Genomic DNA, 57,671 nt, shown 5'->3' with positions numbered 1-57,671 from the left:
AATGCAACGTTTAAGAAGAATACTTCAATTAGGTGGAGCTCAATTTGCTTATGCAGGGGCTTCACATACAAGATTTACACATTGTATTGGAGTTTATCATATTATTTCTCAGTTCCTTAAAGCACCAGACTTCGCTAAAATATCTGCAAAAGATAAGAAAATAGTTTTATTAGCTGGATTAATGCATGATATTGGGCATGGCCCATTCTCTCATACATTTGAAAAAATAAGCAAAAGAAGTCATGAGGAATATAGTGCTGATATAATTAGAAATCCTAAAGGAAATATTGCGAAAATTTTGAAAAAACACAAAGTTGATCCTGAAGACATAATTGCTATATTAGAAGGTAAGTATCCAAACAAAATATTAAATTCTTTAGTAAGTAGCCAATTAGATGCTGATAGAATTGATTATTTAATGAGGGATTCTTATTATTGTGGTGTTAATTATTCTTCGTTGGATACAGAGTTTTTAATTAGAAACGTTAGAATTATCGACGATAAAATTGTTTTCCCTAAAAAAACAATTCACGCAATTGAATCATACTTGCTTGGTAGATATCATATGTACAAACAAGTATATGAACATAAATTGTCGACAGGCTTTGATGTAACACTTATAAGTTGATTTGAAAGAATTGTTGATTTAAACGAAAAAGGATATCAATTTGCGGATCAAAGAATAAATAATTATTTTAGTTATATTTTTAATGGACAAAATATTCCAATAGATTTATACTTAATTTTAGATGATTTTACAATGTTTGATATTATGAAAAATTGTCAAAAAGAAAATGACCACATTCTAAGTGATTTATCAGACCGATTAGTTAATAGAAATTTCTTGAAACTAAAAGAGGCTGATGAATTTAAAATAAGGGAAATTAAAAACTTATTAAAAGAAGAAGGCAAAGATCCTAAATATTATTTTATTGAACCAAAATTCAAGAAACCAAGTATTTATAAAGATGGTTTAACTGATGGTAAAGATCAAACTATTTATATAGTTGATAAAAATAATGTTGTTAAATCATTAACCAAATTTAGTTTATTAGCTAACACGGTTAAATATATTGAAGATGAAAAAACAATTAAAAAATACTTTTTCCCAAAAGAAGTAATGTAAAAATAGAAAGTAAGGGTGAATAGAATGGAAAGTTTATCAAATATTGATTTAGCTTACGAGCTTTTAAAAAAGCGTAAAAATCCAATGAAATTAATGGCTATCTGAGAAGCAATTAAAAATAAAGCAATCAATCACAAAAATGATGAAAATGAAGCTATCGCTGATTTATACAGTGATTTAGTTCTTGATGTTAGATTTGCTCTTTCTACTAAAGGCGAATGAGCTTTAAGTGATGATTCAAAAATTGATGACATTAAGAAAAAGTTTGATTCAAAGACAGTTAAAAAGAAAAAAACTGAATCAGATGATGAAATCGAAGAAACAGTATCTCATGATGAGGACGATGAAAATCCTGAAGTTTATGATGATCTGTTTGTTGAAGAGGAAGAAGACGATTCAACATCAATTTATTATGATGATGAAGATTAAAAAACGAAATAATTAAAGAAAAGTTGCGACTTTTATGTTTTAGCAACTTTTTTTATTTTTTAAAAGAAAAGGAGATAAAATTATGCCAAAATTTGTATTTGTAACAGGTGGAGTAGTTTCAGGATTAGGAAAAGGAATTACTGCAAGCTCATTAGGTAATTTATTAAAAGCAAGTGGATTAAAAGTGTTTATGCAGAAATTTGATCCATATTTAAATGTAGACCCAGGAACAATGAGTCCTTATCAACATGGGGAAGTTTTTGTTACTGATGATGGTGGAGAAACTGATTTAGACTTAGGTCACTATGAAAGGTTTATTGATGAAAAATTAACTAAGATGTCTTCAACGTCTGCAGGAAAAATTTATCTAGAAACTATTAATGCTGAAAGACGTGGTGATTGAGGGGGGCAGACTATTCAAGTTGTACCTCATATTACTGATTCAATTAAAAACAAAGTTTATCAAGCAGCTAAAACATCTCAAGCGGATGTTATTATTTCAGAAATTGGTGGTACTGTTGGAGATATTGAATCTCAACCATTTATTGAAGCAATTAGGCAAATAAGAATGGAACAGGGAAAAGAAAATGTTGTTTTTATTCATGTTGCATTACTTTTATATTTAAATGCATCAAAAGAATATAAAACAAAACCTATTCAAATGTCAGTTAAAGAATTATTAAGCTTAGGAATTCAACCAGATATTATTGTTCAAAGAACTGATAAACATTCGTCTAAAGAAATAAAGGAAAAAATATCATTATTTTGTAATATTCCCACATCTAATGTTATTGATGCTGTTGATAAAGAGTCAATATATGAAGTTCCATTAGAAATGTATGAACAAAACTTACATGGATTAGTTTTAGATCAATTGCAAATTAAAACTAAGAAAACAAATATGGATTCTTGAATCAAATTTTGTCAAAAGATTAATGATTCTAGAGAAGAATTTGAGGTTACTTTTGTTGGTAAATATATTGAATTACAAGATGCTTATTTATCAGTAATTGAATCTTTAAAAATTGCTGGATATGAATTTAAAAGAAAATTAAAAATAAATTGAGTTCAGGCAGACAAATTAAATGAATCAAACTATAAAGAAGTTTTACAAAATGCAAATGGAATTTTAGTACCTGGTGGTTTTGGTGATAGGGGAATAGAGGGAATGATTTTAGCCTCTAAATTTGCTAGAGAAAATAATGTCCCATATTTAGGAATATGTTTAGGGATGCAAATTGCAACAATTTCAATGGCAAGGGACTGATTAAACTTACCAGAAGCAAACTCAACTGAATTTGATCATTCAGGAGCAGTACCTATTTTTGATTTTATTAGAGGAATTGATGTTCAAAATCTTGGTGGTACTTTAAGATTAGGGGCTTTCTATAAAACAACAATTAAAGAAGGCACAAAAGCTGAAAAACTTTATGGAAGTAGAGAAGTTTTTGAAAGACATAGACATAGATATGAATTTAATAATGAATATAAAAAACCATTAGAAGAAAAGGGTTTAGTATTTTCAGGGATTTATGAAGAAAAAAAATTAGTAGAAATGATTGAACTACCAAATCACCCATTTTTTGTAGGAAGTCAGTACCATCCAGAATTCACTTCAAGACCTAATAAACCTAATCCATTGTTCAAAGGATTTGTTGAAGCTATAATTAAAAAGCACAAATAAAAAACACTTAAATTTGATATATTATTATGTATATAGGAGGTTAACTATGATTATTGAAAAAGTTTATAAAGCAAGCATTGAAGATCAGAAATCACAAAAAAGAATTGCAGAAACAATAATTAAAGAAATAACAGAAAATAATAAATTTGAACTAAGTGTAACTGAACTAGCTGAAGTTAGTAAAGCTTCTCAACCAACAACAACAAGATTTATAAATGAAATTTATCCTCAAGGAAACTACAAAACATTTAAAGAAAAACTTAACAATGAAATTAAAATTTATTTTAAAAGTAATTATGAAAAAAATAATTTAGAAGACAATAAGGAAAGAATTTTATTGGATATTACAAATACATTACAGCGAATAGATGAGAAGGAAATAATAAGCGCATCTAATCTTTTAGTAAAAGCGGATAAAATTAATATTGCTTCTTTAGGGGGTAATTATTCAATAAAATATCTTTTTGAACATAAGTTAACAAAAATTGGCAAAAACGTTATGCTAAGTCTAGATTGGCATCAACAGCTTATAAATTTAAATTTTATGAGTAAAAATGATGTTTTAGTTGTAATTTCTTATTCGTTAGATAAAAATGAAATATCAAAGATTATTGAAAAAGCAATGCAGAAAAAAATAAAAATTATTTTACTAACTGGAGAATTTGAAAATAAATGAGATGAAAAAGTTAATGTTGTATTAAAAGTATCATCCTCTGATGCAAAATTTAGATCATTTTCTTTTACTTCAAAAACTTGTATGAATTTAATTATTGAAATGATTTTTAGGGAAATGCTTAAAAATATATTGCCTAAGAACGATGTTATTGAAGAGTGAAAATGGCAAAATAAATAATGGAGTCAGTCCATTTTTTTTGTAAAATTAAAAAATATTCATTTTTTGAATAAAATAGAATATAATAATCTCGAAAGGAATATTCAAAAAATGAATGGAAAAGTATTAAATAAAAATCACGTATTTATTAACCTTGATTTAAAAACACAAGATGAAGTTTTTAAATATATAAGTAAAAAAGCTTTTGAATTAGGATATATCTCTAATGAAAAAACTTTGCTTAAAGGTTTTAAAAAAAGAGAAGCTGAATCTACAACAGGTTTTGAAGATGGATTTGCAATTCCACATGCTAGAATCAAAGAGATTATAAAACCTGCTGTTTTTTATATTAAGTTAAAAAATGAAATTAATTGAAATTCACTTGATGGCAAAGGCACTGATGTTATTTTGGCATTACTTATACCAGATACTCCAACAGGCCAAGTTCACTTAGAATTATTAAGTTCTTTAGCTGTAAAAATAATGAATGAAAATGTTAAAAAGGAATTAAAGAACCCTAAAAATGTTTCCACTATTTTAAATACACTATCAGAAAAAGAAAGAAATAAATCAGATACTGTAACAAAAAGTAAAGTAAAAGTAGTGGGTATTACCGCTTGTGTCACTGGCATAGCGCATACTTATATGGCTGAAGAAAAGATGTTAAAGGCAGGACAAAAAATTGGTGTATCAGTTAGAATTGAAACACAAGGTTCTAAAGGAGTTGGAAATAAACTTTCAAATAGAGAGATCGAAGAAGCTGACGTTGTTATTTTAGCAACTGATACTTCAGTTGAAATGGAAAGATTTGTAGGAAAAAAAGTTTATGCTGTAAAAGTGTCTGAAGCAATCAAAGATCCTGTTAGATTAATAAACAGAAGTCTAGAAGAAGGAAAAATTTTTGAAGCTGGAAAAAATGAAGGTTTTAATAATGAAAAAGGTAAAAAAACTGCAGTAAATGATAGGGCATTAAATCATATTCTCGCCGGAATATCATATATGATTCCAATGATTGTGCTTGGTGGAATTTGTTTAGCATTTTCATTAGGTCTTGCAAAAGCTATTTGAGGACCAGAGTCTGGAACATCAGGTCCAAATGGTGAATATAAGTGAGGAATATTAGCAATTCTTGACAGTATTGGTGGAGCTGCTTTTGCATTAATGATTCCTGTCTTAGCAGGTTTTATTGCTAATTCAATTGCTGGTAGGGCCGCTATAGCTCCAGCTATGCTAGGAGCATTCATAGGTAATGACAATACAAAATTAGCCTCTTGAATTCCTGGAATGGATATTATTTCAACACCTATGGGTTTTATAGGAGCTATTATTTCAGGTTTAGCAGTCGGTTATTACGTACGATGAGTTAATACTTGAAAAGTTCCAAAATCTCTTGCTCCAGCAATGCCAATATTTTTTATTCCCTTAACAGCAGGTATTGCAATATCAATTATTTTTATTTATGTATTAGGAGCACCAATTGGATATCTTATGGATCAAATTCAAACTGGTATCGAAAAAGCTTATAATTCAGGAAATATAGGTATTTTGGTAGGATTAGGATTAGGGCTTATTTTAGGTGCAATGGCTGGTTTTGACATGGGTGGACCTATTAATAAAATTGCTTTTATTACTTGTTCTGCATTAATAACAGCTGGAGTTCAGCAACCAATGGGGGCTATGTCAGCAGCTATTCCTGTCGCACCACTGGGTATGGGATTATCAACAATTCTATTTAAAAGATTTTATTCTGAAGAAGAAAAAGGTATGGGTATAGCAGCCATGATAATGGGAACTATTGGAATTTCTGAAGGTGCAATCCCATTTGCTATTAGAGACCCAAAAAGAGCTATCGTTTGTAATGTACTAGGAAGTGCAGTTGCTGGTGGAATTGCTGGAGCATTCATGATTACTGACGCTGCTGCTCATGGTGGACCAATAGTTGCAATATTAGGAGCAGTGCCTTATGGACCAATGACAGTTTACTACTTTATTGCTGTAGCAGCAGGAGTTGCAGTGACAACTTCAACATATGGTATTTGACAATTAAAAGATGCAGGTGCATTTGGATCAGTAAAAGAAGCACATATTTTGCATTTAGAAGAATTAAAATCTAAAAAGTTTGAAAATATAAAACAATTAAAACTTGAAATTAAAACTTTAAAAGAACAAAATTATAGTGAAGAAAAAATTAACTTTGTAAAAGAAAAAATAGCAAAAATAAATGAACAATATAAGTTAAAAGTTCAAATTGCAAAAGAAAACTTTAAACCATTAAATATAAAAGAAAAAGAATTTATCAAACAGTCAACATTAAAAAAAGATATAAAATTAATTTCACAAAAATATAATGAACAAATTAATCAATTAAAAGTAAAAAAAGCTGCAAGTATAAAAAATTTATCTAAAAATGAAGCTAAAAGTAATAATGAAATAATATTTAAAGAAATTAAAGAAATTAAAGAAATTAAAGAAAAAGAAATTAAAAATTATAATATAAACTTAAGAAAAAAATACAAAGAAGAATACTTAAATAGATTTTAGTAGAGTACAAAATGAAAATAATAAAAATTAAACCTTACTTTTCAAAAAAAATATGGGGCACAAAAAAATGAAAAGATTTAGGGTATATAAATACAAAGAATGAAACTATAGGTGAAGCATGAATTATTTCTGCTCATGAAAATGGTTTAAGTTATTTAGAAGAAGAAAATGTTGCTTTAAAAGATTTTTTTGAAAAAAATAATGAATATTTTGGAAATGGTATATACGACAAATTCCCCTTATTATCAAAAATAATAAATCCTTCTAAAGATTTATCTGTTCAGGTGCATCCCAATGATGAGTATGCAATTAAATATGAAAACGATTTTGGAAAGCCTGAATCATGAATAATACTTGATTGTCCTCAAAATAGTAAAATAATTTATGGTCATAACGCAAAGTCAGAAGAAGAATTTAATAATTTAATAAACAAAAAAGATTGAAAGAATTTATTTAAAGTTCAAAAAATTGATAAAGGTGATTTTATATATGTTCCACCTGGAAAAGTGCATGCAATAACATCTAATGTGAAAGTTTTTGAATTGCAAAGATCTAGTGACGTTACTTATAGACTTTATGATTACGATAGATTAGAAAATGGTAAAAAAAGAAAACTAGAAATAGAAAAATCAAAAGAAAATATTTTTTTTCCAGATAATTATTCGTACATAGTTAAAAATGCTAAAGGAAAAACTTTTTCATCAAATTTCTTTTCAGTTTTTATATTTAAATCTTCTGAACATAAATATTTTAAAAAATATGAAGATTCTTTTTGAATAGAGTTAACAGTAATAAAAGGAAAAGGAACTATTGAAGGAGTAAAATTTAATAAAGGCGATTCAGCAATTTTGTTGGGTGATTTTAAAAAAATTAGTATCATAGGTGAAATTGAAATTATTTTTTATTGAATTAAAAAATAGAAAACAAAATAAATATAAAAAATAAACTTTACACGCTTAAAAAAGAGTATAAAGTTTATTTTGTTTCATTTCATTCAGAAATTAAATCGTTTGTTTTCTTTATTAACTCTTTTTTATTTTTAACAAAATCATTTGTTACGCTGTTAAAAATAACGTCCGCAATAAAAAGTTGAGCTGTTTTTGATGAAATAGATGAGTACCTTTCTTTTTGATCAATTGTTTTGAAAGTTATTTTATAAGAAGGTTCATACTCCAAGATAGTTGTATCTTTAGTTATCAATAAATTTTTAATTTTATTTTTGTAGCAATAATCATAAATGAATTTGATTTCATGACTTTTTAACGAAGATGAAATTAAAATAACTAAACTATCATCGCTAAGAGTTGATAAAATTGCTAAAATACTGTGAAAATCGGAAAAGTAAGCACAATTTATACCTGTTTTTTTTAAATTAGTGTTTAGTTCTTGAGCAGCAAGTGCGCTGCTACCAACACCATATATTAAAACAACTTTTGAACTAATAATTTCATTAGTTACTTTATTTATTTCTTCATTATTTAAAATGTCTGATGTTTCTTTTATTGTGTAAGAATTATATGTAGTAATATTTTTTACTATTTCTTCAATTGTTGTTCCGTCATTTATTGTATAACTTTGATTTTTTTTAATATTTTCTTCATTAACATATAATTGTAAATCTTTAAAACTGCTGAATCCCATTTTTTGTGAAAATCTCGAAACAGAAGAAACAGAAATGCCAACTTTTCTTGCAATAGAATCAATACTTATTGATAAAAAGTCACCAGTATTTTCATTTATATATCTAATCATATTATTCTTTGTAGAATCAGCATTTTCTTTAGTGTCTATTTTAAAGATTTCCTTGTTCATTTTAAGTAATACTCCATTTATTCTTTTTTAATTATACATCTATAAAAATTATTTCCAATTGTGTAAAGTTAAAATAGTAGTTTTTTAGAATAAAATAATAAAAGAATAAAAAGGAGTAATATGAAAATAATTAGACTTAAAAATGAAGAACAAGTTGGACTTGAAGCTTCAAAAATCGTAATAAATGAAATAAACAAAAAAAATAATATAGTACTTGGTTTAGCAACAGGCTCAACCCCAATACCTTTGTATAATAATTTAATAAAATTTTATAATGAAGGAAAAGTTAATTTTGCTTCAGTCAAGACTTTTAATTTAGATGAATATAAAGGGCTAAAGCCAACTCATATTCAATCTTACAGATATTTTATGAACGAAAAATTATTTAAACATATAAATATTGATTTAAATAATACTCATGTTCCAAATGGTATAGACGTCGAAAATCCATCAAAGTATGATCTTTTAATAAATGAAAACGGTGGAATTGATTTACAAATTTTAGGTTTGGGAGTAAACGGACATATCGGATTTAATGAACCAAATACAGATTTTAATTCTTTAACATCAGAAGTGAATTTAACAGAATCAACTATAAAAGCAAATTCAAGATTATTTGCAAGCATCGATGAAGTGCCAAAAAAAGCTATTTCAATGGGTTTAAAATCAATTATGAATGCAAAAAAAATAGTTTTACTAGCAACTGGCAAAAATAAAGCTAAAGCAATTCAACAATTAATTGAAGGCAAATTATCTGTTGATTGGCCTTGCACAATACTGCAAGAACATTCAAATGTAATCGTCATTATTGATGAACAAGCAGCGTCAGAGTTAGGGAACAAATAAGATATGAAATTAGAAATCATTGCAAAAAACTTGGAAGACATTTTACTAATTAATAAATCAAACGCTGATCGTATTGAATTTTGTACAAATCTAGAAGTAGGGGGATTAACCCCAACTCATAAAGAAATTAAAGAAGCTGGGGAAATTTCAAAGTTGCCAGTAAATGTAATTGTGAGACCAACAGCAAGAGATTTTTATTACACTGAAACTGAATTTCAAAAAATATTGGAAGATTTACAATTTATTAAAGGCACTAAAGTATCAGGTATAGTAATCGGCATAATTACTCCTGAGGGTGAAATAAATGTTGATAGGATGAAAAAAATAATGGAACTAAAAGGAAACAAAAATGTAACGTTTCATAAAGCATTTGATCAACTTAATGACTTTGAAAAAGGAATTGATGTGCTTTATTCTTTAGGAATAAATACTGTTCTAACTTCATGTGGAGAAATAATCGAACTTAATACAGAAAAATTAAAAAAAATCAAAGATCTAAAAAAAGTGAAAATTTTAGCAGGCGGTGGGGTAAATGAAAATAACATTTTAAAAATAGCACCTGCTTCAGATGAAATTCATATAGGAACTGCTGTTAGAGTTGACGGAACATGAAACTCAGAAATAGATATTCAAAAAATAAATCAATTTAAAAAAATAGTAAAAAAATAGTAAATGCATTACTATTTTTTTACTTTTTATAAATGATCTGCCCTTCTCCAATTGTTAATAAAACTTTTAATTCATTATCAAGAACAACTATATCTGCTAATTTATTTACTTCAATTGATCCGGTGTCTTTTAATTTCATTTGCTTAGCTATATTACTTGAAGTCATTTTTGCCAAGTCAATCATTTCAATATTGCAAGTTTTTTTATAGTATCTAACATTATGATCAAAAGTAGCAGCAGCACCAGCAAGTACACCGTTAGAAGTTAATTTAACTGTCATGCCTTTTTTAATTACTTCTAAATTTCCTATTTTATATTTGCCATCATCCAATCCTTTTGCGTTCATTGAATCTGTTATTATACATATTTGTTCAGGCCCTTTAATTTTATAAATTAATTTTAAAATTTCATTGTTTATGTGAATTCCATCAGAAATAACTTCAACTAAAACGTCTGAGTAATTTAATGCCGCTGTTGCTAATCCAGGTTTTCTTTGATCAACACCACTCATTCCATTAAAAATATGACAAACATGCTTAATGCCTAATAAGTAATCTTTTTCAAATTCTTTTGCTTCCATATTTGAATGACCAACACTAGGTAAAATATCATTATTAATGCAGTATTTTGTAAAAGAACCATCTTGTAAGTCAGAAGCAAATGTTATTATCTTTATATTGTTTCCTGAAATATAATTTCATTTTTTAGCTAACTCAATATTTGGTGCAATCAGCAATTTTTGATCATGTGCACCTTTTTTTTCTTTTGAAATGAAAGGGCCTTCCATGTGAATTCCTAAGCACTTAGCTCCTTTATTTTTAGTTTTCATAAATTCATTAAATTCTGTTAAATATTTGTTATTATCTTTTTCAGAATTTGTTACTGTGGCTTGATAGTATTTTGTTACACCTTCTTTTGCAACATTTTTGGAAAATACATTAAATCTTTCTTTGTTACCTGTTTCAAAATCAACTCCATATCCTCCATGAACATGTGCGTCAATAAATCCAGGCATTATTCATGCACCATTAACATCAATTCCTTCTAAATTAGTAGAACCTTCGTTTATTGAGAATATTTTACTATCTATTATCTCAATATAACCATTTTCAATTACTTTCTTTGGAGTTACAATTTTCCCATTTTTAATTATCACAAATAATACACTCCTTTTTATATAATGATTATACATATGGTATGTAAGCAATATATAAAATATATTATGAAAATAATTCTCATGTTTTTAAATTATATTTTAAAAACATTGTTAGTATTTAAAAGAAGCGCTGTAAGCGCTTTCTTAAAGTTATCTTTTAATTGAACAAGCCATTCTAAAATAAGTATGACGAATTCCTTTTATGGCAATACTGTATGATGTAATATTTTCTGGAACTGCTATACCAGGATATCCTGTGTCACCTATGTGATGAATATCTGTACCACACATTTTAGCATTTAATGCGATTGTTTTTATTGTTTGCAAATCTGCTCCTTCTTGTGAAGTACCGATTGAAGTCATAGATAATAAACCAAGATCATGAATAAGATTAATTTTTTTCGATATTAAATCGACTGTTGTTCCAGGAATGGTCCCTGGTGCAGGAATTAGTATAACATCAGCTCCAGCATGCTTTAATTCTTTAATTTCTTCGTCCTTAAGTATTGCATCCCCCATGCCTGCCCCATGCATTTTACCTGCAAAAATTACTATTTCATTTTTAAAAATATTTTTTATTTGTCTTGTACATTTAACAACTTCCTTATTTGTTATTCCGTTTCCTGGATTGCCTGTCAAAACAATAAAGTCAACACCAAAATCTTTTAATTTCTTAACATTTTCAACAGATGCAAGTCTACCCTTAGTCATTTTTCAAAAATCATTATTATTTTCACAAAATTCTGGATCAACAGGTTCTAAATTTACACCAACCGATCTACCTGTAAATTCTTTTATTTTTTTAATTAATTCATAGGGCTTAACATTTTTTGGCATCCCCTTTATTTCAGGATTTTGAACATCAAATAGATTAAGCAATAAAATGTCCGCGCCCATTGCAGCAGCTAATTCCGAATTAGTTATACTTTTTAATAAAGGATCAAGTATAACTATATTTTCGCTTACTAAAAGTCTTCCTTCAGAATTTTTAATAGACTCGATAAATTCTTTTGAATTAAGTTTTTTAATTTCTGAAGCAGTTAAAGATAAATATCTCATTATTTTGTTCTCCTTTTACACTTTAATTATACCTATATAGAGTAAAAAAATATTTAACGAAAAATAATTGGAATTTTTTTCTATTTACACTTTTTTAAAACAAATTAATTAATTAATATTAAAATTAAAATAGATCTATTTTAAAATTATTTTATTTAAATACTAGAATAAAATACAAGATTGGTAAAGGAGATAAAATGACAAAATATGATATAAAAAATTTTGTTGCGTTAGCAGAAGCAGAAGAAGCAAATAAAATTTCAGAGAAAGCAGGATGATTATTTCTTGGAGGGTCTTTACTTTTGGTCATTTTAGCAGTTTTATTAATTTTAATAACCATTTCATTTTTACGTAAAAAGAAATATAAAAAAGAGCAGACTTTTAAAATTGTCTCAGGTAAATATAAGTATATGGATGCATGGTCTAGTTATGCTTTTTATTTTATGATTATTGCAACAATAGTAGCAGCCATTGTTATGTTCGCAATTGGTATATCTGGTGTAGTTTAATTTGCTATTTCTATTTAAAGTAGTGTAGAATGGAAAAAATTTCCTTGCCGTTTTTTTAACATCATTTCATTTTTAAGTAAAATTAACATGAAAGGAGATTTTCATGTTAACACAAATAAAACAAAAGCATTCTCAATCTAAAAACAGAAAAAAGAGTGCTTTAAATACAAATGGTAGCAGTAAGTGAAACAAAATTTTAACAAAATTACAAGAACTTGGAAAAGCTTTAGCGTTTCCAATTGCAGTTTTACCATTTGCCGCTATTTTAAACAGATTTGGAGCTCTTGGAGTGACATATACAACTGATTCAACAGGTGCCATTTTAAGTGGGGTTGGAAGTCAAATTGGATATTGAATTTCATTTATAATTCAACAACCGGGTCAAATTGTTTTTGATAATTTAGCCTTGCTTTTTGCAATTGGTATAGCATTTGGTCTTTCAAAAGATCATAGAGGAGAAGTGGCATTAGTTAGTGCAGTCTTTTATATTGCATTAATTGCTCTAACAAGTGTGGAAAGAAGTTTACCATCTATGATATATGGTAAAACTTTAGGTTTTGATATATATAAACCTATTCTTGATGATGCCGGAAAAGTAATCGGTGTTGAAATATCAGGAAAATTATCGGGTCTATTTTATGTTCCAATTAATTCAACTTATGAAGGAGCAAATGGTGAACTTATTAAATATGTTTCAGATGGTACATATGTTTTAAATATTGGGGTTTTAGGTGGAATCACAGCAGGTTGCTTATCTGCATTTTTCTATAATAAATATAAAGATATTCAATTACCTCAAGCTCTTTCATTTTTCAGTGGAAGAAGATTTGTTCCAATGGTAGCTTTAATTGCTGTCATACCAACAGCATTACTTTTTTCATTAGTTTGACCTTGAATCCAGTATGTATTAATGTTATTTGGAAAAGCTGTAGCAGATCCAACTAATCCCGCTGTAGCAGTTCCTGGAACAGCTATGTATGCTATTTTAAATAGATTCTTGTTGCCTTTTGGATTACATAATATATTGAATACTTTCTTCTGATTCCAGTTGCCTATTCAAGGACATATAATTGATCCAATAACAGGTAATGTAGGAGCTGAAACTATTGTTAATGGAGATATAAATGCGTTTGCTGCAGGAGTTGAAGGATCAGGGCTATTTCAAGGAGGTTTTTTCCCTGTTATGATGGGGGGGGTACCTGCCATTGCAATAGCGATGGTATGCACTGCTAAACCCGAAAATAGAAAAGAAATTGCTGGATTTTTAGGAGGAGTTGCATTAGTTTCTCTTGTTTCAGGAATAACTGAACCAATCGAGTTCTCATTTGTATTTATTTCTCCTATATTATTAGTAATTCATGCACTATTGGCAGGTATGTTTGTAGCTATTTCTACAGGTATGCAAATTCAATTAGGATTTGGATTTAGTGCAGGATTAATTGACTATATTGCATCATTTGCACAATCTTGAGGATTTGCAGCTTCAAAAGAAGGGGTGTTTAGAATAACATCTAACCCATTATGAGTTCTACTATTAACACCAATAGCTTTTGGAACATATTTTGGAATATTTTATGTAGCAATTAAAAAATTAAATCTTCCAACACCTGGAAGAGAAGAAAGCGAAGTAACTGTTGCAACAAAAAATAAAAAACAAAATAGTGAAAAAATAGAAGATAAATATACAATGATGGCAGAAAAAATATTTGATGCTTTAGGTGAAGATAATATTGTGTCTATTGATAATTGCATGACTCGATTAAGATTAATTTTAAAAGATAATTCTAAAATTGATGAAGCCAAAATTAAGGAAGCCGGTTCTTATGGGATAAAAAGAATGGGTACTGAGGCAATGCAAATAGTAATAGGTTTAGACGTTGTCCACGTAGCTGAAAAAATGCAAAAAATGCATAAAAAATCTCGTTAGAGATTTTTTTATTTTATCCAGAATCTTTTTATATTTTCTCCATCTTTTATTCTAGCATCTTCAAAAATTCCGCAGTTATTTAGAATAACTTTTTCAGAAGCGATATTTGTTTCTAAACAGGTTATTAATATTTCTGTGATTCCTTCTTTTTTAGCAATTTTTATAATTTGCCTTAACATTTCTGTTGCAAATCCTTTTTTTCTTTGAGAAGGGCAAACACCATAACCTATGTGACCTCCAAAATTTAATAAGTAATCATTAAGCTGCAATCTTAAATTTATAAATCCGACTATTTCATTTTCTTCATTAATAGCTAGAAATTGTCTGAAAGGCATTCAACCTTCTTTACCAGTTCCTTCCTGAGCAAACTTTATTCATTCATCAATATTTTCAAAAGTATGTATATCTGATGCTCCTTGTATACCACTGATCATTTCATTTGAATTTTTTAAAAAGTCATTTAAAACATTAGATATTTGAGTTACATGCTTCAACTCAGGTTTAACTAAATCTATTTTCATAATACCTCCTAAAATTATAATTAATTGTACATGAATATTTTTTATAGTATATAACAATTTTAATTATTAGTGCTATTATTAAATTTATATGAAAAGGAGATAATATGACAAATATAATTGAAATAAAAAATTTGAAAAAAGCATTTAAAAATAAAGTTGTATTGGATAATTTGAACCTTGCTATTAAAGAAGGAGAAAGGGTTGCAATTATGGGGGCTAATGGTTGTGGTAAAACAACATTAGTTGAAATGATTGCTCAGTTTAATAAACCTGATAAAGGCTCAATAAAAATTAATTTAGAAGGTAATATAAAAAATGAAATTGGAATTCAATTACAAACAGGTGATTGACCAGCAGGTATTACTCCAACTGATATGTTAGCTTTTTATAGAAGCATCTATCCTAAATTTACAAAAGAATGAGAAAATGTTATAGCTGAAGTTTTTGATATTAAAGAATTTATTAAAACTCCTCTTAAAAAACTTTCTGGTGGACAGAAGCAAAGATTCAACGCTATGATTTCTGTTATGAATAATCCAAAAATTGTGATACTTGACGAATTAACAACAGGATTGGATATGGAACTTCAATATAAAATAACAGATTTTTTTAGAGATAATGTTAAAAAATTTAAACAAACATTATTACTTGTTTCTCACCATCCAAAAGAAGTTGAAATTTTGTGTGACAGAATAATAATAATTAAAGATGGTGGAATTTTCTTTGATAAAAAAATAACTGAAGTAATTAAAAAATATGGATCAGTTAGAGACTTGATGAATTTATTTTTTAAAGGAGAGTTGAAATAATGTTTAAAAAAATAGACACATTTAATTTTAAGAAACAAACTAGTATTTTTAAAAACTTAACTTTACTAGTTTATAAATCATTTATTAAAGAACCAAGAAGTATTATTTTTATGCTTGTTGTTCCAATATTTTTTTCTGTTATGTTTTTCTTTATATTTAAAGGAAACGACAAAACACTTGTCAAAGGAGCATTGCTTTTTAATTATGCTTTATTACCATGTTTAACGGTTTTAACATCATTAACCCCAGCAATAGTTGAGTGAAAAAACTCAGTATTCTTAAAAAGAATAGATATAACAGGAGTTAAAAAGAGCATGTTTATTGCTTCAATTTGATTAGTTTACTTACTAGCTGGGTTATTCTTTTATATTATTGTTTTATGTTTTAATATGATATTTAGTATAGCTGTGTTGGGTACAGGGGCTAACAATGATTTTTTATCAGCATTTAAAACAATAAACTTTGGATATTTATTATTATCAATAATACTAATTTGCGCAACTTCTATTGCTCTTGCAACACTATTTGGTGGAATTGCAAATTCTTCTGGATCAATTCAAGGTGTAGTTATGATGGTTTACTTCTTTAGTATTTTCTTGTCTGGAGTTATGTTGCCTGCACAAGCTTTATTCACAAGTAAAGGAATAGTTATATTTACATACTTTATTCCACATAAATATCCAGTGTTCTTATATATGTATGCTTTCAACTCAGAAACTTGATTAACAAGTTCACAAGGAACAATGAATAGCTTTACTGCAGTTTGACAACCAATAGTTGGTTCATTAGCAATTCTTGCAGGATTATTTACATTAACAACATTTACATTTAAATGAACAGCAAAAAGATAATTTAAAATTATTTTTTTAAAACTTATAAAGTTGTATAATTTTAAAGAAGTAAAAGAAAGAGGAAGAATAAATGACAAGACTATATCATGAAAAATTAGTTAACTCTACAGCTATGGTTAAAGCAGCACACGAAAACAAATATGCAATCGGTCACTTTAACATTAATAACTTAGAATGAACTAAAGCAATTTTAGAAGCAGCTCAAGCTTCAAATACACCTGTTATCTTAGGAACAAGTGAAGGTGCAATTAAATATATGGGTGGACCAATCACTGTTGTAGGAATGGTTAATGGATTATTAGAAGAATTAAACATTACTGTTCCAGTAGCGTTACACTTAGACCATGGACAATCAATTGAAATGGCTAAAAAATGTATTTTAGCTGGTTATTCATCAGTTATGTTTGATGGATCACATTTACCATACGAAGAAAACTTGGCAAAAACTAAAGAATTATTAATTTTTGCTAATGAACATGAAATTTCAGTTGAAGCTGAAATTGGTTCAATTGGTGGAGAAGAAGATGGAGTTGTTGGAAACGGTGAATTAGGTGACCCAACTCAAGCAGCTGAAATTTCAAAAACAGGAATTTCAATGTTAGCAGCAGGAATTGGAAATATTCATGGGAAATACCCAGAATGATGAACTTCTTTATCATTTGATACTTTAGAAGAATTACAATCAGCATGTAAAATGCCAATGGTATTACATGGTGGAAGTGGAATTCCTCAAGATCAAGTTGAAAAAGCAATTTCAATGGGAATCTCAAAAATTAATGTTAATACAGAATTGCAATTAGCATTTAGAGACGCTACAAGAAAATACATTGAAGCTGGAAAAGACTTAGATGATAAAACTAAAGGATTTGATCCAAGAAAATTATTAAACCCAGGTTACCAAGCATTAAAAGAAACATTTAATGAATTAACTGAATGATTTGGATGTAAAGGTAAAGCTTAATATATTTTTAAACTTTTAATTAAAAATCGCGAAAGCGGTTTTTTATTTGTGCTTTTAAATAAAAATGTTATATAATTTTTAAGTACTGAAAAAGTATCTATATGAAAACATAGTGTGAAAGGAGATACATCTATGCCAAAAAAAGATATTCAACCAAAATACTTCGAGGAAGCAAAATTTATTTGTACAACTTGTGCTAATGAATTTGTTTGTGGAACTACAAAAAGAGAAGAAATGAGAATTGATGTTTGTTCAAACTGTCACCCATTCTTTTCAGGAGCACAAAACTTTGCAAACACTACAGGTCGTGTTGAACAATTTAAATCAAAATTTGCAAGAAAAGAAGCTATTAATGCAACTGCTCAAAAAAATTCTGAAGAACAAAAATCAAAAAACAAAGAAAATAAATAATTTAGACCACAATAGTGGTCTTTTATTTGCCTAATTGGTTTAATTAAAAGCTTAAATGATTTAAAATATAATAAATGTATTGTCTTTAGTAAGGAAGGTAAAAAATGTCATATAAAATTAAAAATTTTACGCCTTCTAGTGTTAAAGAGGGGCTTAAAAAAGTTGATTTTGAATCTAAATCAGGACAAATAACAAATGTTTATTTAGAAGATGAAAAACAAAAATCATTTAAAAAAATAATTCTGGGGCGACAAAAAAATAAGACTGGTAGATATCAAGTAGATAATGAAGATGTAATTAATAGAAGTTTTGTTAAATTAAGAACTGAGTATATTAAAACAGATACCTGATTTGAGCGTTTAATTCCGACAAAATGAATTTTGGCACTTTCACTTCTTTCTGATTTGCAATTCTTAAGAAATGCTAGAATAAAATATGCTGAAAAAAAATATGATTACTTATCATTAGTAGACTCAAAAAATGATCTTTCTGATTTAAAGCTTAGAAGAGATATTGATGAAGCTATTAATAAATTTATTAAATTCTCAAACGAATCTCATGAAAAAATTATTAATAACCTAGATGATGTTTTATCAAAACTAAATGAAAGTATGTCTCAAAAAATGTTTGTCGAATTTTCACCTCAAGTTAAAGTTTTATCAAAAGCATTATATGATATTGAAAAAGACGCTTTGCTTAAAAAAAGAGAATTTAAATTTGTACAAGTACTATACGATCGAATCGAAGCATTAAATGGATTGCGTGATTCATGTACATGTGAATTCAATACAAAAAAATCAAATAATAAATTACTAAGAAAAAGAAAAGCATTATTTGAGTACAAACAGACAAAATTTATTGTAGAAAAACAATTAAAATTTTTAAATATTAGATTGAACAAATTGCGATTAGAAAGTATTATTTTAATTTTTAGAAAAAAAACAATAAATTCACAATTTAAATTTGAATTAGACAAATTTTACAAGACATATTCAGTAGCTAAAGAAGTTCAGCAAGAAGTTTCAGCTGAATTAAACACTTGAAAAAAAATAATTAAAGATAGAATTAATGATCAAAATCACACAGAAAAAAAATTCTTGTTTAACTTTATTAAAGCTGAAGCGTCTTTACTAACAAAATTCATAATTTCTAATATTCACAATTATCACAAATTAATTTTGACTGGTGAAGTTAAATATGGAAACAAAAATGAATTCATTTCATTAAGAAAACATTATAAAAAGCAAATCGTACCTATTTTTAAACAAGCTGAAAACTGAATGGAAAGTAACTTTAAAAACTTAGACATAAATTTTGAATGATTCTTAAAAGGAAGTTTTAAGCTTTCATCATTAAATATGATTTATGTTAAAATTTTAAAAGCAATTAACTTAGGCAAAAAAAATATTGTAATTTCAGACTTCTTGCACTTACTAACAAACAAGGATTATGAAATGCTTTTTGAAACTATTAGCAAAATAAATGAATTTTATCCTGACATATCATTTATTATTTTGCATTCTAAAACATTTACTATAAGTGACTTAAATAAAAATAAAAAAATTTATTGATCAAGAAATAATGAATTAGTCAAAACAAGTACAAAAGAATTTTTTGAGAAAAATTTAATTGAAATTTGTAAAAATGAATTAGGTGAATCAAATGTTTTTGCGTTTGCAAAAGAATCTGAAAATTTAATTGATGTAGAAAATAGATTATGGAATGTTAATGCAAAAAAATTTAATCAAAGTGGTTTTATATTTATAAATCCATTGGAAATATCAACAGAGTTTATTGAGAATAATTCCTTACCAATAAATGTTAGAATTATTAGAACAAATAAATATCATGATAAAAATATGTATTTTGGTGTAACAAGAAATAAAACTAAAGTATATTTTTATTCTGAAGATAAAACATTTGAAAGAGAAAATGAGGCTGTTCTTTATTTTGAAGAACATTCTATATCAGCAATAATATAAAAAGGAGAAAAAAATGAAAGAAACAAATTACAAATTATTAGTTAAAAAAATAAAAAAGTATAAAAATATTATTATTTTAAAACACATTAGACCTGACTGAGATGCACAAGGCAGTTCAATGGGATTAGCTTATTTAATACAAGAAAACTTTGCTGGAAAAACAATTATTGTTCCTGGAGACAGATTAGATGATAATAATGATTTTTTTAATGAACAAATCACTGATGAGTTTATTAAATCAGCTTTAGTTATTACAGTTGATACAGCGACAAAAGCAAGATTGGATTTTGACAGATATGATGAGGCAATTGAAACATTTAAAATTGATCACCATGTAAATATTGATCCATATGCAAAAAATGAAATTGTTCATGAAACAGCAATGGCATGTACAGAAGTAATTACCTTATGAGCAGAAGCAATGAAATTAAAATGAAATTCAAATGCAGCATCAAACTTATATAAAGGTTTATTGACAGATAGCGGAAGATTTTTATTTCCTAATACTAGTTATAAAACTTTTAATGCAGCTAAAATACTACTTCAAAATGGTGCTAATTTAAAAGCTGTTCACGATTCACTATTTGTTTCGGATTTAAAAAGAAAACAATATGCAAACTTTGCATTTTCAAAATTGGTTTTATCTAAAAAAGGTGTAGGACACATTACAATCACTAAAGAAGACCAAAAACCTTGAAAATACTCATATGAACAAATTAAATCTGCTTTAGGTACAATGAGTGGAATTGATGAAATCAAGATATGAGTATTAGTAATTGAACTTGAAAACGAAATTAAAGTTTCAATCAGAAGTAGAGATTATGAAATAGATAAAATTGCAAATAAATATGATGGTGGTGGTCATAAATTAGCAAGTGGATGTAAATTAAATTCATTAACTGACATCAGTAAGCTTGTTAAAGATTTAGAAGCAGTTATTAAAAAAGGTAATAAATAGTTATGATACCAAATAGAGATACAATTGAGCAAAAACAATTAGGTTGAGTTGAATTAATAACTGGTTGTATGTTTGCTGGTAAAACAGAAGAATTTATTAAAAGATTACGCAGACACGCATTTGCTAAAAGAAATGTCATTGCTTTTAAACCTGTAATAGATACCAGATATGCAATTAATGAAGTTGCTTCGCATGCTGGAACTTTATTATCTTCTATACCTGTTAATTCAACTGCTGAATTAAGAAAAAAACTTGAAACAAAAATTTTAGAAAAAAAAGTTGATGTTGTAGGCATTGATGAAATTCAATTTTTTGATGAAGAAATAGTTGATTACATTGAAGAATTAGCTGATCGTGGAATTATAGTTATAGTTACAGGTTTGGACAAGGACTTCAGAAGCCAACCATTTAAAAATGTTGACAGAATTTTACCATTGGCTGAAATGGTCGATAAATTAACAGCAATTTGTCAGAAATGTGGCAATTTTGCGAACAGAACACAAAGAATAATTGATGGTAAACCTGCTGAATGGAATTCGCCATTAATTTTAGTTGATGGTAATGATAGCTATGAAGCAAGATGTAGAAACTGTTATCAGATAGAAAAGAGGTAAACATGAATCCAAAAACTTATGAAGCATTAGAAACAATGCAAAAAAGAGTTGAGCAAATAGATAAGGATTTACAATCTGAAGAAATTGTATCTGATGTTAAGAAAATGCTTGAACTTAATAAAGAAAGAGCAAATTTAATTGATGTTGTAGAAAAATTTGTCGAATACAAAACTATAATTCAAGCAGTGTCTGATGCCAAAGAAATTTTAGGTAATGAAAAAGATGCAGAGATGATTGAGTTGGCTAAGATAGAGTTATCAGAAAATGAAGATGCAATAGAACCTATTGTTAAAATTATAGAAGAATTACTTTTACCAAAAGATCCTAATGACGATAAAAACGTTATTGTCGAAATAAGAGGTGCAGCTGGTGGTGATGAAGCAAACATTTTTGCTGGTGATCTATTAAGAATGTATAAGTTATATGCAGAAACTCAAAATTGGAAAATAACTATGCTTGATGCAAGCTCTTCTGAAGCTGGTGGTTTCTCGCAAGTTTCATTTATGGTTAAAGGTGAAAGAGTTTATTCTAAATTAAAATTTGAATCTGGGGCGCATAGGGTTCAAAGGGTTCCAAAAACTGAAGCAAAAGGTCGAATTCAAACTTCTACCGCAACTGTTGCTGTTTTACCTGAAATGAGTGATGTTGAAATTGAAATCAAGAATAGTGATTTAAGAATTGACACATATCGCTCATCTGGAGCTGGAGGACAACATGTTAATACAACAGATTCAGCAGTTCGTATTACACATATACCAACAGGTGTAGTTGCTGCATCTCAAGATGGAAGAAGTCAACATGATAACAAAGATATTGCAATGACAATGTTAAGAGCAAGGATATATGAAGCAGAACTAGAAAAACAACAAGCTGAAGCTGATGCAACGCGTAAAAACGCTGTTGGAACAGGTGCCAGAAGTGAAAAAATTAGAACATATAATTATCCACAAAATCGTGTAACAGATCACAGAGTTGGTTTGACACTGAACAAACTAGATCAAGTTATGGAAGGAAAAATAGATGATTTCATTATTGCATTAGTTAATGATGAACAACGTCAAAAAGTTGAAGCTCAGTTACAAGAAAATGAATAAAATTAATATTAAGTTTGCTTTAGATATGCTTTTAAATAATAACAAGATTGGAAAATCAGATGCTATTGAAATAATTTCTTTTGTTACAAAAATAGAATATTCAGAAGTAATGTTTTTGCAAGCAAATGCATTATCTAAAAAACAACTTAATCAAATTATAAAAATTTCAAAAAGTGTAGCTAAAGGGAAACCTTTAGCTTATATTTTAGGCTACAAAATTTTTAGAGCGCATAAATTTTTAGTAAATAAAAACACTTTAATACCAAGAATCGAAACTGAGCAAATAGTTGACTATGTAAACGAGTTTATTAATCAACAAGATAAAAAGATGGATATACTAGATCTTTGTTCTGGATCAGGATGCATAGGACTTTCTATAGCAATTGAAAATGAAATTAATAGTTTAGTTCTTTGTGACATATCAAAAAAAGCATTAAATGTTTCTGAGAAAAATATTAATCTAAATAATTTAAACAACCAAGTTAAAATTGTAAAAAGTAATTTTTTAAATTCTATAATTATTAACAAAAATAAATTTAATATTTTAGTTTGTAATCCACCATATATTGACATTAATGATAATGATATTGACTCAAGTACATTAAAATATGAACCTAAGATAGCTTTGTTTGCTGAAGATAATGGTTTATTGTTTTATAAAGAAGCTATTAAAAAAATTGAAAAAGTTATGAAGTTAGATGAAAAAATGATGCTTATTTTTGAAATAGGTTGAAAACAAAAAAATGATTTAGAAATATTTCTACAGACGGAAATAGGTTTAAAATATAAATGAAAGTTTGAAAAAGATTATTTTGGTAATTGAAGGTATATGATCATAAATAACTAGGAGAGTAAATGGAAAAAAAGGTTGAGTTCAAAAATAGGTTTAGACTAAACTTTGGAATAAAAAACAAGGTTGCTTCTATTCAAGAAAAAAATGCACACTTATATAAAGTTGCTTTTTTTAGTATGCTTATTTTTATTGTTCTTATGATACCTACTTATATATTTAGTTGAATTGTATTTTCAGATATTAATTTAAAAATTTATTTTGATAACTGAAAAGAACTTTCTCTTATTTTAGATTTGCCTTCAAAAACACATATTTTAACACCTGTTTATATAGGTTGAGCTTTTTTTATAATAACTATATTTGGTTTTGTCCTACTTAAGCCTTTGCTAACTGCCACAGGAGTTAATAATAAGTTGAAAACAAGTTTTTGAATTTTTGTAATCTCATTTGGAATATTAGCAGCGCTAATGTCATCAATTGCACAATATGAATACTCAAAATTTCAAGAATTTTTTACTTTTGAATCTCTTATTGAACAAACTGAAAATAATTCGTTAAGAGAAGTACCACCAGTTATAGCTGAGATTTCAAAACAATTTACGAATAATAAAGAACACGCTTATAAATGAGCTTCTGAAGATGCTGTATGATGAATTTTATTTATTCAAATAATTGCAATTTTTATGCTTTCTTTAAGTATTCAAAATGCAATGATTGTTGAAGCAGAAAATTTAAATATAAATAAATATATTGATTATATTAGCAACAGAAAAAAAGAATTAAGCCAAAACAGAATGAAATCCTTTTTATCAAAAATATTTAAAAATTCTGATAAAAATATTTCAAATTGAACTATTTTTGCAGCTGGGTGTATTCTTTTACCACAATTTATATATGTAATAATGATTTCTTTTGATACAACAAAAGTAGCTATGTTGACTAGAACTATTCATGTGTTACCTGAACTTTTAAAAAGATATGGAGTTGAAAATAGTTTATTAGACCCAAAATTCACAGATATTTTAAAATATCAAAATAGTTATTTTGTATATTGTTCTCTGCCAATAATTGGTTTAGGAACAACTATGGCAACTTTTATGTATTTTGTTTCAGTATCAATTCGTGGAGAAAATAAATCACAAAATTTATTTATAACGCAATACTTTATAATTTATGGAAACTTACTGTTACTTACATGTTTAAATATTATTTCAAAAGTGCAAGTAGGTAATTTAGTCGAAGCATGAAACTATGGAACAGAAAATAATAACAGCGCAGGTCATGATTTTATTTCATCAATTAAATCAATAATGGGTGATTCTGATTACAACTTAATTAAAGATGCATATTATTTAGATAAAATAGATGGTAACATACAATCTGCTTGAGAAAATACAATAAATGTTATTGCTGAATCAATTATATTATTTGGAATATTAATATCATCATTTTTAATTATTGGTTTTAACATTATGAAAACAACTTTATTTAAAAAAAGAGTTGGTGCCCAAATTAAATTTTCTCAGATATTAGCTAAAAGAAAAAAAGGTAATAAAAATGTTAAATAAAAGTCAAGTTAATAAAGCAACTAAGCAAATTAGTAAAGGTGAAGTTATCATTTTGCCAACAGATACAATATATGGATTATCTGCTGCGTGAAATAAAGAAAATGAAGTAAAGATTAATAAAATTAAAGGAGCTATGCTAAATAAACCTTTAATTATTTTGGTTTCAAATATAAAGCAATTAGACGAGTTAAATATAGCAAAAAACGAATTTAGTGATTTATTATTTGAAAAATCAACAACTGTAATATTTAAAACTATTGATAACTTAGAAACTATAGCTGTTAGATTGATTGAAAGAGAAGATATTAAATCAATAATTAATGTTACAGGCCCAATTTTTTCAACTAGTGTAAACATTCATGGAAGTAAACCAATAAATATAAAGGAAGAATTAATAAGCTTTAATAAAGAAGTTGAAGTTTATTTTGATCAAGATGTACTAGATACTAAAGCATCAAAAATATTTAATTCTATAACTAAAAAATGAGTTCGATAAAATCAAAACATTTCATAAATGATGTATCTGAATATTTTGAATATGATGAAGTCACGTTATCTTTAAAATTAATAAAAAATATTGATTATAATAATAGTAATTTTAATTTAACTTATTATATTGATGAAAATAAAAAGTTAGTTCTTGATTCAATCGAACAACTGTGTCAAATAAAATTTCCGTTTATTCAAAATCCGTCAAATAAAGTATTAGATCAGATATTTTTAAGAAATAAAATTGCAAAAGAATTAATAATTAATTCTGTTGTTAAAAGAAAATCTGAATCTCTAAAATTCGAAAAAACTGATGAAGAACACAAATCAGCGATTAATATTGCAAAATCAGTTGTCCATGATTTAAATAAGTTTATTTATAAACATAAAATAAATCACTCTATAGCAAATTTGTTATTAGCTAATGTTCAAGCAGATGTTGATTTTTATGGAAAAATTGACTTACTTCTTAAGTCAAATGACAGTTGATTTTTATGCCTTTTTAAATTTAGTAAAACACCTTATGATGACAAGTACAAATATGAAGCACGTATGCTAAAAAAATTAATTGAAAATAATTCAGATATTAGAAATTTAAAAGTTTTTATCTTTAATCCACTTGCAGATATTGTAATAAAAGAATTAAACGTGCAAAAATAAAGGTTTTTAATAACTTTAACAATTTTTAAGTATTCTTTTTAACACTAAAGTGGTATATAATTAATAAGTAATTTATAAAAAGAGGAGAAGTTCGCATGAGAGATACTTATGATATTGTTTTTGACCACAAAGATAATAAACACTTCAACCAAGATTTAAGCAACTTAATTAAAAGATCACCAAATAATAATTTTGAAAAGTGATTGTTTAAGGATAAGCAATTAGAAAACTTTTCACCCATCACAATAGTTAATGAAAAAAATGAAATTATAGCAGCTTTAGGTATTTTGAAATTTGATGTTTTCATTAGCGGAGAAAAATGTAGTGCAGTTCAAGTTGGAAACTTTTTCGTGAAAGAAGCGTATCATGATGAAAATTTAGAAGAAATTTTAATTGAGGCAGCAATTTACAAATATTCAAACTTAGTAGACATTTTAATTTCATATTGTGGTATTAAGGATGAAGAAATTTTAAAAAAATCTGGTTTTGAAAGAAGACAAGAATATTTATTTTTCCTTCCATGAAATAATAAAGAAAAATCAGAGTCATCAAAAATAATTAAACTTGATCTATCAATTGCTCATGATTTTGAATTAGTTAAAGAAACAATTTTACATTCAAGCAAACAATCAAGTATATTAGACACAAAAGGAGATAGTTTAGTTAAGTTTCATAATATTCAAAAATACTTTGAAGATGATTTATGATACATTCCGTCATTAGAAGCAGTAGTGTGTTTTAGAATTAAAGATGGTATATTTGATTTTATTGGTTCATTCTCATGTCACAACATTGATTTAAAAGAATTGTTAAATATTGTTGTTCCAAGTGGAATTAAAAGAGTTGACTTTGGATTTATGCCAGATATTAAAGATGGCATTCATATAACAAAAACTGAAACATTTATTAAAACAGGTATGGACGTGCATTCATGTTTATATTTAAGAGAAGTAACAACTGGATTGAAAGATAAGAAATTTATGTTTCCACTTCTTTCAAGACAAAAATAAAAATATAAACACAATGGTAAAATGGCTATTTGTGTTTTTTTATTTTAAAAGCATATAATTAAATTAAAATGAAGCAAAAGGAATTTATAAATGTTTAAAGTTTCAAAAAGTATAAAAGGACAAAAACATTTCATTAAATCAAGAAAAAACGAAATTAATTCTTGATTAATGGAACATGGAATATCAAAAAAAGAAGCTAAGAGATTAGTTATTTTTGCTCAAGAAAATATAATACTTAAGTTGTTTTTAAACTTAATAGCTTTTGAAGGCAAAAACAGAAAAAACTATACTAATGAGATAATTCATATTGTTCTTTATTCAAGGCTACTTTATACAAACTTAGATTCAGCTGAAACAAAAGAAATAAAAATTGAAAAAATAAAAATAACAAAAATAATTGAAACATTATTACCAGCAATTGAAAATAATGATATTTTAAAAATTAATTATGAAAAAGAAGCGTTCAATGAAATAAAAAGTTTTTCTAGCTTTTCTGATGAAATAATTAATAAAAGAAAACATTTTTATTACGCTAAAATAGGGATAATATTTTCTAAAATATCTGATAATAAAATTGATAGTTTTTATAAATATGGATATTTACTTTCAATGTATGTAATTACATATTTTGAGTCTGATTTTGAAGCAAACATAAATACATATAATAACTTTTTACTTAAGTTAAAATTAAATGATTGATTGTCAGAAACAACAAAACAAATTTCGCCATTTTATTTCAATAGTATAATTTCAAAAACAAATAAATGGTTAACAACTAAAAGTAAAATGTTTAAGTTTAAGGAGGGTGCTTGATAATGAAAAAACCATTTGTAGCAACAGCTTCATTAATAGTAATGTATAGTGTTGGTGGAGCTTTATATATTTCAATTAACTTATCACTTAACTTTTTTATATCAAATCCCTTGCCATTTATTTTTTTCATTTCAATAACTCACTTATTTTCTGTAACGTGAGCCATTGTAGTTTTGTGTAACAGAAAAAGAAGAATAGAGACTAGAATTAGATGAGCACTATTTATTATTTTGATTCCTTTCTTTGGAATTATTTCATACTATTTATTAGGAAGAGTTTATAAATATAAAAAAAATAAAAATTATTTATATAATAAAAACTCTACTAGTGCCTTACAATCTAAAACACAATATGACATTGAAAACTTGAAAGAAATTGAAAAAGAAGTTCCAGAATTTAAAAGGTCATTCATGATGACATTTGAGCAACAAAAAGAAAGCATTTATTCAAATACGGAAATCCAATACTTGGAATCGGGTAATCAGTATTTTGCAAATTTATTAAATGATGTTAATAATGCAAAAGAATACGTTTTAATCAATTGCTATATAATTTCAGAAGGTGAATTTTTAAATAAATTAACTGATTTATTAATTTATAAAATGCATCAAGGAATAAGAGTATATATAATATATGACTTTTTGGGGAGCTACGGAAGATTTACAAAAAGCAAAAAAAGACTTGTTCAAGAAGGTGCGCACTTAATTGCATATTCTCCTATTCATTTTCCTTTTTTAAAGTGAAATGCAAATTATAGAGATCACAGAAAAGATATTTCAATTGATGGTCAAATAGGATATTTAGGCGGAATTAATATGTCAGATGAATACATCAATAAAAGCGGTGTATTTGGTTATTGAAATGATTCAGCCATTCGATTGGTTGGAGAAAGTGTTCAAGAAATTGAGTTAATTTTTAAAAAAGATTGAAATTTTTATGCAGGTAAAAAGCAAAATAAAATTGAAAAGTTAGAGCCTAAATTTGGAAAGGCAATAAGAAAGCGTTTTGTTACAAATGATTTTGTACAAATAGTTTCAGATGGACCAAATCATGAGAGGCCAATTTGCCTAGAATTACTTCTTAACTTAATTCATTCTGCCCAAAATAGAATTTGATTAAAGTCTCCATATTTTATACCGCCTCCTGAAATTATAAATGCCTTATGTAATGCTGCTTCTACAGGGCTTGATGTTCGTATATTGTTACCTGGAAGAACTGACAAATTTTTACTACTTGAAGTTTCAAAACATTGAACTAAAAAAATGTTTGAAAATGGTGTAAAAATATATTCAATGAATGATACTTTTATTCACGAAAAGTCATATATTTTTGATGATGCTATTTCATTTACAGGAAGCTCAAATTTAGATTATAGAGCTTTATTTTGTGATCAACAAACTATGGCTTTGATTAAATCAAATAAAATAAATAATGATATTGCAAAAAAAATGATTCAAGACATTGAAAAATCATTCGAGTATAAATTCATGCCAAATAAAGATTTGTCTATTTGAAAAAGAGCGGTTGTAAAAACTTACAATATAATGGCTCCACTGTTATAAGGAGTAAAAATGAATATAGAAAAAATAGTTTACAATCAAATTAACAAATCCTATCAAAGTTTCAAAATGTTAGATTCGTTTTTATTTGATAACCAAGTTAAACATTTTTTGGTTAACAATTTTAGAATAGAAAATGTTGCTCAGTTAGAAGAAGTCATAAAAATAGTTGGATTTTGTAAAAAATATAACCTGATTTTCTTTCAAAGTGTATTAGAAAAACTAGAAAATGAATTCATTTTCTATAAAAAAACACTTGCAGCTTTTTATAAAAATACTGAAAATTTTAAAACATTTTTAAATGAAAATTTTGAAAAATTATTTATTGTTAGTTATCAAGAAAATAAAGAATATATTTTGACATCCAACGATATTTTTTGCCAATTTGTAAAAGAAGTGGTAGAAAACAATGCAAATTATCAAATTGATGAAAAAACTCAAATATTAACACAATTATTAAATTATATAAATTTAAATAGACATAAAAATAATTTTTCAATTCATCTCACATTTAATAAACAAAAAATAATTACATTAATTGAATTGTTTAAAATAATATAAAAAAATATGCACTTATTAAGATAAGTTTGAACTTTTACTTAATTAAGTGTATAATTTATTTATGTGAGTTCAACACACACGGAATTGTGAAAGGAGGAAATACAATGCCAACAATCAATCAATTAGTTAAAACAAATCGTAAAGCTAAAACTTGAAAAACAAAAGCACCCGCTTTAAATAGAGGGATAAACTCATTGAAAAAGAAAGTAACTAAAGTTTCTGCACCTCAAAAAAGAGGAGTATGTACTCGTGTTGCTACAATGACACCTAAAAAACCCAACTCTGCGTTACGTAAATACGCTCGTGTTAGATTAACAAATGGAATGGAAGTTAACGCATATATCCCAGGAGAAGGACATAACCTTCAAGAACACTCAGTTGTTTTAATTCGTGGGGGGCGTGTAAAAGACTTACCAGGGGTACGTTACCATATTATTCGTGGAACATTAGATACTCAAGCAGTTAACAACCGTAAACAATCTCGTTCATTATACGGGGCAAAAAGACCTAAAAAATAATCTAATTAAATTTAGAACTACCGTGAGATGAACCGCAAATAAGTATCACAAAATTATAAATCAAGAAAGGAGTCAAAACTATGCGTAAAAATAGAGCAGAAAAAAGAGATGTTTTAGCAGATCCAATTTATAACTCAAAATTAGTTACTCGTGCTATCAACAAAATTATGTTAGATGGTAAGAGAGGAACAGCTCAAACTATTATTTATGATGCATTTGACATTATCAAAGAAAAAACTGGTGAAGAACCAATTGAAGTATTTAACAAGGCTATTGAAAACATTAAACCACACTTAGAATTAAAAGTTCGTCGTATTGGGGGAGCTAACTACCAAGTGCCAGTTGAAGTTTCAGATGAAAGACAAGTTACTTTAGCTTTACGTTGATTAATCAACTATGCAAGATTAAGAAACGAGAAAGTTATGACTGTTAAATTAGCAAACGAAATCGTTGACGCTGCAAACAACATGGGTGGATCAGTTAAAAAACGTGAAGACACACATAAAATGGCAGAAGCTAACAAAGCATTCGCACATTACCGTTGATAAGATCAACAATTATTTTATTTAGATAGGAGGCAAAATTATGCCAAGAGAATTTAGTTTAGAAAATACTCGTAACCTTGGAATTATGGCTCACATTGACGCTGGAAAGACTACTACAACAGAACGTATTTTATTCCACACAGGTAAAATTCATAAAATTGGTGAAACTCATGAAGGAGCTTCACAAATGGATTGAATGGCACAAGAGCAAGAACGTGGTATTACAATTACTTCAGCTGCAACTACTGCATTCTGAAAAAATAACCGTTTTAACATAATTGATACTCCGGGTCACGTTGACTTCACTGTTGAAGTAGAACGTTCATTACGTGTTCTTGATGGAGCTGTTGCAGTTCTTGATGGGCAATCAGGAGTTGAACCTCAAACAGAAACTGTTTGAAGACAAGCAACTACTTATAGAGTTCCTCGTATTGTTTTTGTTAACAAAATGGATAAAACTGGAGCAGATTTTATCTACTCAGTTAAATCAATCGGGGACCGTTTAGGAGCTAAAGCTGCTCCAATTCAATTACCAATCGGTGCTGAAGATAACTTCACAGGATTAATCGATTTAGTTGAAATGAAAGCTTATGAATTTGATGGAAAAGCTGAAGAAATTGCTAAAGAAATTGAAATTCCCGCAGATTTAAAAGACCAAGCAGAAATTTTAAGAAGCGAATTAGTTGAAGCTGCTGTTGAATATGATGAAGAATTAATGATGAAATTCTTAGATGGTGAAGAAATCACTATCGCTGAGTTAAAACAAGCAATCCGTAAAGGGGTTATTGGTGCAGAATTCTTCCCAGTATTAGCTGGTTCAGCTTTTAAAAATAAAGGGGTTAAATTATTATTAGATGCAGTTGTTGACTACTTACCATCACCTTTAGATGTTCCTGCAATTAAAGGGGTTTTACCAAATGGTGAAGAAGCAGAAAGACATGCAGATGACAATGAACCCTTTTCAGCTCTAGCTTTCAAAGTTATGACTGACCCATTCGTTGGAAAATTAACATTCTTTAGAGTTTACTCAGGTATTCTTACAAAAGGAAGTTATGTATTAAACTCAACAAAAGGGGATAAAGAACGTGTAGGACGTATTTTACAAATGCATGCAAACAACCGTAACGAAATTGAAGAAGTTTATGCTGGAGATATTGCAGCGGCTGTTGGATTAAAAAATACTACAACAGGTGATACTTTAGTTGATGAGAAACATGAAATCATTTTAGAATCAATGGTATTCCCAGAACCAGTTATCCAATTAGCTTTAGAACCAAAAACTAAAGCGGATCAAGAAAAAATGGGATTAGCATTATCAAAATTAGCAGAAGAAGATCCAACTTTTAGAACATATACTGATGAAGAAACTGGACAAACTATTATTGCTGGTATGGGTGAATTACACTTAGACATTATTGTTGACCGTATGAGACGTGAATTCAAAGTTGAAACAAACGTTGGAGCACCTCAAGTTTCATACCGTGAAACAATCAAATTACCAGCAAAAGCTGAAGGTAAATATGTTAAACAATCAGGAGGACGTGGGTCATATGGTCACGTTGTTATTGAATTTGAACCAAATGTTGATAAAGGGTTTGAATGAATTGACAAAATTACTGGAGGACGTGTTTCTAAAGAATATATTAACGCAGCTCGTGTTGGTTTAGAAAACACACTTACAAATGGGGTAGTTGCTGGATACCCAATGATCGATGTTAAAGCAACAATCGTTGATGGATCAATGCATGATGTTGACTCAAACGAAATGGCTTATAAAATTGCTGCATCATTTGCTTTGAAAGAAGCATGTAAAAAAATGAATCCAGTTATCTTAGAACCAATCATGAACGTTGAAGTAACTGTTCCAGATGAATACTATGGAGATGTAATGGGTAACATTTCATCAAAACGTGGATTAATCGAAGGATCAGAACAAAGAGGAAACGCACAAACTATTAAGTCTAAAGTTCCTCTAACAGAAATGTTTGGTTATGCAACAGAATTAAGATCATTCACACAAGGACGTGGAAACTACACTATGATTTTCAGTCACTATGCTGAAGCACCTAGATCTATTGCAGAAGAAATTATTAAAAAATCAGGTAAGTAGTAATATATAATTGCACTTATTGATGTAAAAAGTTAAAATATTCTTAATTAAAAGAATAATAAAACGCCCCTACGGGGGCGGTAAAGATACTAGAAAGTAAATCTAATATCGCTAGATATAAATAAAGGAGAAATACAAAAATGGCAAAAGAAGCTTTTGACCGTAGTTTACCTCACGTTAACATTGGTACTATTGGACACGTTGACCACGGTAAAACTACATTAACTGCTGCTATTACTAAAGTTTTAGCAGATAAAGGTGGAGCAGAATTTAAAGATTACGCAAATATCGATAACGCTCCAGAAGAAAGAGAACGTGGAATTACAATTAATACTTCACACGTTGAATATAAAACAGAAAACAGACACTATGCACACGTAGACTGTCCAGGACACGCCGATTATGTTAAAAACATGATTACTGGTGCTGCTCAAATGGATGGTGGGATCTTAGTTGTTGCTGCAACTGATGGACCTATGCCTCAAACTCGTGAACACATCTTATTATCAAGACAAGTTGGAGTTCCAAAAATTGTTGTTTTCTTAAACAAATGTGACTTAGTTGATGATGAAGAAATGATCGACTTAGTTGAAATGGAAGTTAGAGACTTATTATCAGCTTACGACTTCGATGGAGAAGGAGCACCAGTTATCCGTGGTTCTGCTAAAGGAGCACTTGATGGTGATGCTAAATGAGTTGGAGCTATTGAAGAATTAATGGCTGCAGTTGATGAATACATCCCAACTCCAACTCGTGATTCAGATAAAACATTCTTAATGCCTGTTGAAGACGTTTTCACAATTACAGGACGTGGAACTGTTGCTACAGGACGTGTTGAACGTGGAACAATTAAAGTTAACGAAGAAGTTGAAATCGTTGGTTTAGTTGAAGAAGCTAAAAAATGTGTTGTTACTGGATTAGAAATGTTCAGAAAATTATTAGATTTTGCTGAAGCTGGAGACAACGTAGGAGCATTATTACGTGGTGTTGACAGAGAAGGTATTGAACGTGGACAAGTTTTAGCTAAACCTGGAACTATTAAACCTCATACTAAATTACAAGCATCAGTTTATGCATTAACTACTGAAGAAGGTGGACGTCATAAACCATTCTTTAACAAATACCGTCCTCAATTCTACTTCCGTACAACTGATGTTACTGGTGAAGTAACATTGCCTGCTGGAACAGACATGGTTATGCCTGGAGATAACGTTGAAATGACAATTGATTTAATTAAACCAATTGCTGTTGAAGATGGAACAAAATTCTCAATCCGTGAAGGTGGAAGAACTATTGGAGCTGGAACTGTTATTTCAGTTAACTAATAATCAAAATTAAAAATTGCTGCTAAGCAATTTTTTTTGTTAATATTAATTAGAATAAGAAAAGAGAAAAAATATGCAAACAAGAAAAACATTATATTTAATTGGAATAATACTAAATATAGTAGGAATGGGATTTTTAGTTTTAATAGCTATGATATATGGATTAGTTGGAATCATAACATCACCCGCTGTTGGAATAATATTGTTAATTGTTTTTTTAGTTCCAATTGCGTGAATTTTACCAATGACATTAGCAGCTCACAAAGCATATAAGCAAGTTGGGACCGAAGAAGAACAAACACACATACCTTTATCAGTATGTACATTATTATTTATTAGTTTAGTTTCAGGAATTTTATTTATAGTAGCTTCTGTAATGCTAACTGATGAACAAGATAAAGCAATAATGGAAAATAAAACACCAGCTGAATAAGCAGGTGTTTTTTTATTATCTTATTCAATTTCTTTGATTCATCCAAATGTTTTTTGAACTGCACTATTTCAACCTTTAATTAATTTCTTTGATTCTTCTTCACTAATTTTGCTTGTTAGTTCAAAATCAATTTTATAATTAGATTTAATATCATCTATATTTTTTCAATATCCTACAGCCAATCCTGCTAAGTATGCAGCACCCATTGCAGTAGTTTCAACATTTATTGGTTTGATAACTTTTGATCTACTAATGTCAGCTTGGAATTGCATCATAAATTTATTATTACTAGCACCTCCATCAACTTTAATTTTGCCTAATGGTGCTTTAATATCTTTTTGCATTGCGCTAATCACATCATTTGCTTGATAAGCAATGGCTTCTAAAGTAGCTCTTACAATATGCTCTCTTTTTGTTCCTCTATCTAGTCCAAAAATGGCACCACGTGAATAAGAGTCTCAGTAAGGTGAGCCTAAACCTGTAAAAGAAGGAACAACATAAATTCTTTTGTCATCATTTACTTGACCAGCATATCATTCAGTTTCAATTGCGTTATAAATAATTCTTAGATTATCCCTTAGCCACTGAACTGCTGCACCAGCGACCATTACTGATCCTTCTAATGCATATGTAATTTTGTCACCAATGGCAACTCCTATTGTTGTAAGAAGACCATGAGTAGACATAATCTTTTTTTCACCTGTGTTCATTAAAATGAAACAACCAGTACCATAAGTTATTTTTGTTTCCCCTGAATTTAAGCATAATTGTCCAAAAAGAGCAGATTGTTGATCACCAATAGATGAACAAATTTTAAATTGGGTTTCATCATTTTTTGAAAGTAAACCTTTAAAAGTTTCCCCATAAATTTCAGAACAAGATTTAATTTCTGGCAACATATTTCTAGGAACATCAAACAAGTTAAGCAATTCATCATCTCAATCATTTGTATTAATGTTATAAAATAATGTTCTTTGTGCATTAGTATGATCAGTAACAAAAACTTTACCACCAGTTAGTCTATAAATTAATCATGTATTAATAGTACCAAACATTAATTTGCCTTCTTTAGCTAATTCTCTTGCACCTTTTACATTGTCTAAAATTCATTTAACTTTTGTTCCTGAAAAATATGGATTTATTATTAAACCAGTTTTATCCCTAATTAAATCTAATTCTTTTCTACCAAATTTTTCACAGTAATCAGCGGTTCTTTGGTCTTGTCAAACAATAGCATTATATATAGGTAAACCTGATTCTTTATTTCAAACTACAACTGTTTCTCTTTGATTTGTTATACCAATTCCTTCAATTTGAGAAGGGCTAATCCCTGATTTATTTAAGACCTGTATAAGTGTTGTTCTTTGAGTGTTTCAAATTTCAATTGCATCATGTTCTACTCACCCTTCTTTTGGAAAGTGTTGAGTAAATTCCATTTGATCAACTGCAATGATGGCACCCTTTTTATTAGTTACAAGTGATCGAGCACTTGTTGTTCCTTCATCCAAAGTTATTATATATTTTTCCATACTATCTCCTTCTTATTTATGTATTAATGGATTCTTTTCAATAGGATCTCAATTTGTTTTTAATTCTAATTTAGTTTCTTTCATAACTAATTCAATAACCAAATCTGCAATTGCAGGAGCTGAAGAAAGACCAGGGGATTTCATACCAGCTACATTTATAAAAGTGCTGTCCTTAGCAGCAGGTTTTATTCAGAAATCGTCATTCTTAGCTTCTATTGGTCTACTACCTGAAAAACTAAGGCATGTTTTATTCATATTTATGCTAGGTATCAGTTTTTTGCCAATATCACCAATTAAGTCATATTTATTTTTTGTTATTAATCTTGTTTCATCTTTTGGTACAAAATCTTCACTAGTTGGTCCAACTAAAACATGCCCATCTAATGTAGGGGCTACAATAACACCTTTACCATGGACTGTAGGAACCATAAATACAACTGAATTAACTATACCAGCTTCTGTTTTTTCTAAAACTCTATACTCACCACGTTTTGTAATAAGATTAAATTCATCATGTCCAGCCATTTTACTAATGATATCAGCATAGTGTCCAGCAGCATTTATAATTATTTCAGAGTTTATTCTTCTATCATTAGTTTCTATTTCAAAAAGGTCATTTTGTTTTGAAATTCCTATAACCTTTGAATTTAGTTTTAATTGAACGCCATTCTTAATAGCATTTTTCATAAGAGTTTCTGTTAGAGCAACAGGATCAACTGCAATTGATGAGTTACATAAAAGTGCCCCTTTAGTCTCTGAAGAAATATTTGGTTCTTTTTTCAAAACTTCTTCTTTTGATAAAATTTTTAGTTCACTAGTACTTAATCCGTTTGTTAATCCTCGCTTATATAACATGTTTATATGTTCTAAATCTAATTCATCAAATCCAACAATTAGTGAATCAATCCTTACATAAGGAAACTCCATTTGTGAAATTCAATCTTCGTATCTTTTTTTACCTAGTACATTTAATTTAGCATTAAGTTTTCCTGGAGTAGGATCGAATCCACCATGAACTAATCCTGAATTACCTGTAGATGTTTCTAAACCAACTTTTAAATTAGATTCAAGTACAATAATTTTTTTATTATACTTTGAAAGTTCTCTAGCAATAGAAGAACCAATTATTCCTGCACCGATTATACAAATATCATATCTATTCATTTTTTACCTATTTCTATTATATTAAGAAAAATAATCCAACAATAATTCCAGCAGCAAGTGGGGCTGCTACAGGAATTCAACCATAGCTTCAATCAGATTTTCCTTTATTTTTTAAAGGCATAAACTGGTGAACAATTCTTGGAGCTAAATCTCTGAAAGGATTTATAGCGTACCCTGTTGTTCCCCCAAGTGATAATCCAATAGCTAAAATAACCATACCAACTAAAACAGGAGCATAAAATGATGGTAATCCTGCACCGCTATTAAATTTACCAAATGATAAAATTGCTAAAATTAATAATGTAGTTCCTAAAAATTCCATTGTAAAATTTGTAATTTTGCCTCTTTCAGTTGGAATTGTTGAGTGCATTGCAAGTACACTTAATTTATCTTCGATTGTTCCACTTATCAAAGTTTTTTGTATATGTTTGTAATAAACAAAATTTACTAATAATTGCCCAATTACAGCACCTATAAATTGAAAAATTATAACAAGGAAAAACATTCCTACTGGTGCCATGCCATTATAGCTACTAAAACCTAAATTTCCTGTTTTATCAGAAATTGCAAGTGCAACAGTAACTGCAGGATTGAAATGTGCAACGCCTCCTAAAGCATTTGCAACAAGGGCTCCAACTGTTACAGCCATTGCTCATCCAATTGTGATTGCAACAAGTCCAGCATTATTTCCTTTTGTTCCTTTTAAAACGACATTTGCAACTATACCATTACCTAAAATGATTAAAATTGCTGTTCCTAAAAGTTCAGTCAAAATTAATGTATATCAATTCATAATTAAGTCATCTCCATTTTCATGTATACCAATAAAGGTACATAAATTATTATACTAAAATATAATATTTTTTCCAAATAAGTGTATAAATTTTGGAGAAATATCTTTTCTTTGTTATAATTAAAATATGTTATGAGTAGAAAATTAATTTATTAGAAGGGAAACATTTATGTTTTTAGTAGCACATAGGGGGTTTAGAGCTCCTGGCAGAGAAAATAGAATGATTGATTTCATAGATTCATTAAAAATTTGTAAAGGCGTTGAATTTGATATTCGTTTAACAAAGGATAAAAAAATAATAATATTTCATGATCACAACTTAAAAAGAATTGGTCAAGTTAATAAAACTGTTAAAAGCCTAACTTTTGATGAAATTAAAAATATTAAATTTTTTAAAGACAAACCTGAAAATATTCCACCACTATTTATAGAGGATTTTATTGAAAAAATATCAGATCAATATAAATTTATAAATGTTGAAATTAAGCCTGATAGAAATACAAAGCAAGAATTCGATATCATAAAAAATGCTTTACAATTGTTAAGAAAAAAAACAAAAGCAGAAATTGTTGTTTCATCTTTTGGACATGAAGCACTAAAATTTATTTCAGATTTGGATTCAAGTAAATTTAAAAAAGGTTACTTAACTGAATATGTAAAAAAAGTTGACTTTGACTTAATAAAAAAATTTGATTACTTGCATCCATATGTAGGTAATCTAAAGTCATCTGAGTCCCCAAAAATTGTAGAGAAAATTAATTTGCCTTTAAATGTATGAACATTAAAAAATGATAAAGATGCTGAAATTATTTATTTAAAATACAAAGAAAAATTGAACTCATTTATTAGTGATAAAAAAGATTTAATGATTAATTTTAAATAAAATTTAGAAAGGAAATGATTTTTATTTTTAGTAAAAAAAATACAATAATGGGTATTAGTAAAAAAACGTTTACTATAATAGCTATTTTAGCAATGGCTGATGTTTTAGTAATGGCTGTGCCTTTTTACTTAAAAAATGTTATATCTTCTGTGGTAATTTCTGAGTCATTAGGGATTTTACCATCACAATTTTCACAAGCAAATTCAATATATGGTTATGTATCATTGCCTAGCTATTTTATAGGAGGTTGATTTGCTGATAAAATAAGTTTAAAAAAATTAACATTAGTTGGTTTGGCCTCAATTGGTGTCGTAGGATTATGATATGGATTTATACCATTTATAGCAACCGCTAAAGTAATACAAGTATATTTAATATTTGCATTATGAAGTTTTATAACTTGTTTTATATTTTGAGCTGCACTTTGAAAATTATTATCAGAACAAGGAAAACCTGAAGAAAATGGAAAGCTAAATGGTATTCATGGAAGCTTGAATGGACTTATTGGAACTATTATTATTGCTATTGCTTATTTAGTTTTTTTCCTTTTTGGAACAGTTTGAAAATCTTCATTAGGTAACTGAGCTTTTCCTGCATTGGTGTTTATTTTTACAGGATTTATAATTATTAATTGCGTCTTAATATTTTTCTTTGTACCAGAAGATAAAACAACAAAAAAAGATGGTGAAAGTGATTTTTCACTTAAAAGTTTTAAAAATATATTAGGTAATTGAAAAATTTGGTTAGTATCAATTTTAATCTTAGGTGTTTATTTATACCAAAGTGGTTTATCAATCTTTGTAACTTACATGCAAGACGTATTATTGATAACTGCATCATTAGTTGTGGTTTTTGGAATTCTAAGAACTTACTTATTTAGATTTTTCTTTTCAACATATTTTGGAAAAATGGCCGATAAGAGCCAAAAATACATTTTATTTATAATTATTGGTTTAGCTGTAGCTTCTGTATTATGTTTAATTGCTGTTATTGTTCCTGGATTTGGTGAAAGTAGTTTTACAAATATGTCAAAAGGATCAAAAACTTTGGTACAAATTTCTGTAGTGACTATGTATTTAGGTTTAGGTATAACTTGTTGAGCACTTGTAACAAATAGATGAGCAACAATTTATGTTATCAATATCAGTCAAAAAGATTATGGTATGGCGGTTGGATTTATTTCATTAATAGCTTTTTCAGCTGATGCTTGATTCTGACAAATAGATTCAATATTATTAAAAAATTTAGGATCAGAAGCAGGATATACAGACAACAAATTAGCAAACCAAATAAGTATTATCATTATATTATGTTTTGGCTTATTAGCAATGATTGCTGGGGGTATATTAATTTATGCAACAAAGAAAGAAATACAAAGAAATGAAGGAAAACAAGTTTTGGCAAACTAAAAGATTTTGAATAATTGCTATTTTAGCAACAGCAGATGTTTTAGTTTTTATTTTTCCATCGTATTTAAAAAATGTTATTAATACTGAGGTAATATCATTAAATTTGGGAATTTCTCCAGCACAGCTTGCTCAAGCTTCAGCTGTTTATGGTTACGTCTCATTAGTTATTTATTTTTTTGGTAGTGTAATTGCAGATAAAATAAGTCTTAAATGACTTACTATAACTGGATTGGCTGCTTTTGGTATATCAGGTGTTTGATATGGTAGCGTTGGGCTAACAGCAGGCGGCGGAATTATTTTTGATATTGAAAATAATGTTGCTATTTTAAATCCTATTGGTCAATCAAGCAGATATACTCAAGTTTTAATAATCTATGTTATTTGAGCATTTGCAAAAATTATATTTTGAGCACCTTTATGGAAATTACTTTCTCAACAAGGAAAGCCTGAAGAAAATGGAATACTTAACGGTATTCATGGAAGTTTAAATGGACTTATTGGAACAGTATTTGTTGCTTTAGGATTTATAATTTTTACAGTTCTAACCCCCATTTTTGTTAATAGAAATAGTACTTCAACTTTAGCCTTTTCATTAATGTGTTATTTATTTTGTTTACTTATACTTATTGACGTTTTTCTTTTAATATTTTTTGTAAAAGAAAAGAAGGGAGAAGTAATAAGCAAAGATTTTAATATAAAAGAAGTTGGAAAAGTTTTAAAAAATTATAAAGTCTATTTACTTGCTCTATTAGTTATGGGTGTATATATGTATCAACAAGGATTAAGTGTATTGATTCCATTTATGAATAGTGCTTTACTTATTAGTGCGAGTATAACATTTATTGGAGGGCTTTTAAGAACATACCTATTTAGATTATTCTTTTCAGCCCCTGCAGGTAAAATAGCTGATAAATCAGGTAAATACATAAAATTTTTAGTTACAGGATGTATAATTTGCTCATTTCTAATGATGATTATAATTTTTTTACCAGGATTTAAAATTGGTGGTTTTGCTAGTCAATCAGCAGGTTTAAAAATATTTATTCAAATTATAGTTTATTCGTTCTTCTTATGTATGGGAGCAATCTGTTGAGGTCTTGTAACAAATAGATGAGCAACTATATATGAAATAGGCATAGACCATAAACAATATGCAACTGCTGTTGGTTTAGTTTCTGTTATTGCTTTCTCACCTGACGCTTGATTTTGACAGTTAAATTCATTGTTTTTAGAAAAATATAAAGTTGAAACAAATATTAATGGTGTATTTAATTATCAACTAGCTTACCAGTACTCAATGATATTAATTGTTGTTGGTGGTATTCTGGGAATTATATCTGGTTTGGTGCTAATGCTTATGCTTAAAAAAGAAAAAAAGCTAAAAATTGCAAAAGAGTATTAAAAAAATAGAGTTATCCATTTTTTTAATACTCTTTTAATAATCTCACTATTTTAAAAGTTTATTAAGTGTATCACCAAGACCACCATCTTCATTTGAAATATCAGTTATACCTCAAGCAATTTCTTTTAGTTTTGGATTACCGCTTGTTAGAGCTATTCCATGTCCAACAGTTTCAATCATTTCAAAGTCATTCATTTGATCACCAAATGCAATAACATCTTTAATATTTTTGTTGTAATATTGAGCAACCATTTCAGCAGCAAAGCCTTTATTAACAAATTTGTTTGTAATAATTAAAATAGGCTTTTCTCCAATATTTTCAATACCATAAATTAGGTTTGATTTTACTTTGACTGCATCTCCAAATTCATTATTTAAAGTGTCAACAATATTAAAGAAATTTAAGTTTGTATTTAGTTTAACAATTATATTGCTACATGGGCCAATTCAATCATTTAAAATATCTCCTTGAATTGGAGGTTCAGCATTAGCATCAGCAATGAAGAAATTGTCTTTTCCATTCTGAATCATATTTGTATGATAATATTCAACGATAATATTTTCAATTTTTCCTTTTAAAATTGGATGTTTTAAAATTCCTTTTGTAACTTCTTCACTAATTGGAAGCACTATTCTTTTAAAGTTTCTATGTATAGGATCAGAAATATGCCCTCCGTCTAATGTAACTAATAAACTATCAAGCTCTAATTCGTTATAAATATGCAAAGTATCTTTTAAACTTCTTCCTGTGCATATACAAACTGTGTGCCCATTTTTGATAGCATCTTGTAGTGCACTTTTTGTAATCGGATTAATTGTTAAGTGGTCATCTTTTAAAGTTGTGCCGTCTAAGTCAATTAGTATTAATCTCTTTTTATTTTTATCTTTTAATTGCATAATTTTACTTTCCTTTCCAGAATAAGTAGTCATATTTATATTTTATCAAAAATTAGTCAGAAATATTTTCTCTTTGATTTTGTTAAAGGTTATAATTAATTTTAAAGGACTGATATTTAAATGAAAAAATTAACAACAAATGAAATTAGAAAAATGTGATTAGATTTTTTTAAAGAAAAACAACATCATTTTTTAGAACCAGTTAGTTTAATACCTGTAGAAGACCCTTCACTATTATGAATTAACTCAGGTGTTGCAACACTTAAACCATATTTTGATGGAAGAAAAACGCCACCATCACCAAGATTAACTAACTCACAAAAAGCAATAAGAACTAATGATATTGAAAATGTTGGAGTTACCGCAAGACATCATACAATGTTTGAGATGCTAGGAAATTTTTCAATTGGAGATTATTTTAAAAAGGAAGCAATTGCATTTGCTTGAGAATTATTGACAAGTGATAAATGATTTGCTATTCCAACTGAAAAATTATATATTACTGTTTTTAATGAAGATGTTGAAGCTTATGAATATTGAATAAATGATATTGGAATAAAGCAAGATCATATTTTTAGACTAACTAGAGAAACAAATTTTTGAGATGTAGGGCAAGGGCCATGTGGACCAAATACTGAAATTTTCTTTGATCGTGGAGAAAAATGAGATAAAGAAAATATAGGACCAAGACTTTTAGCAGATGATATTGAAAACGATAGATATATTGAAATTTGAAATATTGTTTTTTCACAATTTAATAATGATGGATTTGATAATTACTCAGAATTGCCAAGAAAAAATATAGATACAGGTGCTGGATTGGAAAGAATAGCGTCTATTTTTCAAGACACACCAACTAATTTCGAAACTGACATATTCTGACCTACAATTAAAAAAATTGAAAGCATTTGTGATTCAAAATTTAAATATTCAGTTGAAAATTATTTTGATCAAAAAATTGATCAAACTAAAATAAATACAGCATTCAAAGTAATTGCTGATCACGTAAGAGCAACAAGTTTTGCTATTGCTGATGGAGTATTCCCTGGTAATAAAGATAGGGGATACATTATTCGTCGTTTAATTCGTCGTGCATTAATGAAAGGGATGGAATTAGGCGTTAATGGGCCATTTTTAAGTACCTTAGTAATAAATGTGATCGAGGCTATGAAAGATTTTTATCCTTACTTATTAGAGAAACAAAACTTGATTGAAACAACTATTTTGAATGAAGAAGAAAAATTTTTAAAAACTTTATCAAAAGGATATGAAGCATTAAATAAAATGATTCAAAACGATAAAAAAGTAACTGGTAAAAATGCTTTACTTTTATTTGAGTCATATGGATATCCAATTGAACAAACTATTGAGATAGCTGAAGACAGAAATGTTAAAGTTGATATTGAAGAATTTAATAGTTTATTAGAACTAACAAAAGAACAAGCGCGTAGTGCAAGAAAAGATTTAAAAGCCTGAGATAAGCAAAATGAAATTTTTACAAAAATTGATGTTGAGTCAGAATTCACTGGTTGAGAAGAAACAAAACATGAAGGTGCCAGAATTGTTTATATATTTACAGATGAAGAAATCCTTTCAGAGGCAGCGGATACAGAAGTTTATGTAATATTAGATAAGACACCTTTTTATGCTGAAAAAGGTGGGCAAGCAGCAGATACGGGATATTTAATAAACACTTTAGCAAGAGCTGATGTTATTGATACTCAACAAGGACCTAATCATCAACATATTCATAAAATTCAATTGGATGGATCAATTAAAATTGGAGATACTATTGATGCTTTTGTTAATGAAACAAAAAGAACATTAACTATGAAAAATCACTCAGGTACTCATTTAGTGCATTCTGCTTTGCGAAAAATACTGGGTGAAACTGTTATGCAATCAGGGTCATATAATGATGAGCATGGTTTACGTATGGACTTTACATATAATGATTCAATTAAACCAGAAGAATTAATTGCAACTGAAAAATTAGTGGTTGAAAAAATAAATGAAAAAATTAACAAAGAAGTTTATTTTTGTTCAATGCAAGATGCGGTAAACAAATATGGAGCACTAGCATTTTTTACTGAAAAGTATGATGATATTGTAAGAGTAATAAAATTTGGGGAATTTTCAAGCGAATTATGTGGTGGTACACATGTGGATAATACATTTGATGTAGAAGACTTTATGATTACAGGATTGGAATCAAAAGGAAGCGGAGTTTATAGGGTTAAATGCTTAACGTCTCAAAAAGCAATTAATGAATATTTAAATACAGAGTTTAATAAATTGTTAAAATTAGTTAAAGAAATAGCTGTCAAGTATGAAAATTCAAAAAAGGCATTAACTAATCAAAAAATTGAAAATTTAGTTAATCAAGCGTTAAGTAAACAAATTTCTAAAGACTCAATTCTTGAATTAAAATTAATTTTAGAAAACTTGTCAATAGAATTAAAAACTCATGAAAGAAAAGCTGATGATTTACTAACAACTCAAAAATTAGAAAAATATAAGTCATTTGAACCAAAAATAAATGAAAAAGGAATTCAAATTCTTGAAGAAAAAGTTAATGGCTTAAGTATTAAAGACATGAAGACACTAGTTGATGAATATAAAAATAAATTTGAAAAAATTATTATAATATTAACTTCAGAAAATATTGAAGGGAACTTTGTTGTTGTTGGAGTAAGTGATCAGTTGCAAGCAGAGTATCCTGCGATAGAAATATTTAAAAAATTACCACTTACACCAAAAGGTGGAGGAAATGCAAGTTTAGCGCAAGGTAAATTCTAAAAATAAAACTACCTAATTTGGTTTTTTCCAACTATTGTTGTATAATTTACTTTGAACACAGAAAGGAATAAATAAAATGAACATTCTAAAAAGAGCATTATCAACAGTTATTAACGGATTTTTAAATGGATTTACTTTTGGGATTTTACCTTTAGTTTTATGAATTTTAAACTTACCATTAGTAGGACAAATGATTTTTAAAACACCTCAAGCCGAAGGCAGAGGAGCAGCTTTAATTTATGGTTTAATTTACGTATTATTATGTTTATCAATAGTAGGATTTATCTTTATTATTGTTTGATGTTTAATGGGTAAACAACCTTTAGCATTACAAATTACAAACTGATTAATAAAAAAATAATTTTATTTATTTACGAGATTTGCTTAGCAAATCTTTTTTTTGTTAAAATAACAAAGTAAAAAAGGAGTGCTCTATATGTTTTATTTATTTTCAAAAAGTATTTTAGTAGAAATTGGTTTTAAAGATCAAATTTATTACATAGGAAATGAAAAATTCAATTCAATACCAGATTATTTGCTAAATAATTGCTATTCTTCTGGCAATTGAAATAGAGCATTAAAATATAAAACTGCAATTAATGAAGTTGACAAAAAATATTTTATGCTTGATGTAGAAGTTTATTGAAATTTAACCTCAAAAAAAATTGAACTTATAAGTAAAATATTCTTTTTTAGTGAGATCATAAATTCTAAACATTTTAGAGAAACGTTTTTAAATACTTTACTTACTCATTACTTTAAACATACTTTAAAAATTTTAAAACCAAAAGAAATTAACAAAAACTTTATTAAAGTTTATAAACCTGAGATTTCAAAAGACAATCTAAGAATTAATAATTTTGATAACTTTTTAGTATTAAATGAAGAAATAAGTTTTAAAAATAAAAAGTTTAAGTCAATTAATAAAGTAGAAGGGAAAGATGCATTTTCATGAAATGTAAACAAACTTAATCAAATAGTTTATTCGTTTTCTCATGAGATTTTAGAAAAAGATACATTACTAAAAAATACTGATTTTATCGATTTAAATAACTCATTATTTTATATTAATTCTTTAAGTAAATTAAATAAAAATCTTGTTTTAGAATTTTGCGTTTATGATAAAAAAACAAGAGATAAACTTATGCAAAAAATGATTAAACAAATTAAAATGTCTAACGATTCATTAGCTAATTGGCATCTTTTTAATTTAACAAAGGACATAAAATATTTAAAAATTGAACTAAGCAAAATCTCTGAAAATATTATTTCTCCTGAAGAATATTTAAAACAAGTGTACTCTAAATTAAAAAGAAACTATGAAAAAGAACTATTAAATCTATAGTTAATAAACTAATATCAGCTCATATGACTTGATTTAGGTATTAATAAATGTATAATTAAAAATGACTGATTTTTATTGTGGGAGAAGTTCTAATACTTCATATGGACCACAGCGAGTAAAAGCAGCCGACTAAAAAATATTAGGAGGATAAGCCCGTGGCTAAAAGAATTACACGTATTGCCAAATTAGAATTTATGGCGATGCAAGCAAAACCAGGAGCAGAATTAGCTTCTTTAGGTATTAACATGCCTGAATTTACAAAACAATTTAACGATGCTACTAAAGATCGTGCAGGAGATGTTGTTCCTGTAGTTATTACAGCATATGATGATAAATCATTTGATTATGTACTAAAAACAACACCAGCAGCTATTTTATTAAAAAGAGCAGCCGGAATTGAAAAAGGAGCAAGCAATGCTAAAACTCAAACAGTTGCAACTATTTCAGCTGATAAAGTTAGAGAAATTGCTGAGTACAAACTAGTTGATTTAAATGCAAATGACGTTGAAGCAGCAATGAAAATTATTGCTGGTACAGCTAAAAACATGGGAATCAAAATTACAGGTATGGAGGAAACTAACTAATGGCTAAAATTTCAAAAAGAATGAAAAGCGTTAAAGGGTTAGTAGACAAACAAAAAGTTTACGCACTTGACGAAGCAATTAAATTAGCAAAAGAAACTTCAACAACTAAATTTGATTCAACTGTTGAATTATCATTTAACTTAAATATTGATCCAAGAAAAGCTGATCAACAAATTCGTGGAGCGTTAGTATTGCCAGCTGGAACAGGTAAAACTCAAAAAGTTTTAGTTTTAACAAATACTAAAGTTAAAGAAGCTCAAGATGCAGGTGCTGATTTTGTTGGTGGAGAAGAATTAATTGCAAAAATTCAAAAAGAAAACTGATTTGAATTTGATGTTATTGTAGCTACACCAGAAATGATGGCTAAATTAGGAGCAATTGGGAAAGTTTTAGGGCCAAAAGGATTAATGCCTAACCCAAAAACTGGAACAGTTACAATGGATGTTGCTAAAGCAATTGATGAAATTAAAAAAGGAAAAATTGAATTCCGTGCAGATAAAGAAGGAAATATCCATACAATTATTGGAAAAGCGTCATTTACTGCAGATCAGTTAAAAGAAAACTTTACTACAATACTAAATGAAATGAGAAGAGTTAAACCTCAAACTGTTAAAGGTGATTACATTATTAACATTACAATTTCAACAACAATGGGTCCTGGAATTAAAGTAGAAATTAACTAATAAAACAGCTAAATGCTGTTTTTTTAATAATTAGAAAAGAGGTAAACTAATGAAAATAGAATTTAAAACATTTGAAAAATTATCAAGTAAAGAAACTTGAGAGATATTTAAAAATAGAAGTGAAGTTTTTGTTGTTGAGCAAGAGTGACTAGCTTGTGATATAGACGAAAATGATTTAAGAGCTACGCACATGATAATAAGAAATGAAAATGAAGAATTAGTAGCTTATCTAAGAATTTTTGAACTCGATAAAAGTACAGTAACATTAGGAAGAGTTTTAACACCTAAGGAATTTAGAGGATTAAGTCTTGGAAAAGAATTACTAAAAAATGCAATTGATTGAATTAAACGTCAATATCCTAAACATGACATAAAAATAAGTGCTCAATATAGACTTGTTAAGTTTTATGAGAACTTTGGTTTTAATCAATGCTCTGAAGTGTATGATGATGATGGAATGGATCATATAAAAATGATAATAAAAAAAAGCTATAATTAAATTTAATAATTTTCAAAAGTTTATTTAATTTTTGGAAATTATTTTTTTTATGTGTAATGATAATAATATATTATAAAATGAGGTGTAAGTTGAAAAAAAATAAATATAAATATTCAGCAAAAACAATTTTATTAACTTTTTTGCAATTTAAAAAAATTAAAAAAAATTCGCATTCGCATTTTTTAGATTATAAAAAGTTTTGTTATGCATACCATCGTGATGGGTTTAATGAAAAAGGGATTAAAATTAACTCTCTGGATTTATATTATGAAGATTTAAAAAACAAAGGATTAAACTATTTAAATGATACTTTTGTTTATGATCAAATTGAAGAAATTAGTGTGTGCAATGAAAAGGGAAAAATTAGTTGCTTAGTTGCTAGAAAAAAAGAGCAAAAAAAATGAGTTATTGGATTGCATGGATGAACCGAAAACAAATATTTAGCTTTAAGACTGGTTCATCATTTTTGAAAACAAGGATACAATGTTTTAACCTTTGATAGTTTTGCACATGGTTTAAGCTATGGCGAAAAAACTGATATAGGTTATTCATCTGTTAAAATGTTAGAAGACATAATAGTATATCTAAAAAATACTGAGCAAGCAGAGTCTATTGGATTAATAGGCAATAGCATGGGTGCATCTACAAGTTTATTATTTATTCAAAAAAGTAAAATGAGATCACTTGTTAACTGAGTAATTGCTGACTGTGGTTTTAGTAATATAAAACATCAATATAGATATTACATTGAAAATAATTTATATTATATTGAATGATGAAAAATTGGTTTTTTATTCACTCATAAATTTAGTAAAGAAACAAAAACACCGCAAAGAAAATATAATTTATTAAAAAACATGAGTAAAGCAAAAGATATTCCCGTATTATTTATTCATTCTAAAGGTGACACATTTATTCCATTTGAAATGAGTGAATTAATGTATAATAAAAAAATTAAATTTGAAAAAGTAATAAAAAGTGAAATATGAGTACCAGATGGTTCTGAACATGTAAATACAATCGTAACTTATAACGAAGAATACATTTCAAAATCTATAAATTTTGCAAGAAAGTGAGAATAAAAAAATGAAACTTAACAGAAAATATGGCTTTTGAACCGTTTTAGCTTCTACTTTAGCTGCAATTGTTGGTTCAAGTATTATTATTTCATTTAACATGGTTTTTGCTCTTGCTCAAGCAAACCCATTGTTAATGATGCTTGCATGGATTTTTGGAGCATTAATAGTGTTACCAGATGCTTTTATAGTTATAGAACCTTCAATTGGATATGGTGAAAGTGGTAGTGGATATAGCTGAATTAGAAAATGCAACTGAAGAATTTTAGCATTTTGATTTGGATGAGTTTTAATTTTATTTGTTTCTGCAACTTCACTAGCAAGTTGTTGTTCTGCCATGAGTTCAATGATAACTCAAATTTTAGAATTAGATTCTAAAGAAATTGCTGTTGAAACTTTGCAAAAAGCTTTGGCCGTATTTATTCTACTATTTCTTGCAGGGATACAAATAATGGTCAAAAATAGTAGTAAATATACACAGATATTCTTTCTGTTCGTAAAAACCTTACCAATCATATTAGTATTCATACTAGCAATTATGTATGGTTCAAAAGATGGTCTATTGTCAAATTCACAAATGAACAATAATTTGGGACACGCTTATATATCTTCAGCAATGTTAATTCCTGCAATCACATACACAGGGTTTGCATATTCGGGTCATGAGTTTCCCACATATATTACAGAAGAAATTGAAAACCCTAAAAAAACAGTTCCTTTGGTAATAATTAGTGCCGTATTAATCGTGCTAGTTATTTATGTTTGTTATGGTATTGCTCTTTTATCATTAGCAACACCAGATAATCAAGGAAATTGAATTGATCCAAACGGATCAACATCAACTATTTTTGCTCAACATAAATGAGCAGTACTGACATTTAATATCTTAGCAATATTCTTATTTATTGGTTCTGTTAATTCTTTATTGTTTTTTCAATCAAGACTGATACATAAATTATCTGAAACAGGTGATGTTCACGCATTTTTTGGAAAAGTTCATAAAAAAACTAACCAACCTTATATGGCAATTATATTGCTTGGTTCTGTAGCAGTATTTTATATTTTGTTTAGTTCTATCTCAGAAATAATTTCTTCATTTGCACTTGCAACTAGTGCATTAAAAATTTTATTAAATTCAGCAATAATTAAATTAAGATTAAAAGACACGGAATATAAAAAAATATATGGTAACAAAACTTTTTGGGCACTAATGATTTTAAGTTTAGTAACTTGCGCTCTTACATTTATTGGTTCAATATATTTAATGGTTATAATACCACATCAACAAACAGGAGCAAGCACATTCTCTATTTTATGAAAACCAATTTTAATGATTATTATTGCATTCCTAGTTTATTTATTTGGAATTTTTAAATTTAATAATATAAAAATTAAATAACTTTAAAGTTATTTTTTTTATTAAGTGTTATCTTATATATATGAACTACTAAAGTTCATTTATTTATAAGGAGACATATGATAGGAATTATCAAGGGTTTTCGAGATGAATTTTCATCTCGAGTTCTGTCTTCGGTGAAAAGAATTTCTAAATTTATAGGTATTGCATTGGTACCTATATTGTATGGTGTTACATGTTTAATGGCTTTTTGAAACCCAACAATTAATTTAGGAAAGGCGCCTGTTGCTATTTTAAACGAAGACAAAACAGTCTGAGTGTATAAAAATAATGATACTGAAAATTTCGATTTTAAAATTGGTGTTTTAACTGATTACAATTACAAATCAGTAGATGGATCTATAAGCAAAGAAAAAGCAATTTCTTATTCTTATGATACTGAAGGACAAATTTTATATACAAATGCTGGAAAAATGCATGTTTCTTCACAAGAAGAAGTTGCAAGTCATATTTTTCAATTTAGTGCATGAGACATAATAAAATTAGCATTGAATGAAAAGACAGACAAAAATATTAAAGATGAAGATTATACATTTTCTTCACCTGAATTAAAAGAAGACATGGCTTTTACAAATATCAGATACGTTTCATCTCAAAATGAAATTGATAAACAATGAAAAGGTAAAAAATATTATGTACAAGCCAAAATTGAAAAGGGGTTTGGTGAATATTTAATTCAACAAATAGGTTCTGTTTTAAACAAAAATAATGTTCCAAAAAATAATAAGGTTAATATAAACATTTGAACAACTTTTGAAAGAAATTTTATTTTTGGATACTATTTAAATAGTATGATGGAAATGAAATCAGCACTTATAGTTTCTGCTATTGAGGATTTTTTAGGTGAAAACATACCATCATTTATATCAAATTTTATTTATAAAAATTTTTATAAACAAGTAAGCTATACTCCGTTTGAAGATGAAATAGTTAAAATTTCTCAAAATGTAGGAGAAGTTTCTGATTCTGATATTACAATTAAAGCAGGAAAACAATATGTTATTAGTGATGCTATAATGCAGCCTAATAAAAATTTTGATAGTTCCAAAATAGTTAAATCAGAAAACACTATTTTTGGAGATATTAGTGAAAAAACTTCCTTTTCTGCTGATGCTGCTAAAAAAACAAATGGTATTTTAACTAATGCTATTTCAGAACTTTTGCAAAATCAAAAAATTCAAGAATTAGCTCAACTATTTAAAATTAATTTTGCTAATTCAAAAATTAAAGGTTATCTTTTATTTTTAAATGATAATTCACACATACTTAATAAATATTTATATGATGTAATGCATGGTATTGATCCATTTACAGATTCACAAAAAATGTGAATTAACTTAGATAATCTTGATAAATTAGGTTTAGATAAAAAAGTTGAAACTGCAATTAAAACAATTATTGTTGGGATTAATAATAGTCCTTTTGATAAGTTCAAATTTAACTTCCAAACTTATTTACCAAAAATTAATTCAATTTTAGTTCAAAAAACAGGATTTAATTTAAGGTTAATAAAACCTCAAGAAGTATTCACTTCAAATGAAAATGAATTAAACAGAAATGCTGTAACAATAGCTGAATTTAATAAAAATATGGACGAATTAGCTGTAGCAAACGGTTTTGTAAATCAAATTAATTTTATAAACACAATTAGTCATAAAATTATTGAATTGTTTAAGCATAAGGCATTTGATAAATTTGATGTAGTAAAAATTGAAATTGCAGGTTTAAAAAATGGAATATATGGTATTGGTATTGGTGAATTTTTTATAATAATAGGATTATTTGTAGGAACATTTATGCAAACATTCATTTACGATAGAGCAAGAAGAACTAAAAATCTAAAAGCTCGTAAATGATATGCATCAAAGTCACTACTAATGTTAGTTACAGGTATAACTCAAGCAACAGCTTTAACTATTGCATTATGTCTAACGGGATGAGTAGCTATTGGTTCAGCTGCCATGCTTTCAGTTTGAATATGATTATTATTTGTAGACTTAATATTTGTACTAACAATTCAAGGACTATGATTCTTGTTTAAAGATGAAACGATTTCAAAGGTTTTAATTGTTATTTACTTAGTTATTAATATTTCATCAGGTTGGGGTACTTTTCCATCTTTTATGCAATTTGAATTTTTCCATAAAATTAGTTTTATTGCTGAATTCACATACGTATTACATGGATTAGGTTCTATTATATACGGTGTTGGTGAAAACGGATTTAATTTAGATGATGCTTTATACATTATGCAACAAGCAGGGATACTATTAATTTTTGCTTTAGTTTTTGTGTTAATAGGTTTATATGGTGCAAAAAATAGAAATAGAGAAATCAGATTTGGAAGTTTCATTGGTAAACATGTTGTTGATGGAATGAATTCACTAGGTTTAACAAAAGAACTAACTGAATTTAAGTCTAATAGAAAATTATTTAAATATAATTGAAATAGTATGAGTGAAGATATTTATTTAGATTTAGTTCAAGAAGTTAGAAGATTGCATCCATTTGAAGGTCAGTTTGAATGATATAAAAGGCGTCAAAATGATGGTGTATTTCCGCCTAATGAAACAGATATTGATACTATGAATCGCAATGATGATGTTGAAGTTTAGTATGAATTATTGAAATAATTATTCAATATGATATTATTAATAAAGGCTATTAATACCAAAGACAGTAACTGGGAAATTCCCTTAATTTGTTACCTAGGATTAAAATAAACATTTATTAAATAAATCAAACATTAATTTAAAAAAATGTATTTTTACGTTTCCCTCGGTCTTTGCATTAAGAACCGAGGGTTTTGTTTTACAAAATAAGAAAATAGGAGGAATACGAATGTCAACAAATAGACCTGCACATGCTAAAAAAGCAGAAATCGTTGCTGAGATTGTTTCTAAAATTCAATCAGCTCAAGGTGTTGCTATTGCAGAATACAAACACTTAACAGTTGAACAAATGTCAAATTTAAGAAGACTAGCTCTAAAACAAGGTATTGAAGTTAAAGTTTACAAAGACTCACTTGTTAGAAGAGCTGTTGAAGAATTAAATTTAACAGAATTAAACGAATATTTAACTCAACAAAATGTTTTTGTTTTCTCAAACGAAGATGCAATTGGAGCTGCTAAATTAGTAGCAAACTTTGCAAAAGAAAATGAAGCATTAAAATTAAAAGCCGGAGTTTACGAAGGCGCAGCTATGGATACTGCAGCGATCACTGAAATTGCTACATTACCATCAAAAGAAGATTTATACTCAATGTTTGCATCAAGCTTACTTTACCCATTACGTCAAGTTATGGCTGTAATTAATGCTGTTGCTGATACAAAACAAAACTAATACAAATAATCAAAATGTATTAATAGCAAAATAGAAATAAATTAAAGGAGACCAAAATCATGGCAATTACAAAAGAAGATATTATTAAAGCATTAGAAGAAATGAAATTAACAGAATTAAACGAATTAGTTAAAGCAATCGAAGAACACTTCGACGTTGTTGCATCAGCAGGTGTTGCTGTTGCTGCTGGACCAGCTGCTGCTGACTCAGCTCCATCAGAAGTTGCAATTATGTTAACAAACGCAGGTGGACAAAAAGTTGCAGTTATTAAAGTAGTTAAAGAAGTAACTGGATTAGGATTAATGGACGCTAAAAAATTAGTTGACGGAACATTACCAGTAGCTATTAAAGAAAACGTAAAAATTGAAGAAGCTGACGCAATTAAAGCTCAATTAATTGAAGCAGGAGCATCAGTAGAATACAAATAGTATTTACACGTTAAAAGATAAAAAAAATCTTGCTTTGCAAGGTACGAATTAAAATTGGAACTGCAACACTTATGAGAAAATAATCTCATAGGAATTGCAGTTTTTTTGATACAAAAAAGCAACTCCTGACCGATCAAAGCCCAAAGGAGTTACCATGAATAATTATAAACAAATATCTTTAAAAGAAAGAACATTAATTGAATATCTATTAAATGTTCAAAATAAATCTGTTTCTTTTATAGCTAAAGAATTAAATAGAAATAGATCAACTATTTACAGAGAAATTAAAAGAAATAAAGCAGCTATGATTTATAAAGCCAAGGATTCACAATTTACTAGAGATATTAATAATACCTTATCTCATCAAAATAAAATAAGTAAATATAATGAATTCTTGAGATTTCTTTATGTTAATTTTAATCCAAAAAGTTTTAGCATTGATGTTTGTGTTTTTAAAGCCAAAGAACTTGGGATTAAAACACCAACAACCCAAACTGTTTACAATTGAATTAAGAATAAGCAAATAAAAATTAAATCAAAAGATTTATTGAGACCTAGGTTTTGATGAAAAAAGTCTAGTAAATATAAGCATTATCTATGAGAAATATCAAAAATGAATTCCATTCCAATTACTTATAGACCTAAAAATATTAATCAAAGAAAAGACATTGGTCATTTTGAAATTGATTTAATTGTTAGTTCTGGCAATAGTTCAAAAGCCATAATGACACTAGTTGAAAGAGTTACCAGAAAAGGTTTTGCAATTAAATTAGAAAATAAAACTATGAAACATACAAATGAAAAATTAAAAGAATTAATTGGAAAAGAAAATTTAAATATTAAATCTATTACTAAAGATAATGGTATGGAATTTAATCTTTTACATGAAGTCACACAAGAATTAAACGTACCACTTTATACATGTAATACCTACGCTTCTTGTGAAAAAGGAACTAATGAAAATTTTAATGGTTTGATTAGAAGATATTTACCTAAGAAAACTAATTTTACAAATTTAAAAGATGATAATATAATAGAAATATTAAATGAAATAAATAAAATGCCTCGTAAAATTCTGAACTATAAATCAGCTCAGGAATTTTATGAGACATTCGGTTAGAAGTGTTGCACTTCCAATTTTAATTTATATCTTGCTTTGCAAGGTTTTTTTATTTTACGTACTTCAAGTCTTTGTACAGCGCATAGAATAGCTCATTTTCAACAATAGAATTATTACCAGGATATACTGAAACCATAAAAGACATAACAATTTTATTTTTTGGATCAACAAGTGAGGAAGTGCCTAAAATTCCACCCCATCCGAACTCGCCAATTTCTGTTAAAGGAAAGTTTTCATTTTTTACTCTAACTCTTATTCCATAACCAAATCTATAATCTTCATTTAAATCAAAAATCTTTTGATTTCTTAGTTTTGGTATTTGATTTGTACTCATTTCATTTAGTCATTTTTTATTTAAATATTGCTTTCCTTTTATTTTACCCGTTAACAAAAAATTTAAAAATTTATTGTAATCTTCTGCAGTGCTAAACAGACCAGAACCTCCTAAACAACATTTGGGTGTTTTATCAAAACATTTAGGCATTAAGTAATGATAGTATTCATCTCTATACAGTCGTCTATTACTTGTTTCTACATTATAAGAGTATTTAATTGCTTTTCTATTAGAATCAGTTATTTTAAAATCAGTGTCCTTCATATCTAAAGGAATCAGTATTTTTTGCTTCAAAAAATTTGAAAGACTCATACCCGATATTTTTTCAATAATCCCACCCAAAATATCAATATTCATTCCATATATCCACTCTTCTCCTGGCTCAATTTGAATAGGTATTTCACTAATCATTTCACATATTTCATTAAGGGTAAAATTATCGCTTTCAATTAATTCTTCAATTTTTAGTAATTCATTTTCATAATTTTTAGAGTTTCAACTGTATGGTATACCAGAAGTCATGTTTAATAAATTTTTTAATTTTATCTTTTTGTTAAATTTAGAATAATAATTACAAATTTTAGTGTCTAATGAAATTAGTTTTTCTTGCACTAACAGTAAAGCAGCAATTATAACTATTGGTTTAGTCATTGAGTAAATTGGAAAAATTTGATTTATTGACATGGGTTTCATGTTTTCAATATCGTTATATCCGAATGAAGAATGATATAAGTTGACCCCATCAACATCGATCTTAACAACTGCGCCTGGATATAAACCTTTAGATATAAA

55 protein-coding genes and 1 other annotated feature (2 of these 56 only partly in view) are annotated in these 57,671 nt (G+C 27.6%); of the genes, 46 read left to right on the top strand and 9 right to left on the bottom strand.

The genetic code is table 4. The annotated features are described in order from the left end of the window. From MTABA_RS03665 to MTABA_RS03640, 6 genes are all read left to right on the top strand, one after another. Nucleotides 1–1,126, top strand: the 3' portion of a protein-coding gene (locus tag MTABA_RS03665) for an HD domain-containing protein (RefSeq protein ID WP_100679814.1). 83 nt of this gene lie to the left of the window's left edge; 1,126 of the gene's 1,209 nt are visible here — the last part of the coding sequence; its start codon lies off the left edge, out of view; the stop codon is at nt 1,124–1,126. Nucleotides 1,127–1,150: 24 nt separating this feature from the next. After that, a complete protein-coding gene (gene rpoE / locus MTABA_RS03660) occupies nt 1,151–1,555 on the top strand; it encodes a DNA-directed RNA polymerase subunit delta (protein WP_167373341.1) in 405 nt (134 codons plus the stop codon). 82 nt (nt 1,556–1,637) lie between these two features. Next, complete coding sequence (locus MTABA_RS03655) at nt 1,638–3,239, top strand: CTP synthase (protein WP_100679812.1); 1,602 nt, start codon at nt 1,638–1,640, stop codon at nt 3,237–3,239. Between the two features lie 46 nt (nt 3,240–3,285). After that, nucleotides 3,286–4,092, top strand: coding sequence for a MurR/RpiR family transcriptional regulator (locus MTABA_RS03650; protein WP_100679811.1), 807 nt, complete (start codon nt 3,286–3,288; stop codon nt 4,090–4,092). A gap of 90 nt (nt 4,093–4,182) precedes the next feature. Continuing rightward, nucleotides 4,183–6,612, top strand: coding sequence for a PTS fructose transporter subunit IIABC (locus tag MTABA_RS03645; protein WP_100679810.1), 2,430 nt, complete (start codon nt 4,183–4,185; stop codon nt 6,610–6,612). 11 nt (nt 6,613–6,623) lie between these two features. Continuing rightward, the gene (locus MTABA_RS03640; RefSeq protein WP_100679809.1) at nt 6,624–7,532 is read left to right on the top strand and encodes a type I phosphomannose isomerase catalytic subunit; all 909 of its coding nucleotides are present in this window, start codon (nt 6,624–6,626) and stop codon (nt 7,530–7,532) included. Between the two features lie 55 nt (nt 7,533–7,587). Here MTABA_RS03640 and MTABA_RS03635 read toward each other — a convergent pair whose 3' ends face one another. After that, nucleotides 7,588–8,424, bottom strand: a complete 837-nt coding sequence (locus MTABA_RS03635; RefSeq protein ID WP_100679808.1) for a MurR/RpiR family transcriptional regulator — start codon at nt 8,422–8,424, stop codon at nt 7,588–7,590. A 120-nt stretch (nt 8,425–8,544) separates the two neighbouring features. On the opposite strand from MTABA_RS03635, the gene nagB reads away from it, so the two are divergent. Both nagB and MTABA_RS03625 read left to right on the top strand, forming a co-directional pair. Next, on the top strand, nt 8,545–9,270 hold the full coding sequence (gene nagB / locus MTABA_RS03630) for a glucosamine-6-phosphate deaminase (RefSeq protein ID WP_100679807.1): 726 nt from the start codon (nt 8,545–8,547) through the stop codon (nt 9,268–9,270). A 3-nt stretch (nt 9,271–9,273) separates the two neighbouring features. Further along, nucleotides 9,274–9,939 (top strand): copper homeostasis protein CutC, encoded by a 666-nt coding sequence (locus MTABA_RS03625; protein ID WP_100679806.1) that lies wholly within the window; start codon nt 9,274–9,276, stop codon nt 9,937–9,939. A 19-nt stretch (nt 9,940–9,958) separates the two neighbouring features. On the opposite strand, the gene nagA is transcribed toward MTABA_RS03625, so the two are convergent. Both nagA and MTABA_RS03615 read right to left on the bottom strand, forming a co-directional pair. After that, nucleotides 9,959–11,095 carry an N-acetylglucosamine-6-phosphate deacetylase gene (nagA, locus tag MTABA_RS03620; RefSeq protein WP_100679805.1) on the bottom strand — a complete coding sequence of 379 codons (1,137 nt, stop codon included), beginning with the start codon at nt 11,093–11,095 and terminating at the stop codon, nt 9,959–9,961. Nucleotides 11,096–11,245: 150 nt separating this feature from the next. Next, nucleotides 11,246–12,157 (bottom strand): DUF7916 family protein, encoded by a 912-nt coding sequence (locus tag MTABA_RS03615; RefSeq protein ID WP_425270566.1) that lies wholly within the window; start codon nt 12,155–12,157, stop codon nt 11,246–11,248. Between the two features lie 194 nt (nt 12,158–12,351). On the opposite strand from MTABA_RS03615, the gene MTABA_RS03610 reads away from it, so the two are divergent. Both MTABA_RS03610 and MTABA_RS03605 read left to right on the top strand, forming a co-directional pair. Next, on the top strand, nt 12,352–12,663 hold the full coding sequence (locus tag MTABA_RS03610; protein WP_100679803.1) for a hypothetical protein: 312 nt from the start codon (nt 12,352–12,354) through the stop codon (nt 12,661–12,663). A 103-nt stretch (nt 12,664–12,766) separates the two neighbouring features. Next, nucleotides 12,767–14,590 carry a PTS transporter subunit EIIC gene (locus MTABA_RS03605; RefSeq protein WP_100679802.1) on the top strand — a complete coding sequence of 608 codons (1,824 nt, stop codon included), beginning with the start codon at nt 12,767–12,769 and terminating at the stop codon, nt 14,588–14,590. Nucleotides 14,591–14,598: 8 nt separating this feature from the next. Here the strand turns inward: MTABA_RS03605 and MTABA_RS03600 are convergent, their stop codons facing one another. Continuing rightward, the gene (locus MTABA_RS03600) at nt 14,599–15,111 is read right to left on the bottom strand and encodes a GNAT family N-acetyltransferase (RefSeq protein WP_100679801.1); all 513 of its coding nucleotides are present in this window, start codon (nt 15,109–15,111) and stop codon (nt 14,599–14,601) included. Between the two features lie 104 nt (nt 15,112–15,215). On the opposite strand from MTABA_RS03600, the gene MTABA_RS03595 reads away from it, so the two are divergent. The 21 genes from MTABA_RS03595 to MTABA_RS03495 all read left to right on the top strand — a co-directional run bounded on the left by MTABA_RS03595 (nt 15,216) and on the right by MTABA_RS03495 (nt 35,175). Further along, on the top strand, nt 15,216–15,920 hold the full coding sequence (locus tag MTABA_RS03595; RefSeq protein ID WP_100679800.1) for an ABC transporter ATP-binding protein: 705 nt from the start codon (nt 15,216–15,218) through the stop codon (nt 15,918–15,920). Next, complete coding sequence (locus MTABA_RS03590; RefSeq protein ID WP_100679799.1) at nt 15,920–16,771, top strand: ABC transporter permease; 852 nt, start codon at nt 15,920–15,922, stop codon at nt 16,769–16,771. Before MTABA_RS03595 ends, MTABA_RS03590 begins: the two co-directional genes overlap by 1 nt. 70 nt (nt 16,772–16,841) lie before the next feature. After that, on the top strand, nt 16,842–17,732 hold the full coding sequence (gene fba, locus MTABA_RS03585) for a class II fructose-1,6-bisphosphate aldolase (RefSeq protein ID WP_100679798.1): 891 nt from the start codon (nt 16,842–16,844) through the stop codon (nt 17,730–17,732). 132 nt (nt 17,733–17,864) lie between these two features. Beyond that, entirely contained in the window at nt 17,865–18,143 is a 279-nt protein-coding gene (gene rpmE / locus MTABA_RS03580; RefSeq protein ID WP_100679797.1) for a 50S ribosomal protein L31, read from the top strand. A gap of 104 nt (nt 18,144–18,247) precedes the next feature. Further along, nucleotides 18,248–20,125 (top strand): hypothetical protein, encoded by a 1,878-nt coding sequence (locus tag MTABA_RS03575; protein ID WP_100679796.1) that lies wholly within the window; start codon nt 18,248–18,250, stop codon nt 20,123–20,125. Between the two features lie 13 nt (nt 20,126–20,138). Beyond that, nucleotides 20,139–21,083 carry a DHH family phosphoesterase gene (locus tag MTABA_RS03570; RefSeq protein WP_100679795.1) on the top strand — a complete coding sequence of 315 codons (945 nt, stop codon included), beginning with the start codon at nt 20,139–20,141 and terminating at the stop codon, nt 21,081–21,083. Between the two features lie 2 nt (nt 21,084–21,085). Then, the gene (locus MTABA_RS03565; protein WP_100679794.1) at nt 21,086–21,697 is read left to right on the top strand and encodes a thymidine kinase; all 612 of its coding nucleotides are present in this window, start codon (nt 21,086–21,088) and stop codon (nt 21,695–21,697) included. Nucleotides 21,698–21,699: 2 nt separating this feature from the next. Continuing rightward, nucleotides 21,700–22,791, top strand: a complete 1,092-nt coding sequence (gene prfA, locus MTABA_RS03560) for a peptide chain release factor 1 (RefSeq protein ID WP_100679793.1) — start codon at nt 21,700–21,702, stop codon at nt 22,789–22,791. Next, complete coding sequence (gene prmC, locus MTABA_RS03555; protein ID WP_167373340.1) at nt 22,784–23,638, top strand: peptide chain release factor N(5)-glutamine methyltransferase; 855 nt, start codon at nt 22,784–22,786, stop codon at nt 23,636–23,638. Before prfA ends, prmC begins: the two co-directional genes overlap by 8 nt. 8 nt (nt 23,639–23,646) lie before the next feature. Beyond that, nucleotides 23,647–25,152 (top strand): hypothetical protein, encoded by a 1,506-nt coding sequence (locus tag MTABA_RS03550; RefSeq protein WP_100679791.1) that lies wholly within the window; start codon nt 23,647–23,649, stop codon nt 25,150–25,152. Then, nucleotides 25,142–25,648 (top strand): L-threonylcarbamoyladenylate synthase, encoded by a 507-nt coding sequence (locus MTABA_RS03545; protein WP_100679790.1) that lies wholly within the window; start codon nt 25,142–25,144, stop codon nt 25,646–25,648. Before MTABA_RS03550 ends, MTABA_RS03545 begins: the two co-directional genes overlap by 11 nt. Further along, a complete protein-coding gene (locus MTABA_RS03540; protein WP_100679789.1) occupies nt 25,636–26,301 on the top strand; it encodes a hypothetical protein in 666 nt (221 codons plus the stop codon). The genes MTABA_RS03545 and MTABA_RS03540 overlap by 13 nt, the downstream gene beginning before the upstream one ends. A 95-nt stretch (nt 26,302–26,396) precedes the next feature. Beyond that, entirely contained in the window at nt 26,397–27,311 is a 915-nt protein-coding gene (locus MTABA_RS03535; protein ID WP_100679788.1) for a hypothetical protein, read from the top strand. Between the two features lie 90 nt (nt 27,312–27,401). After that, the gene (locus tag MTABA_RS03530; protein ID WP_100679787.1) at nt 27,402–28,127 is read left to right on the top strand and encodes a hypothetical protein; all 726 of its coding nucleotides are present in this window, start codon (nt 27,402–27,404) and stop codon (nt 28,125–28,127) included. Further along, entirely contained in the window at nt 28,127–29,686 is a 1,560-nt protein-coding gene (gene cls, locus MTABA_RS03525; protein WP_167373339.1) for a cardiolipin synthase, read from the top strand. The genes MTABA_RS03530 and cls overlap by 1 nt, the downstream gene beginning before the upstream one ends. A gap of 9 nt (nt 29,687–29,695) precedes the next feature. Beyond that, the gene (locus tag MTABA_RS03520) at nt 29,696–30,244 is read left to right on the top strand and encodes a hypothetical protein (protein ID WP_100679785.1); all 549 of its coding nucleotides are present in this window, start codon (nt 29,696–29,698) and stop codon (nt 30,242–30,244) included. Nucleotides 30,245–30,348: 104 nt separating this feature from the next. Next, the gene (rpsL, locus tag MTABA_RS03515; RefSeq protein ID WP_100679784.1) at nt 30,349–30,762 is read left to right on the top strand and encodes a 30S ribosomal protein S12; all 414 of its coding nucleotides are present in this window, start codon (nt 30,349–30,351) and stop codon (nt 30,760–30,762) included. Between the two features lie 80 nt (nt 30,763–30,842). After that, complete coding sequence (rpsG, locus tag MTABA_RS03510; RefSeq protein ID WP_100679783.1) at nt 30,843–31,310, top strand: 30S ribosomal protein S7; 468 nt, start codon at nt 30,843–30,845, stop codon at nt 31,308–31,310. A gap of 37 nt (nt 31,311–31,347) precedes the next feature. Then, a complete protein-coding gene (gene fusA, locus MTABA_RS03505) occupies nt 31,348–33,417 on the top strand; it encodes an elongation factor G (protein ID WP_100679782.1) in 2,070 nt (689 codons plus the stop codon). 140 nt (nt 33,418–33,557) lie between these two features. Further along, nucleotides 33,558–34,742, top strand: coding sequence for an elongation factor Tu (gene tuf, locus MTABA_RS03500; protein WP_100679781.1), 1,185 nt, complete (start codon nt 33,558–33,560; stop codon nt 34,740–34,742). Between the two features lie 73 nt (nt 34,743–34,815). Beyond that, nucleotides 34,816–35,175, top strand: a complete 360-nt coding sequence (locus MTABA_RS03495; protein ID WP_100679780.1) for a hypothetical protein — start codon at nt 34,816–34,818, stop codon at nt 35,173–35,175. A 20-nt stretch (nt 35,176–35,195) separates the two neighbouring features. On the opposite strand, the gene glpK is transcribed toward MTABA_RS03495, so the two are convergent. From glpK to MTABA_RS03480, 3 genes are read right to left on the bottom strand one after another with little or no spacing between them, the layout of a single operon-like run. Next, the gene (gene glpK, locus MTABA_RS03490; RefSeq protein WP_100679779.1) at nt 35,196–36,704 is read right to left on the bottom strand and encodes a glycerol kinase GlpK; all 1,509 of its coding nucleotides are present in this window, start codon (nt 36,702–36,704) and stop codon (nt 35,196–35,198) included. Nucleotides 36,705–36,716: 12 nt separating this feature from the next. Next, entirely contained in the window at nt 36,717–37,868 is a 1,152-nt protein-coding gene (gene glpO, locus MTABA_RS03485) for a type 2 glycerol-3-phosphate oxidase (RefSeq protein WP_100679778.1), read from the bottom strand. A 16-nt stretch (nt 37,869–37,884) separates the two neighbouring features. Beyond that, complete coding sequence (locus tag MTABA_RS03480) at nt 37,885–38,661, bottom strand: MIP/aquaporin family protein (protein ID WP_100679777.1); 777 nt, start codon at nt 38,659–38,661, stop codon at nt 37,885–37,887. A gap of 169 nt (nt 38,662–38,830) precedes the next feature. On the opposite strand from MTABA_RS03480, the gene MTABA_RS03475 reads away from it, so the two are divergent. Genes MTABA_RS03475 through MTABA_RS03465 form a run of 3 tightly spaced genes read left to right on the top strand, consistent with a single transcriptional unit; the run spans nt 38,831 to nt 42,355 of the window. Next, nucleotides 38,831–39,544: a glycerophosphodiester phosphodiesterase gene (locus tag MTABA_RS03475; protein ID WP_100679776.1), complete on the top strand. Its 714-nt coding sequence runs from the start codon at nt 38,831–38,833 to the stop codon at nt 39,542–39,544. Between the two features lie 14 nt (nt 39,545–39,558). Further along, the gene (locus tag MTABA_RS03470) at nt 39,559–40,953 is read left to right on the top strand and encodes an MFS transporter (RefSeq protein ID WP_244166537.1); all 1,395 of its coding nucleotides are present in this window, start codon (nt 39,559–39,561) and stop codon (nt 40,951–40,953) included. Further along, nucleotides 40,898–42,355: an MFS transporter gene (locus MTABA_RS03465; protein WP_244166536.1), complete on the top strand. Its 1,458-nt coding sequence runs from the start codon at nt 40,898–40,900 to the stop codon at nt 42,353–42,355. Before MTABA_RS03470 ends, MTABA_RS03465 begins: the two co-directional genes overlap by 56 nt. 45 nt (nt 42,356–42,400) lie before the next feature. Here MTABA_RS03465 and MTABA_RS03460 read toward each other — a convergent pair whose 3' ends face one another. Next, nucleotides 42,401–43,252 (bottom strand): Cof-type HAD-IIB family hydrolase, encoded by an 852-nt coding sequence (locus tag MTABA_RS03460; RefSeq protein WP_100679775.1) that lies wholly within the window; start codon nt 43,250–43,252, stop codon nt 42,401–42,403. Nucleotides 43,253–43,372: 120 nt separating this feature from the next. Here MTABA_RS03460 and alaS point away from each other — a divergent pair, with 120 nt between their 5' ends. The 12 genes from alaS to MTABA_RS03400 all read left to right on the top strand — a co-directional run bounded on the left by alaS (nt 43,373) and on the right by MTABA_RS03400 (nt 56,545). Beyond that, on the top strand, nt 43,373–46,051 hold the full coding sequence (gene alaS, locus MTABA_RS03455; RefSeq protein WP_100679774.1) for an alanine--tRNA ligase: 2,679 nt from the start codon (nt 43,373–43,375) through the stop codon (nt 46,049–46,051). 76 nt (nt 46,052–46,127) lie between these two features. Beyond that, nucleotides 46,128–46,412, top strand: a complete 285-nt coding sequence (locus MTABA_RS03450; RefSeq protein ID WP_100679773.1) for a hypothetical protein — start codon at nt 46,128–46,130, stop codon at nt 46,410–46,412. Nucleotides 46,413–46,487: 75 nt separating this feature from the next. Further along, nucleotides 46,488–47,396 (top strand): hypothetical protein, encoded by a 909-nt coding sequence (locus MTABA_RS03445; protein WP_100679772.1) that lies wholly within the window; start codon nt 46,488–46,490, stop codon nt 47,394–47,396. Between the two features lie 155 nt (nt 47,397–47,551). Next, the gene (gene rplK / locus MTABA_RS03440; RefSeq protein WP_100679771.1) at nt 47,552–47,980 is read left to right on the top strand and encodes a 50S ribosomal protein L11; all 429 of its coding nucleotides are present in this window, start codon (nt 47,552–47,554) and stop codon (nt 47,978–47,980) included. Next, nucleotides 47,980–48,663, top strand: coding sequence for a 50S ribosomal protein L1 (rplA, locus tag MTABA_RS03435; protein ID WP_100679770.1), 684 nt, complete (start codon nt 47,980–47,982; stop codon nt 48,661–48,663). The genes rplK and rplA overlap by 1 nt, the downstream gene beginning before the upstream one ends. Before the next feature lie 49 nt (nt 48,664–48,712). Continuing rightward, entirely contained in the window at nt 48,713–49,162 is a 450-nt protein-coding gene (locus MTABA_RS03430; RefSeq protein WP_100679769.1) for a GNAT family N-acetyltransferase, read from the top strand. Nucleotides 49,163–49,251: 89 nt separating this feature from the next. Then, on the top strand, nt 49,252–50,244 hold the full coding sequence (locus MTABA_RS03425; RefSeq protein ID WP_167373338.1) for an alpha/beta hydrolase: 993 nt from the start codon (nt 49,252–49,254) through the stop codon (nt 50,242–50,244). A gap of 4 nt (nt 50,245–50,248) precedes the next feature. Beyond that, nucleotides 50,249–51,637: an APC family permease gene (locus tag MTABA_RS03420; protein WP_100679768.1), complete on the top strand. Its 1,389-nt coding sequence runs from the start codon at nt 50,249–50,251 to the stop codon at nt 51,635–51,637. 77 nt (nt 51,638–51,714) lie between these two features. Next, nucleotides 51,715–54,270 carry a hypothetical protein gene (locus MTABA_RS03415; RefSeq protein ID WP_100679767.1) on the top strand — a complete coding sequence of 852 codons (2,556 nt, stop codon included), beginning with the start codon at nt 51,715–51,717 and terminating at the stop codon, nt 54,268–54,270. A gap of 37 nt (nt 54,271–54,307) precedes the next feature. Beyond that, nucleotides 54,308–54,474 (top strand) — a sequence feature (ribosomal protein L10 leader region). Nucleotides 54,475–54,496: 22 nt separating this feature from the next. Beyond that, complete coding sequence (gene rplJ / locus MTABA_RS03410; protein WP_100679766.1) at nt 54,497–54,997, top strand: 50S ribosomal protein L10; 501 nt, start codon at nt 54,497–54,499, stop codon at nt 54,995–54,997. A 59-nt stretch (nt 54,998–55,056) separates the two neighbouring features. Continuing rightward, nucleotides 55,057–55,425, top strand: coding sequence for a 50S ribosomal protein L7/L12 (rplL, locus tag MTABA_RS03405; RefSeq protein WP_100679765.1), 369 nt, complete (start codon nt 55,057–55,059; stop codon nt 55,423–55,425). Between the two features lie 154 nt (nt 55,426–55,579). Then, nucleotides 55,580–56,545 carry an IS30 family transposase gene (locus tag MTABA_RS03400; protein WP_100679764.1) on the top strand — a complete coding sequence of 322 codons (966 nt, stop codon included), beginning with the start codon at nt 55,580–55,582 and terminating at the stop codon, nt 56,543–56,545. Nucleotides 56,546–56,594: 49 nt separating this feature from the next. Here MTABA_RS03400 and MTABA_RS03395 read toward each other — a convergent pair whose 3' ends face one another. Beyond that, nucleotides 56,595–57,671: the 3' portion of a serine hydrolase domain-containing protein gene (locus tag MTABA_RS03395; RefSeq protein WP_244166535.1), read on the bottom strand. It continues 21 nt past the right edge of the window; only the last 1,077 of its 1,098 coding nucleotides appear in the window; the start codon falls outside the window, past its right edge; its stop codon occupies nt 56,595–56,597.

Source organism: Mesoplasma tabanidae (assembly GCF_002804025.1).
GTDB classification, from domain to species: Bacteria; Bacillota_I; Bacilli_A; order Mycoplasmatales; family Mycoplasmataceae; genus Mesoplasma; species Mesoplasma tabanidae.
The sequence above is the reverse complement of the archived record's forward strand: the minus strand, read 5'-3'. Positions and strand labels throughout refer to the sequence as shown.